This is a genomic window from Nostoc sp. UIC 10630, from assembly GCF_010747425.1.
In the GTDB taxonomy this organism is placed as follows: domain Bacteria; phylum Cyanobacteriota; class Cyanobacteriia; order Cyanobacteriales; family Nostocaceae; genus Nostoc.
Map to the genome: position 1 here is coordinate 1 of NZ_JAAGOG010000017.1, position 57268 is coordinate 57268.

62 protein-coding genes, 1 tRNA gene and 1 pseudogene are annotated in these 57268 nt (G+C 42.5%); 50 read left to right on the forward strand and 14 right to left on the reverse strand.

Annotated features, from left to right (window positions below; genetic code table 11):
• Positions 1 to 171: 171 nt before the first annotated feature.
• The 3 genes from hisF (at position 172) to G1O98_RS06840 (ending at position 1405) form a co-directional block, all read left to right on the forward strand.
• Positions 172 to 945 (forward strand): imidazole glycerol phosphate synthase subunit HisF, encoded by a 774-nt coding sequence (gene hisF / locus G1O98_RS06830; protein ID WP_163927922.1) that lies wholly within the window; start codon positions 172 to 174, stop codon positions 943 to 945.
• Positions 946 to 1044: 99 nt separating this feature from the next.
• Positions 1045 to 1239: a hypothetical protein gene (locus G1O98_RS06835; protein ID WP_012410736.1), complete on the forward strand. Its 195-nt coding sequence runs from the start codon at positions 1045 to 1047 to the stop codon at positions 1237 to 1239.
• Positions 1240 to 1332: 93 nt separating this feature from the next.
• Positions 1333 to 1405 (forward strand) — tRNA-Ala (locus G1O98_RS06840).
• Positions 1406 to 1554: 149 nt separating this feature from the next.
• On the opposite strand, the gene G1O98_RS06845 is transcribed toward G1O98_RS06840, so the two are convergent.
• The gene (locus G1O98_RS06845; RefSeq protein ID WP_163927921.1) at positions 1555 to 1695 is read right to left on the reverse strand and encodes a hypothetical protein; all 141 of its coding nucleotides are present in this window, start codon (positions 1693 to 1695) and stop codon (positions 1555 to 1557) included.
• A 271-nt stretch (positions 1696 to 1966) separates the two neighbouring features.
• Here G1O98_RS06845 and G1O98_RS06850 point away from each other — a divergent pair, with 271 nt between their 5' ends.
• The 6 genes from G1O98_RS06850 (at position 1967) to G1O98_RS06875 (ending at position 8993) form a co-directional block, all read left to right on the forward strand.
• Entirely contained in the window at positions 1967 to 2686 is a 720-nt protein-coding gene (locus tag G1O98_RS06850; RefSeq protein ID WP_163927996.1) for a GDSL-type esterase/lipase family protein, read from the forward strand.
• Between the two features lie 172 nt (positions 2687 to 2858).
• A complete protein-coding gene (locus tag G1O98_RS06855) occupies positions 2859 to 3293 on the forward strand; it encodes a hypothetical protein (RefSeq protein ID WP_163927923.1) in 435 nt (144 codons plus the stop codon).
• Between the two features lie 410 nt (positions 3294 to 3703).
• Entirely contained in the window at positions 3704 to 4993 is a 1290-nt protein-coding gene (locus tag G1O98_RS06860) for a cation:proton antiporter (protein ID WP_163927925.1), read from the forward strand.
• Between the two features lie 357 nt (positions 4994 to 5350).
• Entirely contained in the window at positions 5351 to 7561 is a 2211-nt protein-coding gene (locus G1O98_RS06865; RefSeq protein WP_163927926.1) for a cation:proton antiporter, read from the forward strand.
• A 4-nt stretch (positions 7562 to 7565) separates the two neighbouring features.
• Positions 7566 to 8048, forward strand: coding sequence for a hypothetical protein (locus tag G1O98_RS06870; RefSeq protein WP_163927928.1), 483 nt, complete (start codon positions 7566 to 7568; stop codon positions 8046 to 8048).
• Positions 8049 to 8153: 105 nt separating this feature from the next.
• Positions 8154 to 8993, forward strand: a complete 840-nt coding sequence (locus G1O98_RS06875) for an AMIN domain-containing protein (RefSeq protein ID WP_163927930.1) — start codon at positions 8154 to 8156, stop codon at positions 8991 to 8993.
• Positions 8994 to 9080: 87 nt separating this feature from the next.
• Here the strand turns inward: G1O98_RS06875 and G1O98_RS06880 are convergent, their stop codons facing one another.
• Positions 9081 to 11000, reverse strand: coding sequence for a transketolase C-terminal domain-containing protein (locus G1O98_RS06880; RefSeq protein WP_163927931.1), 1920 nt, complete (start codon positions 10998 to 11000; stop codon positions 9081 to 9083).
• Between the two features lie 296 nt (positions 11001 to 11296).
• Between G1O98_RS06880 and G1O98_RS06885 the strand changes: the two genes are divergently transcribed.
• A complete protein-coding gene (locus G1O98_RS06885; protein ID WP_163927933.1) occupies positions 11297 to 12061 on the forward strand; it encodes a DeoR/GlpR family DNA-binding transcription regulator in 765 nt (254 codons plus the stop codon).
• A gap of 157 nt (positions 12062 to 12218) precedes the next feature.
• Here the strand turns inward: G1O98_RS06885 and G1O98_RS06890 are convergent, their stop codons facing one another.
• From G1O98_RS06890 to G1O98_RS06905, 4 genes are all read right to left on the reverse strand, one after another.
• Positions 12219 to 12758, reverse strand: a complete 540-nt coding sequence (locus G1O98_RS06890) for a DUF3172 domain-containing protein (RefSeq protein ID WP_012410728.1) — start codon at positions 12756 to 12758, stop codon at positions 12219 to 12221.
• Between the two features lie 523 nt (positions 12759 to 13281).
• Positions 13282 to 13791 (reverse strand): hypothetical protein, encoded by a 510-nt coding sequence (locus tag G1O98_RS06895; RefSeq protein ID WP_163927934.1) that lies wholly within the window; start codon positions 13789 to 13791, stop codon positions 13282 to 13284.
• A 252-nt stretch (positions 13792 to 14043) separates the two neighbouring features.
• Positions 14044 to 14520 (reverse strand): NAD(P)H-quinone oxidoreductase subunit N, encoded by a 477-nt coding sequence (locus G1O98_RS06900; protein WP_163927936.1) that lies wholly within the window; start codon positions 14518 to 14520, stop codon positions 14044 to 14046.
• Between the two features lie 541 nt (positions 14521 to 15061).
• The gene (locus G1O98_RS06905; protein WP_163927938.1) at positions 15062 to 15217 is read right to left on the reverse strand and encodes a hypothetical protein; all 156 of its coding nucleotides are present in this window, start codon (positions 15215 to 15217) and stop codon (positions 15062 to 15064) included.
• Between the two features lie 280 nt (positions 15218 to 15497).
• On the opposite strand from G1O98_RS06905, the gene rplC reads away from it, so the two are divergent.
• From rplC to prfA, 31 genes are all read left to right on the forward strand, one after another.
• On the forward strand, positions 15498 to 16130 hold the full coding sequence (gene rplC / locus G1O98_RS06910) for a 50S ribosomal protein L3 (protein WP_163927939.1): 633 nt from the start codon (positions 15498 to 15500) through the stop codon (positions 16128 to 16130).
• Positions 16131 to 16233: 103 nt separating this feature from the next.
• Entirely contained in the window at positions 16234 to 16872 is a 639-nt protein-coding gene (gene rplD / locus G1O98_RS06915) for a 50S ribosomal protein L4 (protein ID WP_163927998.1), read from the forward strand.
• Entirely contained in the window at positions 16865 to 17179 is a 315-nt protein-coding gene (locus tag G1O98_RS06920) for a 50S ribosomal protein L23 (protein ID WP_069070779.1), read from the forward strand. The genes rplD and G1O98_RS06920 overlap by 8 nt, the downstream gene beginning before the upstream one ends.
• A gap of 140 nt (positions 17180 to 17319) precedes the next feature.
• Positions 17320 to 18183 (forward strand): 50S ribosomal protein L2, encoded by an 864-nt coding sequence (gene rplB / locus G1O98_RS06925; RefSeq protein WP_012410722.1) that lies wholly within the window; start codon positions 17320 to 17322, stop codon positions 18181 to 18183.
• A gap of 142 nt (positions 18184 to 18325) precedes the next feature.
• A complete protein-coding gene (rpsS, locus tag G1O98_RS06930) occupies positions 18326 to 18604 on the forward strand; it encodes a 30S ribosomal protein S19 (protein ID WP_012410721.1) in 279 nt (92 codons plus the stop codon).
• 80 nt (positions 18605 to 18684) lie between these two features.
• Positions 18685 to 19041: a 50S ribosomal protein L22 gene (rplV, locus tag G1O98_RS06935; RefSeq protein WP_012410720.1), complete on the forward strand. Its 357-nt coding sequence runs from the start codon at positions 18685 to 18687 to the stop codon at positions 19039 to 19041.
• 53 nt (positions 19042 to 19094) lie between these two features.
• The gene (gene rpsC, locus G1O98_RS06940) at positions 19095 to 19877 is read left to right on the forward strand and encodes a 30S ribosomal protein S3 (RefSeq protein ID WP_163927940.1); all 783 of its coding nucleotides are present in this window, start codon (positions 19095 to 19097) and stop codon (positions 19875 to 19877) included.
• An 87-nt stretch (positions 19878 to 19964) separates the two neighbouring features.
• The gene (gene rplP / locus G1O98_RS06945) at positions 19965 to 20390 is read left to right on the forward strand and encodes a 50S ribosomal protein L16 (RefSeq protein ID WP_012410718.1); all 426 of its coding nucleotides are present in this window, start codon (positions 19965 to 19967) and stop codon (positions 20388 to 20390) included.
• 3 nt (positions 20391 to 20393) lie between these two features.
• The gene (gene rpmC, locus G1O98_RS06950) at positions 20394 to 20621 is read left to right on the forward strand and encodes a 50S ribosomal protein L29 (protein ID WP_012410717.1); all 228 of its coding nucleotides are present in this window, start codon (positions 20394 to 20396) and stop codon (positions 20619 to 20621) included.
• 6 nt (positions 20622 to 20627) lie between these two features.
• The gene (gene rpsQ / locus G1O98_RS06955) at positions 20628 to 20876 is read left to right on the forward strand and encodes a 30S ribosomal protein S17 (protein WP_012410716.1); all 249 of its coding nucleotides are present in this window, start codon (positions 20628 to 20630) and stop codon (positions 20874 to 20876) included.
• A 46-nt stretch (positions 20877 to 20922) separates the two neighbouring features.
• The gene (gene rplN, locus G1O98_RS06960) at positions 20923 to 21291 is read left to right on the forward strand and encodes a 50S ribosomal protein L14 (RefSeq protein ID WP_069070772.1); all 369 of its coding nucleotides are present in this window, start codon (positions 20923 to 20925) and stop codon (positions 21289 to 21291) included.
• Positions 21291 to 21644, forward strand: a complete 354-nt coding sequence (gene rplX, locus G1O98_RS06965) for a 50S ribosomal protein L24 (protein WP_114081986.1) — start codon at positions 21291 to 21293, stop codon at positions 21642 to 21644. The genes rplN and rplX overlap by 1 nt, the downstream gene beginning before the upstream one ends.
• Positions 21645 to 21763: 119 nt before the next feature.
• Positions 21764 to 22312 (forward strand): 50S ribosomal protein L5, encoded by a 549-nt coding sequence (gene rplE / locus G1O98_RS06970; protein WP_012410713.1) that lies wholly within the window; start codon positions 21764 to 21766, stop codon positions 22310 to 22312.
• A gap of 20 nt (positions 22313 to 22332) precedes the next feature.
• A complete protein-coding gene (gene rpsH, locus G1O98_RS06975) occupies positions 22333 to 22734 on the forward strand; it encodes a 30S ribosomal protein S8 (protein WP_012410712.1) in 402 nt (133 codons plus the stop codon).
• Positions 22735 to 22876: 142 nt separating this feature from the next.
• A complete protein-coding gene (rplF, locus tag G1O98_RS06980) occupies positions 22877 to 23425 on the forward strand; it encodes a 50S ribosomal protein L6 (RefSeq protein ID WP_163927942.1) in 549 nt (182 codons plus the stop codon).
• Positions 23426 to 23427: 2 nt separating this feature from the next.
• The gene (gene rplR / locus G1O98_RS06985; RefSeq protein WP_012410710.1) at positions 23428 to 23790 is read left to right on the forward strand and encodes a 50S ribosomal protein L18; all 363 of its coding nucleotides are present in this window, start codon (positions 23428 to 23430) and stop codon (positions 23788 to 23790) included.
• 93 nt (positions 23791 to 23883) lie between these two features.
• Positions 23884 to 24411, forward strand: a complete 528-nt coding sequence (gene rpsE / locus G1O98_RS06990; protein WP_012410709.1) for a 30S ribosomal protein S5 — start codon at positions 23884 to 23886, stop codon at positions 24409 to 24411.
• Positions 24412 to 24514: 103 nt separating this feature from the next.
• The gene (gene rplO / locus G1O98_RS06995; RefSeq protein ID WP_012410708.1) at positions 24515 to 24958 is read left to right on the forward strand and encodes a 50S ribosomal protein L15; all 444 of its coding nucleotides are present in this window, start codon (positions 24515 to 24517) and stop codon (positions 24956 to 24958) included.
• Between the two features lie 74 nt (positions 24959 to 25032).
• Positions 25033 to 26346 (forward strand): preprotein translocase subunit SecY, encoded by a 1314-nt coding sequence (secY, locus tag G1O98_RS07000; protein ID WP_114081988.1) that lies wholly within the window; start codon positions 25033 to 25035, stop codon positions 26344 to 26346.
• On the forward strand, positions 26346 to 26897 hold the full coding sequence (locus tag G1O98_RS07005; RefSeq protein ID WP_163927944.1) for an adenylate kinase: 552 nt from the start codon (positions 26346 to 26348) through the stop codon (positions 26895 to 26897). Before secY ends, G1O98_RS07005 begins: the two co-directional genes overlap by 1 nt.
• Before the next feature lie 190 nt (positions 26898 to 27087).
• Positions 27088 to 27312, forward strand: a complete 225-nt coding sequence (gene infA / locus G1O98_RS07010) for a translation initiation factor IF-1 (protein WP_006276978.1) — start codon at positions 27088 to 27090, stop codon at positions 27310 to 27312.
• 123 nt (positions 27313 to 27435) lie between these two features.
• The gene (rpmJ, locus tag G1O98_RS07015) at positions 27436 to 27549 is read left to right on the forward strand and encodes a 50S ribosomal protein L36 (protein ID WP_012410705.1); all 114 of its coding nucleotides are present in this window, start codon (positions 27436 to 27438) and stop codon (positions 27547 to 27549) included.
• 116 nt (positions 27550 to 27665) lie between these two features.
• Positions 27666 to 28046, forward strand: coding sequence for a 30S ribosomal protein S13 (gene rpsM, locus G1O98_RS07020; protein ID WP_012410704.1), 381 nt, complete (start codon positions 27666 to 27668; stop codon positions 28044 to 28046).
• Between the two features lie 54 nt (positions 28047 to 28100).
• Positions 28101 to 28496 (forward strand): 30S ribosomal protein S11, encoded by a 396-nt coding sequence (gene rpsK / locus G1O98_RS07025; RefSeq protein WP_012410703.1) that lies wholly within the window; start codon positions 28101 to 28103, stop codon positions 28494 to 28496.
• Positions 28497 to 28823: 327 nt separating this feature from the next.
• On the forward strand, positions 28824 to 29771 hold the full coding sequence (locus G1O98_RS07030; protein WP_094349104.1) for a DNA-directed RNA polymerase subunit alpha: 948 nt from the start codon (positions 28824 to 28826) through the stop codon (positions 29769 to 29771).
• A 31-nt stretch (positions 29772 to 29802) separates the two neighbouring features.
• Entirely contained in the window at positions 29803 to 30153 is a 351-nt protein-coding gene (gene rplQ, locus G1O98_RS07035) for a 50S ribosomal protein L17 (RefSeq protein ID WP_118167591.1), read from the forward strand.
• Between the two features lie 101 nt (positions 30154 to 30254).
• The gene (truA, locus tag G1O98_RS07040) at positions 30255 to 31103 is read left to right on the forward strand and encodes a tRNA pseudouridine(38-40) synthase TruA (protein WP_163927945.1); all 849 of its coding nucleotides are present in this window, start codon (positions 30255 to 30257) and stop codon (positions 31101 to 31103) included.
• A 116-nt stretch (positions 31104 to 31219) separates the two neighbouring features.
• Complete coding sequence (rplM, locus tag G1O98_RS07045) at positions 31220 to 31681, forward strand: 50S ribosomal protein L13 (RefSeq protein ID WP_012410699.1); 462 nt, start codon at positions 31220 to 31222, stop codon at positions 31679 to 31681.
• The gene (rpsI, locus tag G1O98_RS07050) at positions 31681 to 32097 is read left to right on the forward strand and encodes a 30S ribosomal protein S9 (protein ID WP_012410698.1); all 417 of its coding nucleotides are present in this window, start codon (positions 31681 to 31683) and stop codon (positions 32095 to 32097) included. The genes rplM and rpsI overlap by 1 nt, the downstream gene beginning before the upstream one ends.
• A 109-nt stretch (positions 32098 to 32206) precedes the next feature.
• Positions 32207 to 32449 carry a 50S ribosomal protein L31 gene (rpmE, locus tag G1O98_RS07055; RefSeq protein WP_069070756.1) on the forward strand — a complete coding sequence of 81 codons (243 nt, stop codon included), beginning with the start codon at positions 32207 to 32209 and terminating at the stop codon, positions 32447 to 32449.
• Between the two features lie 104 nt (positions 32450 to 32553).
• On the forward strand, positions 32554 to 33651 hold the full coding sequence (prfA, locus tag G1O98_RS07060) for a peptide chain release factor 1 (RefSeq protein ID WP_163927947.1): 1098 nt from the start codon (positions 32554 to 32556) through the stop codon (positions 33649 to 33651).
• A gap of 68 nt (positions 33652 to 33719) precedes the next feature.
• On the opposite strand, the gene G1O98_RS07065 is transcribed toward prfA, so the two are convergent.
• The 4 genes from G1O98_RS07065 to G1O98_RS07080 form a co-directional block, all read right to left on the reverse strand.
• Positions 33720 to 36212: a pentapeptide repeat-containing protein gene (locus G1O98_RS07065; RefSeq protein WP_163927948.1), complete on the reverse strand. Its 2493-nt coding sequence runs from the start codon at positions 36210 to 36212 to the stop codon at positions 33720 to 33722.
• 17 nt (positions 36213 to 36229) lie between these two features.
• Positions 36230 to 41614, reverse strand: a complete 5385-nt coding sequence (locus G1O98_RS07070) for a hypothetical protein (protein ID WP_163927950.1) — start codon at positions 41612 to 41614, stop codon at positions 36230 to 36232.
• Between the two features lie 80 nt (positions 41615 to 41694).
• The gene (locus tag G1O98_RS07075; RefSeq protein ID WP_163927952.1) at positions 41695 to 42630 is read right to left on the reverse strand and encodes a MoxR family ATPase; all 936 of its coding nucleotides are present in this window, start codon (positions 42628 to 42630) and stop codon (positions 41695 to 41697) included.
• Complete coding sequence (locus G1O98_RS07080; RefSeq protein ID WP_163927953.1) at positions 42615 to 43610, reverse strand: hypothetical protein; 996 nt, start codon at positions 43608 to 43610, stop codon at positions 42615 to 42617. The genes G1O98_RS07075 and G1O98_RS07080 overlap by 16 nt, the downstream gene beginning before the upstream one ends.
• 915 nt (positions 43611 to 44525) lie before the next feature.
• Between G1O98_RS07080 and G1O98_RS07085 the strand changes: the two are divergent.
• Positions 44526 to 44753: pseudogene (locus G1O98_RS07085) on the forward strand (peptide chain release factor 1); the annotation flags it as partial.
• A 9-nt stretch (positions 44754 to 44762) separates the two neighbouring features.
• Here G1O98_RS07085 and G1O98_RS07090 read toward each other — a convergent pair.
• On the reverse strand, positions 44763 to 45209 hold the full coding sequence (locus tag G1O98_RS07090; protein WP_163927955.1) for a hypothetical protein: 447 nt from the start codon (positions 45207 to 45209) through the stop codon (positions 44763 to 44765).
• Positions 45210 to 45449: 240 nt separating this feature from the next.
• Here G1O98_RS07090 and G1O98_RS07095 point away from each other — a divergent pair, with 240 nt between their 5' ends.
• The 8 genes from G1O98_RS07095 (at position 45450) to G1O98_RS07135 (ending at position 52980) form a co-directional block, all read left to right on the forward strand.
• Positions 45450 to 45812 (forward strand): helix-turn-helix transcriptional regulator, encoded by a 363-nt coding sequence (locus tag G1O98_RS07095; RefSeq protein ID WP_012410694.1) that lies wholly within the window; start codon positions 45450 to 45452, stop codon positions 45810 to 45812.
• 266 nt (positions 45813 to 46078) lie between these two features.
• Positions 46079 to 46543, forward strand: coding sequence for a hypothetical protein (locus G1O98_RS07105; RefSeq protein WP_163927957.1), 465 nt, complete (start codon positions 46079 to 46081; stop codon positions 46541 to 46543).
• Positions 46544 to 46798: 255 nt separating this feature from the next.
• Complete coding sequence (locus G1O98_RS07110) at positions 46799 to 47296, forward strand: hypothetical protein (protein WP_163927959.1); 498 nt, start codon at positions 46799 to 46801, stop codon at positions 47294 to 47296.
• 34 nt (positions 47297 to 47330) lie between these two features.
• Entirely contained in the window at positions 47331 to 48137 is an 807-nt protein-coding gene (locus tag G1O98_RS07115; protein ID WP_163927961.1) for an Rpn family recombination-promoting nuclease/putative transposase, read from the forward strand.
• A gap of 155 nt (positions 48138 to 48292) precedes the next feature.
• Positions 48293 to 49978, forward strand: coding sequence for an ABC-F family ATP-binding cassette domain-containing protein (locus tag G1O98_RS07120; RefSeq protein ID WP_163927963.1), 1686 nt, complete (start codon positions 48293 to 48295; stop codon positions 49976 to 49978).
• A 223-nt stretch (positions 49979 to 50201) separates the two neighbouring features.
• A complete protein-coding gene (gene gpmI, locus G1O98_RS07125) occupies positions 50202 to 51800 on the forward strand; it encodes a 2,3-bisphosphoglycerate-independent phosphoglycerate mutase (protein ID WP_163927964.1) in 1599 nt (532 codons plus the stop codon).
• A 120-nt stretch (positions 51801 to 51920) separates the two neighbouring features.
• Complete coding sequence (secG, locus tag G1O98_RS07130; RefSeq protein ID WP_012410686.1) at positions 51921 to 52154, forward strand: preprotein translocase subunit SecG; 234 nt, start codon at positions 51921 to 51923, stop codon at positions 52152 to 52154.
• Positions 52155 to 52164: 10 nt separating this feature from the next.
• On the forward strand, positions 52165 to 52980 hold the full coding sequence (locus G1O98_RS07135) for a peptidase (protein WP_163927966.1): 816 nt from the start codon (positions 52165 to 52167) through the stop codon (positions 52978 to 52980).
• 241 nt (positions 52981 to 53221) lie between these two features.
• Here the strand turns inward: G1O98_RS07135 and G1O98_RS07140 are convergent, their stop codons facing one another.
• The 3 genes from G1O98_RS07140 to recO form a co-directional block, all read right to left on the reverse strand.
• A complete protein-coding gene (locus G1O98_RS07140) occupies positions 53222 to 54370 on the reverse strand; it encodes a glycosyltransferase family 4 protein (RefSeq protein ID WP_163927968.1) in 1149 nt (382 codons plus the stop codon).
• Positions 54371 to 54724: 354 nt separating this feature from the next.
• Positions 54725 to 56356 (reverse strand): MFS transporter, encoded by a 1632-nt coding sequence (locus G1O98_RS07145; RefSeq protein ID WP_163928000.1) that lies wholly within the window; start codon positions 56354 to 56356, stop codon positions 54725 to 54727.
• Positions 56343 to 57245, reverse strand: coding sequence for a DNA repair protein RecO (gene recO, locus G1O98_RS07150; RefSeq protein ID WP_163927970.1), 903 nt, complete (start codon positions 57243 to 57245; stop codon positions 56343 to 56345). The genes G1O98_RS07145 and recO overlap by 14 nt, the downstream gene beginning before the upstream one ends.
• Positions 57246 to 57268 lie beyond the last annotated feature (23 nt).

Below are 57268 nucleotides of genomic sequence, written 5' to 3' on the forward strand. Positions count from 1 at the left end.
TGTGAGGAGATTCTCGCAATACTATAGCTTGCAACATGAATAGAACTGTTTACGCTCAGTCTCTGCCTGATTAGTGCTAGTAGAAACTGTGGCGAAAATTTTCGTTTGGAAATACCCGCGCCAATTTAAAATTTAAATTCCGGTCAATTACCCAGAAGTACAAAAGTTATTATGTTATCTAAAAGAATCTTACCGTGCTTAGATGTGAAGGCGGGACGGGTTGTAAAAGGAGTTAACTTTGTCAATCTCCAAGATGCAGGCGATCCGGTAGAGTTGGCCAAGGTTTACAACGAAGCCGGTGCTGATGAGTTAGTATTTCTGGATATTACAGCTACTCATGAAGACCGAGCTACTATTTTAGATGTGGTCTACCGAACTGCCGAACAGGTCTTTATTCCATTAACTGTGGGTGGTGGCATTCAATCCTTAGAAAATGTTAAAGCTTTGTTACGAGCCGGCGCAGATAAGGTTAGTATTAATTCTGCGGCGGTACGTGATCCCGACTTGATTAATCGGGCAAGCGATCGCTTTGGTAATCAGTGCATAGTTGTTGCAATTGATACCAGACGCAGAAATAACCCGGAAAATCCAGGTTGGGATGTGTATGTGCGGGGTGGCAGGGAAAATACAGGCTTAGATGCCCTCTTGTGGGCACAGGAAGTTGAGAAACGCGGTGCTGGAGAACTTCTAGTAACAAGTATGGATGCTGATGGAACCCAAGCCGGATATGACATCGAGATTACACGGGCTATTGCAAACGCTGTAGAAATTCCAGTAATTGCTTCTGGTGGTGCAGGTAATTGTGAACATATTTACACAGCCCTAACTGAAGGCAAAGCGGAAGCAGCACTACTGGCATCGCTATTACATTACGGACAATTAAGCGTAGCAGAAATCAAAAATTATTTGCGCGATCGCAATGTGCCAGTAAGAACATTATCTTGACCCACAAATCACCTGTTAATGACATCTATCTGAGGTTAGACACACTTCTTAAAAAGGGTGTTAATATTATTTTACAAGTATTAACAAATATTAAAAAATATGTTGCTTCCTATTTTACTTTTTGATGTAGCTTTGGTAGCGTGGTCGCTGCACTTAATGGAAAAAGCGTACGAGAGTAAAGAATTTTCTCTCATGTTGGCTGGTACATTGGTTGCTCTGGCTGCTGCTGCCATGTTAGTAGTTTACTTTTTGATGGGGCACTGTATGACCTACTTGTTGCAAGTGTCGCTGTGAGCGTCTAGTGGTAGACGAGATATTTAAAATTTAGTTTTCATAAAAAGCTTGACAAAGTACTAAAATTAAGTGATTATGTATAATGGATTTTAAGGGGTTATAGCGCAGTTGGTAGCGCACCTCAATGGCATTGAGGGGGTCAGCGGTTCGAATCCGCTTAGCTCCATTCTTAAGTCCCTAATCTTCTTAGTAAATTGAGAGGGTTAGGGAAATTTTTTATGAGTTTTATTTGCTGTCTACCTAGCCAGCCTCAAAAGTTGAAATGATAGAGAGAAAGTTGAAATGATAGAGACTGTGAAGAGTTTCTGAGGCGATTCATTTTTGCTGTAATAACTCTAGCCAATTTTCTAGTACTTCCTCAACTTCATATTCATCAGTATCAATGATTTGTGCGATGCCTCGCAATACGGTTTGGTTAAAGGGTAAAGGGGAAAGGGACTCATGTTTTGAATACATTCTTTCCCCTTAACCCCTTACCCTTTACCCAGACCACAAGGAAAGTGAAAAATGCTTATCCGAACCGTATTGCGATGCCTCGGCCATTTCAAGTTTTAAACTCAACACTTGACTCTCAGACCCTCAACTACGGCAATATTAACCTTGCAACCATATCAACAAATAGATGCTTGCACATTAAAGATAGCCATCTATGGTATAGAAATGTATAGAATCTTGTAAAGATATAAAATATAGTTGTTAAATGCACACATTTCTAGCTTCTTCCTCAATGCAGCTGTCTGTACCACCAAATCACTTTCAGTCAATGAAGATTGTCGCACTGGGGGACAGCTTAATTTATGGATTCGGCGACCCGGAAAAAGGAGGCTGGATCGAGCAACTACGGCGATGGTGGATGTTGCCGGATAGTGCCGGTCATGTTCTTTATAATTTAGGGGTAAGAGGCGATCGCACGCAACAAGTAGCGCAAAGGTTAGAAGTAGAATTTCGCCACCGAGGTGAACTGCGAAATCGTGTCCCCGACTTGATTATTTTATCCGTAGGTGTGAATGACTCAGCGCGGTTAGCGCGTCCTGATGGTCGCAGTTACACAGATTTTACATTGTTTGAAAAAGAAATTGCAACTCTTTTAGATTTAGCACAGCAACTCTGTCCTGTGTTATTCGTGGGCATGGTGCCAGTAGATGAAGCCAAGATGCCATTCTTAGATTGTTTTTACTATAATCATGTCGATCAGTACCGCTACAAAGAAGCAACTCGACTTGCTTGTACCAAACGGCAGATTCCCTATTTAGATATTTTTGAGCAATGGATGGAACGCGGTGAAAATTGGCGGCTCAAACGTTTAAGTGAAGATGGTCTTCATCCCAATACACTCGGTTATCAAGCTTTGTTAGAAGATGTGATAAATTGGGATGCAATACATTCAGTAGGCTTTGCCAATGCAGCTTACCATTCTCAATTTAATTATCATCTTAAACAATCCTAATTAATATAGATATGTTGGTGCTTTGAAATTAGCCAAGATTGTCATATTTGCCATCTTTGCAAAAAGCACCACAATCTTACTAAATTTTCAATAAAGCGAGTCAAAATCTATCTATAAAAACTCTAATTTCTCTATATTATTCATTACTCCTAACTCCTAACTCAGCACTCCTATGACACCAACTTTATTTGGTCGTTGGCAAACTCGATTATTATTACTTGCAACTGTGGGTGTATTTATATCCTTGCCTTTTGCAATGGGTTGGATTGGCCCTGGTGCTAACTCGGTTTATTTTTGGATACTTCTTTATGTAGCTGTATTTGGCTTAGGCTGGGATGTGCTTTATAACCATCTCCAAAAATCCCGATGGGATAGGGATTGGCCCGCAGCTTATCAACTTTTAGCTGGTATATGGGAATTAGTATTTGTGTTCTGTGGAGTAAAACTATTTGGCTTTTTACCAATACCTTTACCGAAAGAAGAATTACCGTTAACAGTTTTTCTACTGCACTATAGCATCGTGTGGATAGCAGTTTTTATTAGTTCCCAAAGCCTAATGCGAATTATTTTCCTTCGTTGGCGTTTTCGGGGTGGTGAGTGGTTGTAAATTGCATAGGGTCTTGTAGAGAAGGAATAAGAGTTTTAGAGAGTTATTGCATAAATGTTATTGTTATGCAAATACATCGGTTTGTAAAAATTAACTAATACAGCGTTTTTCAGGTAAATGAAGTACACAGATAGGGGCACAGCAGTACTGTGCCCTTTAAATCATCTGTACCTTATAAAGTTGCAATCTGCTGTATGTGGCGGTTTCAGTTTGGATGCAATATGTTGTATTGATACAAAGTTGTATCCGTTTTTACGAACAATAGGGCAGTTGCTATCAAATTAAAAGCAGCTATCTTAATATTTCTAAAATTAGCACTTGTGCTGATGTAGTCATCTATGAGAAAAACAGGAAAAGCTTTGGAGTCTGAAAAGATTTTTCAATGCAGAGACGCATATTAAGGAAGTGCAATGTCAAATTTTGATCTGGTTATTCAGCTATTTTTGCAACTTACAGTTATTCTAGTCACTTGTCGCATCGTCACGATTTTAGGACGGCGCTATCTTGGTCAAACCGATGTTGTTTGCGAAATGATTGCAGGTGTAATGCTAGGGCCATCACTTTTGGGATTGATTGCACCGGATTTTCAGCAATGGCTTTTTCCTAAGATTCCCATCATCACGGCTGTAGGACTCAAGATACCCAATCCATCCATGTCGATTTTATATGCTATCAGCCAGATTGGGTTGGTAATTTATATGTTTTTGATTGGTTTAGAGTTCAACACTAAACTCTTAAAACATCATATCAAAAGTGCAAGTCTGCTATCTGCTGCTGGAATTATCACTCCTTTTATTTTAGGAGCAATCGCATCTTTTTGGTTTTATCACAATGGCGATTTCTTTCAACCAAAGGTAACACCTTGGTCAGCCGCTTTGTATCTAGGTGCGTCGATGACAATCACAGCATTTCCCATGTTAGCTCGGATTCTTTACGAACGCGGTCTTGCACAAACCCGCTTTGGGACTTTAGCTTTAGGTGCAGCATCGGTAGATGATGCAGTTGCTTGGTGTTTGCTAGCGATCGTCCTTGCTAGCGTGAAAAATTCTTTGAACATTGCCATATTAGCAATTGGTGGTGGCATTTGCTACGTGCTATTTGCAATTTTTCTTGGTCAACCTCTACTGAGAGCGTTCACACGGATGACAAAACGCGATGCAGGTGTGAACAGACAAACTCTGACTTTGATGTTGATAATTTTGATGTTTTGTGCATGGTTTACCGATATTACAGGCATCTATGCAATATTCGGTGCTTTCGTGCTGGGAGCAGTAACACCACGCGGAGAATTCGCCCAACAAATTCGCCAATATACTGAGTTTTTAACTACTTCTTTTTTGCTACCGATATTTTTTGTCTTCTCTGGACTGAACACTCAAATTGCATTGGTAAACACGCCTACTTTGTGGGGAATTACGCTGTTAATTATTGCGATCGCAATTCTTGGTAAAGGTGTCGCTTGTATGTTGGCTGCAAGGTTATCCGGGGAAAATTGGCGTGAATCTGCAACTATTGGCGCTCTCATGAATGCTCGTGGTTTGATGGAGTTAATCATCCTTAATATTGGTCTTGAGCAAGGTATAATTACCCCAACTTTATTCACTATAATGGTTATTATGGCAGTCATTACTACACTCATGGCATCACCACTGATTGCCTTTTTATTGCATGGTACAAGCTATGATAAGTCTTCTGCTTAAGCAAAGATAAATATAAAATTAAGTACCAATTAACTGATATTAGTTACATAGGAGTTGGGTAAAATTATCCGCTTAGACTCTAAGCTATGACGGCTAATTTGTTTGTGCCCGCTTTTAACTAATACTACGAAACCAATTCCAATTATCTATTTTTTTGTATTGGCAATTTGGCAGTTATTCTAAATTTATCTCCTAAAATCATCAAAATTCATTTTTCAACTCTTCAAGTACATCCTCTCAGTAATTGACATTACAACTAAGTGCAAATTAATCTTGGTTGTATCTAATGAACTTGACATTTTCAGACCCTTTAAAGATTCATCTTAGAGAAACCAGATAGTTAATTGTGAGGAAACCATGCACATAGTTATTCTCGTTCTGGTTGAAGTACTGATTATTATTGGACTTTCACGGTTAGTAGGGCTAGCATTCCGTTCCATTAAACAACCTTTGGTAATTGGTGAGATTGTTGCCGGAATTATGCTCGGCCCATCTTTATTTGGTTTAGTTGCCCCCCATTTAGCAGTTACCTTGTTTCCACCAGAAACTATTCCTTTTTTAAATGTTTTGTCTCAGGTGGGACTAATATTTTTCATGTTTCTGATTGGGCTAGAACTAAATCCAAAATATCTTAGTGGGCAATTAGAAGTAGCTGTTTTAACTTCTCATGTCAGTATTTTAGTGCCGTTTTCCTTGGGAACATTGCTAGCTGCGATTCTTTACCCCCTAGTTTCTAATGCAAGTGTATCCTTCACCGCCTTTGCCTTGTTTTTGGGGGCGGCAATGTCGATTACTGCCTTTCCAGTGTTGGCGCGAATCATTACTGAAAACAATTTACAAGGAACGCGTTTAGGAACCTTGGCGCTAACTTGTGCAGCCGTAGACGATGTAACAGCTTGGTGTCTCTTGGCAGTAGCGATCGCAGTTGCTCGAACTGGTGACTTTGCTGGTGCTATACCCACAATTATCGCCAGCATAGTTTACATCGGCTTGATGTTGACGGCGGGACGTTGGTTCCTGCAACGCCTTGCCAAACACTACCTTCGTGCGGGACGACTCAGCCAATTGCTGCTAGCAGGGATTTATATGGCTGTGGTTGCGTCGGCATTAATTACCGAACTAATTGGTATTCACTTAATTTTTGGGGCATTTTTGCTGGGAGCAGCAATGCCCAAAAATGAAGATTTAGTGCGGGAATTGGCAATAAAAACCGAAGATTTTGTTTTGATATTCTTGCTGCCCATATTTTTTGCCTACAGTGGCTTAAAGACACAGATTGGTTTGCTCAACCGTCCAGAATTGTGGCTTTTGTGTGCGTTGGTTTTAGGAGTAGCGATCGCAGGCAAATATGTTGGTACTTATGTCGCAGCCCGTGTTAGTGGCATTAGTAAACGGGAAGCCTCGGCACTCGGTTGGTTAATGAATACTCGTGGTTTAACCGAACTGATAGTACTAAACATTGGTCTAGAGTTAGGGGTAATTTCCCCTTTAATATTTACCATGCTGGTAATTATGGCATTGGTAACTACATTCATGACCTCGCCACTACTGGAATGGACATATCCGAAGAAGCTGATCAGGTTAGATATGGTGGAACCGGAGTTGGAAGCAGAAACAGGTATAGATACCTCTGCTGGAGGTGAAACTTACCCTCATCCTTTCCGAATTTTGGTGCCAGTGGCTAATCCAAGTACGCAAAAAGGTTTAGTACAGTTGGCAGTAGCCTTGGCGCAGCCCGCAGTTGGTGTTGCTCTCAATTACCGATATCCTGCCGTTGTTAACCCCCTTAGCCTGATTGAATTTCAAGAAGACTATGCCTTTGAAAGTACCCCAGTTGAAGCAGACCGATTAATCGCCCAGCGCCGCCACCAACTAGAAGAATTAATTAATACTCTCGAACCGCCAGAAACTCGTTCTTGTGTGCATCCTATCGTTCGCATCTCCAGCAACGTTGCCCGCGAAACAGCACAGATTGCCACATTAGAACAAGTTGATTTAATTCTCGTAGGCTGGCATCGGCCAGCTTTTAGTAGTAATCGTTTAGGTGGACGAGTCGGACAAATACTCACCACGGCCCCAGTAGATGTAGCAGTATTTGTAGACAAAGGCAAAGAGCGATTAGAAAGTCTACTTGTACCTTATTCTGCAAATATCCATGATGATTTAGCACTCATACTAGCTCTAAGACTGCTAATCAATCGTGAGACTTGTATGTTGCAAATATTACAGATAGCAGCGAATCACACTAGAGAAGAATTGAGTTACGAACTGCACACGATGATGGAGCAGTTACCCACCAGTGTACGCGATCGCATTGAAATTAAAATTGTCGAAGCCTCAGAACCAATCCAAGCTGTAATTCAAGCCTCAGAAGGTGTTGACTTAACTATTGCTGGCACCAGCCGCACTTGGGGTATCGAACGCCAAACCTTGGGAAGATATACAGATCAACTAGCTATCCAATGTCGTTCTTCCCTGCTGATTACCCGCCGCTACAGTCAAGTTACCGCTCACCTTGCCTCTATGCTGCCTGAAGTTAGTAGTCAAGAGCCAACATTGAGGAATTGAAACTATGAATCATTTCAAGTTCAAATCTTTGGCTTTTTACGGTGTAGCCATAAGTTCAGTACTACTGTTGTTTAAAACTGTAAGCGTTTACGGGGAAAACAATCTTAAGGCTCCTCCGTCAGTGAACGGTAGGTATCGTCTAACCCTGTCAGAGAATTTGCCGAACTGTGAAAAATCGGATACTCTAACGTTAAACATTCAGCAGTCGGGTATTTACTTAAATGCCTCTGTATTACCGACAAACGCTAACGCCGATACTGACGAAAAGCACTCTCTGGCAGGCATCTTCAGAAATCAACAGTTAAATTTATCTGGAAAAGTTGGTAGCTCAATCCTTTGTAATCTTCCTCGCCCTCAAAACGATCCTCTGAATTCAGTGACAATTCAAATGCAACTTGTGGATAAAGGTAATATGACAGGTCAATTAAGCGTAAATGGCATTCCACAAACTCTAAAATTTACTGCTGTGCCCGAAAAAGCTAATTGAATTGGGGGTGGGTAGAGACGCGATTAATCGCGTCTAGGAATTTATAGCACCAAGTAAACAGCAATGTGAGCGCATTGTATGGGTTTTATGGAGCAGATAAAAAGAATGGATCAGGGACTAAAGACTAGGCAACTTTGCCAATGGCGCAAGCAGATATTTAACATCAGTCTATTGGGCTTTTGTGCAGCGATCGCCCTTGAAACTTGTACTACTGCTGCTACACCAGTAGCAAAGCTAGATAATTGGCGTTTTTCCCCAAAAACACAGCAACTCGAAATTAACCTTTCAGCAGGCACAACCCCCCGTTATTTCTACTTAGCCCAACCCTCTCGGCTTGTTGTAGATTTACCGAATACCAAGTTGGGCAAAGTTACGACGCAACAAAATTATTCTGGAGCAATCAAAAGCATTCGCGTTTCTCAACTGAATGCAAATGACACACGCATTGTCTTAGATTTAGCGCCAGGGACTACTTTTAATCCTAAACAGTTACAACTGCAACCAGTTTCCCGAAAAAACTCCACTCGCTGGGTATTACGTCCGGTTAGTTCTGGTAAAACTACTGCCGTGAAACCAGGAAACTCAGCATCTTCACCCAAGAAACAAACTCAAACACCATATAAGTCACAGCCGCCTAGTAACCTACCTGTAACTACTACTAATTTACAAGCACCCTTACTCACAGTTCCGCCTATATCAAATGACCTGCCCACAACAATTACCAATAACTCAGGGCAGCCTTTTGTCACCGTACCTCCCCTAAATCCGAATACAGCCTCTCAACAACCTGCTTTGATTCTTCCCCCTCCTTCTTTCCCAAATCAACCCAGTAACTTAAATAGCATTCCTCCTTCTGTTACGTCAGAATTTCCAGTTCCAACAATCCCCAATGTTTCCAATCCCCAGGTAATCGAGTTTGGTCAACCTTTACCCAAAACTAAATAAAAATTGGCATTGGACATTGGGCATGGAAAATCGAACCAATGCCCATCTACTATGCGCCATGCCCTAATAATGTTGTGCTTCTAGCTATTACTGTCCTCTAACTAACTCCTTCACCTTGTTGATAATGCTTACTGGATCGATACCTTGATATGGGTACTGTTCCCACAAACCACCGCAACCTTCTTTATGAGTTCCAAGATGGGCATATTTGGGAGTCAAACCCCGCTCTAGCAGCCAAGAACCAAAACGGCTGCCTAGGCCTGTCCGCCGATTGAAAGCTTCTACTACAAGGACAAAAGGAGCGTTACCAACTTTGGTAATCATTTCTTCATCAATAACGTTTAAAGTTGGTTTGTTAATTAAACCAACGTCTAACCCTTCTTGCTTAAGACGCTCTACAGCATCAACGGCACGGTAGAGAGCATCGCCAAAACTGATGATATAACCTTGCGTTCCCTCTCGTAGAATCTCATCTTTACCGGGAACAAATTTGTAGCCACTTCCAAATAAGTCATTGCCGTTGCTGTCTTGAATATTGGGGACTTTGGAACGGGTGGAGAAAATAAACCGCAGTCCAGGCTCAAAGAATATGGCTTCTACACAAGCTGTCATTTGATTGACATCTGCTGGGAAATACAACTGTGTTTGGTAGCCATCATCCAAGCCATTGTCCGCAAACATATTGTTCAAACCGAAGTGGCAGGTGTTATCTGCCATGTCATCTATACCCGCATGAGAAAAGTGACACAGAACATTGGAATAGTTCAGCCGTGCCATTGTAATTTCTGAGATACACATTTCTAAGAAGGCGCTGAAGGTGGCAAAAATACCTTGCTTGCCCTTCTGCATCCCGAATCCAGCCGCAGCAGAAAAGTTACCCCGTTCCATTATGCCGGAGGGAATAAATATTTCCGGGTATGTATCGTGAATTTTCTTCAAACCGCAGGAGCCTTCTAGGTCACTATCAATGACCTTAATTTTTTCTTTACGCTCCGCCTCACTCATGCGACTAAGGACACCCACCACGGCTTCACCAAAGACATTGCGGTTAGCGCCCCATTTGTCACTGGAACCCAAAAATGTATATGTTTGTTTGGGTTTCTCAATGCTCTTCAAGTATTCGACAGCCGCAGTTTGTCCACGAGATTCTAAATACTTAAGTGCTAAATCTACAGAAATTACATCATGACCATGAGTGGAGCCTTCTAAACCTTCAATCCCAGGACACATCGGGCGTTTATTGATAATAGCGATCGCTCCGGGAGTATTCACAGCTTCACAAAGGCGACGGTATAAATCGTCTAAGTCTTCGCCGTCTCCCTGAAGTACTTTTAACCCGTGCCCTTCTAAGGTTTTGGCAACGCTGAAACCAGGTAAATATTTAGAAGGATGTCCAGCGATCGTTACATCATTGTCATCAATAATTAGTTTGACATTCAGATGTTGAGCAACAGCCAAGCGAGCAGCTTCAGCATCGTTGCCTTCTTGTTGCGATCCATCAGAACCGAGACAGAAAACAGCTTTGCCTGGATTCGCCATTGCAACACCATTGATGTAAGGCCAAACATGGCCCAGGCGGCCAGAACTAAATTTCACACCAGGAGTTAGCCCTAATTCGGGGTGTCCTGGTAAATGGGAATGTGCTTGCCGATAATGTAAAAGTTGCTCGGCAGGTAAGTCACCATGCAACGTTGCCATCAGATATTGGGTGGCGACTCGATGTCCTGCTTCATCAAAGAAAATCGGTACAAATTGCTCTGATGCCCCCCGGAAAAAGGCATCAAGGATCATCACCTCTGGCACTGTATCATAAGGCCCACCAGTATGACCACCCACTCCGCTAGCAGCGCCAGTTGCTGTAAAAAAGACGATCACATCTCGGCAGAGTTGAGTATTCGCTTTGAGAGTCTCTCGCTGTTGGGCAGTAAGGCTGGAATTTGCTGGATTGAGCGCTAAAAATTGGTAAGCACCGAGATCAATCGGAAATTGGGTATTAATAGTAGTCATGGTTTATTGATTGAATAAAAAACAATTTGAACAGATGGGACGCGCGATCGCACTACAAAAAAAATTGTTAAAACCCCGATTGGGCAACAATTATCCAAGTTCAAGCCAACCACTCGAAACCATTGTGGAACCGTGTAATTTCATCAAAAGCCAAAACCAATACACTTGATTGTGCATGAATGTGCTTGAATTCAATTGAAGTTACGGATTACCGTAGAAAAACTTGCATATCAATAAGTATAAACTCACAAAAACGCAATTTCAAGGTCAAAAACGCAATTTCAGGAAAATTAATTATGCTAACTGCTGAACGACGACAATTCATCTTAGAAATTCTGCGTCGTGATAAAAAGGTACTTTCGACAGAGCTTAGTGCTGTTCTAAAGGTTTCTGAGGATACAATTCGGCGGGATTTGCGAGAACTGGCACAAACCGGACTATTGCAACGCGTTCATGGGGGAGCGCTCCTCAAATCTCCAGCCACCGCCAGTTATGCCGATCGCCAAAAGCAAGCACCAAAAGAAAAGGAAGCGATCGCTCGGACAGCAGCAAAATTAGTTTGTACGGGACAGGTGGTGATTTTAGATGGAGGTACAACAACTCTCCAAGTAACCCGTCATTTGCCCCTAGATTTGCACGCAACAGTCATCACAAATAGTCCGCCAATAGCAGTTGCTTTAGCAGAACATCCCCATATAGAGGTTGTGATGTTAGGTGGACAACTCTACAAAAAAGCCTTGGTGAACGTGGGTACTGTCACGATTGAGACTTTACGGATGATTCGTGCAGATTTGTGCATGTTGGGAGTTTGCAGTTTACATCCGGAAGTTGGGATTAGTGTACCTAACCTAGACGAAGCCCACGTCAAACGAGCCATGATTGCTGGATCGGCCGAGGTAGTAGGACTAGTGACAGCAGAAAAATTAGACACGGCTGCTCCTTATCTCGTGGAGTCAATTCATGCCCTGACTTACCTAGTAACAGCACCTACAGTATCTAATAATTTGTTGAGCGCCTACAAAGCTTTAGGTTTGACCATTATACGTGATGAGTACGAGTGATCTGATTTTGAAGATGCGATCACCAGGGACTGGGGATACAAGGAGAATAAGGGAGATGAGGAAGGGGACAAGGAAAATAATTCCTCACTTCTAAATCAGCACTCGGAACTGTTTTGCCCAATGCCCAATGCCCCATGCCCAATGCCCAATGCCCAAATCAAAATCTATCCGTTTCTTGAGGTGTTCCAACTGCTCCTGGTTGAGCCGTAAAGAAGTTTTGAGCAGCTTCATTCTGATATATACACCTAATATCAGGTTGGCCACTGTCCAAGTTACCTGTGAATCCGAAGGTATTCAGGCGATTTTTGCAATCTCTTACCTGATCAGATGTCACCAGCTTCCGGTTCTCTAAAAGCGCCCAGTTATTTTGTCGGATCACGCATCCAGGACGCATACTCGGCTGGGCAACATAAACATTAAAAGGGTTGAGAGTAACGAATAGTCTAGCGTCCATCACCATCGCGCTAGCTCCATACTGCACACAAATTTCAGGGTTTGGTGCTTTGGTGTCAATAAATTCACGGGAAGCCACATTTGATGGGGCTAACGTGGTTGTAGAACTAAAAGCAATGCCAATCCCAATTCCCAGAATCAACACCCCTCCCATAATTGCGATGGTGAAGAGGTTAAACATAGGGGATTGGAAAATAGAGGGTTTAGAAGTAGTAGCCGATCTACCAGTGGGTTTACGTCTCATTGTTGCTTAATCACCTTCACGTCGATTTTGCAGGGAGTTGTTTAAAGTTTTCTCTCTCTTTTCAGTATGCCTAGTCTTGACTGTAATTGGCTGCAATTTTCTGTGCGATATCTTTTTTAAACGATAAAAACAGCAACTTATCTAGATAACTTACTGTGCATCAATAAATAAAGGTTGTTAATAAGCGGCTCTAGCTCTAAAAATATGCTTAAAGCCCTTACTACAAACTAATATTAGTTTTACGTTACTGAAAATACTTGAATTTGTTCTTGTCAACTTACATTATTTGTCCAGAGTTCCAACTTTATCGTTTTTTGTTTTTATTTGAATAATTGGTAAGTATTTTGTCGATATTGGGTCGTTAAGAAATTGTTATTAGTTATGGCTCTTTATGCTGATTATATTTTAATTGATTTTAAGTTTTATTAATTATAACATATTGTTTATTTTTGCTAGTGATTGCGATCGCTGTTTCTCTGTGGGGTGGTTATAAATTCGCTCACCAGCAGGATTAAAACCTTAATTACAAGCTCTGTTTTAATTGTTGAATTTTCTGTAAAACTTTTTCTCGATGCTGCGTCAACTTTATCCATCGGGGTAGGCGACTGGCAAGACTGCCATTGTGCCAGCCTAATGTGTCATCAGGCAAACGTTCTCGCAACCTTGATTGAACATAGCTTTCCAAGAAGTTCAAATGTGCTTCATTATACGCCCATAGCACCTGACCACAACAGGAGGTTTGTAACCATAGAGGCAAGCCAAAAAAATGGTCTAATATTCCATAGCTAGAATTTCTTTTAGCCTTGTAATTGTTTTGCCACAACAGCAATGCGGCTTTTCGCTGCCCATCCTTTGGCTGTTGTTTTGTATAGCTACAGTGCTGACAGATAATTCTTTTGATTGAACTGGGACTCGATTGTTCAGAGTTTACAGTCAATATTTTGGCAGTGCGATTGCATTGTGGGCAGCGAACTAAAATTTCTTCCTCAAAATCAGAAAGCTTTTTGCCGTAGTCTCTAAATTTTACAACCATTTCAGATAACCACTTCTACCGTTTCTGCAACAATTTCCAGAAATTCTGTTGATTCACCCCGCGACAAAAGCTGACGTACCCTTCATCAGATAGGCGTTAAGCAAATTCGTCTAGATACAGCATTTATTTACCAGACTTCCCGCCGATTATTTGCATCTTGTGCTTTTCGACTCAGCATTATTGAAATGCTGATTGAATTAAGTCATTAGTCATTTGCTTATAACTCAATGACTAATGACTAATGACAAAGGACTAACTAGCTAACAGAGTTTTTTCTAGAGAAGTCCAACGGAAGGTGCGATCGCCACCTCTCTCAATTACTACTTTCACTCGTGGTTCTAACTGAGGCAAATTCGTTAAATACTCAAGTTCCTCATTAGAAAGAATATGCCCTTCAATAATCCACAAAACCAGCCCCTTTGACTTTGGTGGTAGCTGTTCTAGATGAGAATCGAGAATTGGTGGCAAATAGTACACGTGACCTACTGCCGCACCGCTACCAGTGCTTTTTTTTCCAAGATGAGGAGGTCTGACTCCATGAATTCTTGTGAGATAGGCAGCTACGTCGCCTAGTCCCTTAGCAGTAATGTGGAGAGTGGTATAGCCAGCAGCGCGTAGTCGACGCTGATATCTACCTTCATAACCCCCTTCTAGAGGTACATACACTCCAAGAGCGCCAAATTTTTCCAGATCGCGGATTAAACCGTTGCCAGTGGTAATTAGTGCCATAGATTTTCGTCGTATCCCACTTAGATATCTCTATTATTTACCCTGAACTGATAGATTAAAAGCATTTTCTTTGGGTATTGAGAAGAGGCAGAGGGGCATGGAGCAGGGAGCAGAGGGGAAAGAGATAATTTTTTATTCTCCCTTTGCCCGATGCTTCCCTGTTCTTCCCTACTCCCTAAAAATAACTCTATAAATTACTGGACAAACATAAATAAATAATTTATATTATTAGATTGTGACCAAACACGCAAATTAGATAAACTTTTTACTGTCATTCTGAGGTAGTGTTAGCATTAAGAGCTGATAATTTAATCCAAATTGGATAATATAACTCAGATTGATCATAGACTGGTAAACTAAGAAAGCTTTCAGGTCAACATTGGAGCTTATGGATGAACAATCAAAGCCAATCCTAAGCTCCAGAGTGAATTTGCTCCCGTGCCTCTGAAAAAGCAGGCAAAATCTTAAACAATAGTTTAAGGTATTTAAGGAAGTAAAACTGAGCAGCAATGTTGGTTTCATGGCATTACGTCAGTCTCAGTTAATGGATACTGGGCGGTAAAGACCGCTTAAGTCCAACTCCAACAGGGCAGTAGCCAACCTCCGGGAAACCGTCATTAGGGCGTACACAAATCGGAAAACCCGCCGACAGCGCTGCCTCCAGAAAGTGCCAGAGCAATTGCTTGGACGAAAGCATTGCTGCACACAGCTTAAAGCTGTAGCGCCTTGCATTGATTCCAGAAGTTACTCCTTCCCAAACGGAAGAGAATTGTAGCTGTTCTGGTGATCTATTGAGTGAAGCTAAACAGATTCACCAAGCAGTACGGACACGGTTTGTTGTGTCCCAAAGTTTTTGGACTGGTTTACTAAAACCATTCCAAATTTCGCAGGCTAACTCAGCCTAAACTGATGCGTACAAAGCGTGTCCTCTAGAGTCCAATTCCAAGGTCAGCAAGTAGAAAGGAGAACCAGTTACTGTGTCTGTAGGTATTCTCGGCACCAAGCTGGGCATGACCCAAATATTTGACGAAGCAGGAGTAGCTATTCCTGTGACTGTCATTCAAGCAGGGCCATGCACCGTTACACAAGTTAAAACGAAACAAACCGACGGTTACTTTGCCATCCAAGTTGGTTTTGGCGAAGTTAAACCAAAGGCACTGAACAGACCACTACTGGGTCATTTGGCTAAATCATCTGCCCCAGCATTGCGTCACCTAAATGAATATCACACTGATAGTTCTAGTGATTATGCTTTAGGTCAACAGATTAAAGCAGATATTTTTAGTGCGGGTCAAATTGTCGATGTAGTCGGCACAAGCATCGGTCGCGGTTTTGCAGGAAACCAGAAGCGCAACAACTTTGGTCGTGGTCCCATGTCACACGGTTCCAAAAACCACAGAGCGCCAGGTTCTATTGGTGCTGGTACAACACCAGGTCGTGTCTATCCAGGTAAGCGGATGGCAGGGCGTTTAGGTGGTAAACGCATCACAATACGTAAGCTGACCATAGTGCGAGTTGATGCAGAACGCAATTTATTGCTAATCAAGGGAGCAATTCCTGGTAAAACAGGCGCTCTAGTAAGTGTTGTACCTGCAAAAGTAGTGGGATAGTCAAAAGTCATTAGTCAAAAGTCATTAGTCAAAAGTCATTGGCTAAAGACAAATGGCAAAAGACCAATGACAAATGACAAAGGACAAAGGACAAATAACAAAGATGGTTGAAAGCGTAGTTAAAAATTGGCAAGGAGAACAGGTCGGCGAGACGACCTTCGAGTTGCGCGTTGCCAAAGAAGAAACAGCGTCTCATATCGTACACCGCGCCTTGGTACGGCAATTGACTAATGCTCGTCAAGGAAATGCCAGTACAAAAACTCGTGCTGAAGTCAGAGGCGGTGGCCGTAAACCTTGGCGACAAAAAGGTACTGGTCGCGCTCGTGCAGGGTCTATTCGTTCACCACTGTGGCGTGGTGGTGGTGTGATCTTTGGGCCAAAGCCTAGAGACTTCGACCTGAAGTTGAACCGCAAAGAACGACGTTTAGCACTGCGGACAGCATTTGTCGGTCGTATTGACGACTTGATCGTAGTAGAAGAATTTAGCACCGAGCTATCTCGCCCGAGGACAAAAGACTTAGTGGCAGCACTTTCCCGTTGGGGAGTAGTGCCAGAAAGCAAGGCACTGTTAATTTTGTCTGAAATTGCGGATACAGATAATGTTTATTTGTCAGCCCGCAACATTGAAAATTTAAAACTAATTGCAGCCGACCAGTTAAATGTTTTTGATTTACTGCACGCTGACAAAATTGTAGTTACGGCATCAGCCCTAGAAAAAATTCAGGAGGTCTACAGTGCCTAGCTTTGACCCCCGCGACCTTGCCGACTTAGTACGTCGCCCAATAGTCACCGAGAAAGCGACTATCTTGATGGAGCAAAATAAGTACACCTTTGAAGTAATTCCAAAGGCATCCAAGCCAGAAATCAAGGCTGCGATCGAGGACTTATTTCAGGTCAAGGTTGTAAAAGTCAACACCACCTTACCACCACGTAAAAAGCGGCGCGTTGGTAAATTTATCGGTTATAAGCCCCAATATAAGCGAGCCATTGTTACAGTCGCACCTGGGGATGAAGACAAGATTAGACAAGTTCTATTCCCAGAAGTCTAGGAATTTTAGATTTTAGATTTTAGATTGAGGAGTTTACTGAATAAATACCAAAGATGGTCGCAATTAGTTAAACACTCATTAAATCCAAAATTCAAAATCCGAAATTAAGTAAATCAAAAATCCAAAATCCAAAATAGATTATGGGTACTCGTTCTTATCGCCCTTATACCCCCAGCACTCGCCAAGTTACAGTTTCTGACTTTGCGGAAATCACAAAAACCGAGCCAGAAAAATCCCTAACGACCTCGAAGCATCGCGCCAAAGGTCGGAATAATACAGGGCGGATTACCAGTCGTCGTCGGGGTGGCGGACACAAACAACTTTACCGGATCATCGATTTTAAAAGGGATAAACATAATATTCCTGCCAAAGTCGCAGCAATTGAATACGATCCTAACCGCAATGCCCGAATTGCCCTTTTGTATTACCAAGATGGCGAAAAACGGTATATCCTTCATCCCAACGGATTGAAAGTTGGAACAATAATTATTTCTGGACCCGAATCTCCCTTTGAAGATGGTAATGCTTTACCTCTATCGCGGATTCCCTTGGGTACTAGTGTTCACAACGTAGAAATGACTCCTGGCAAAGGTGGTCAAATCGTGCGTGCTGCTGGTGCTAGCGCTCAAGTTGTGGCAAAAGAAGGTGATTATGTAACTCTCAAGTTGCCTTCGGGAGAAGTCCGCTTAATTCGGCGTGATTGCTACGCCACCATTGGGCAAGTGGGCAACACCGATGCGAGAAACCTGAGTGCAGGTAAAGCAGGACGCAATCGCTGGAAAGGTCGCCGTCCGAAGGTTAGAGGTAGCGTCATGAACCCAGTGGATCACCCACATGGTGGTGGTGAGGGTAGGGCTCCTATCGGTAGATCGGGACCTGTTACACCTTGGGGTAAACCCACATTGGGCGCGAAGACACGCAATCGCAAGAAACTTAGCAGCAAATTCATTGTGCGTCGTCGCCGTAAGTCTTCTAAACGCGGTCGCGGTGGTCGTGAATCATAGAATTTTAGATTTTAGATTTTGGATTTTAGATTGGGGTCTACTTGTGAACATTGAAAATTTGTGAAACCTGCTTGGACACCTAATTATCCAAAATCCGAAATTCTAAATCCTAATTCCTAAATCCTAAATCCAAAATTGAACTATGGGTCGTTCTCTAAAAAAAGGTCCTTTCGTTGCGGATCATCTCTTAAAGAAAATTGAAAAGCTCAACGACAACAACAGAAAAGAAGTTATTAAAACTTGGTCAAGAGCTTCAACAATTTTGCCACTAATGGTAGGTCATACCATCGCTGTTCACAACGGACGACAACACGTTCCAGTTTTTGTAAATGAACAGATGGTAGGACACAAGTTGGGTGAATTTGCCCCGACACGCACCTACAGGGGTCATGGAAAAAGCGACAAAAAAGCGGGTAGGTAGTCATTAGTTATTAGTCATTAGTCATTAGCTAAAGACAAATGACAAATGACAAATGACAAATGACAAAATTGGAGAAAATTATGGCTACTAATACTACTGAAGTAAAAGCGATCGCTCGTTTTATCCGCATCTCGGCCTACAAAGTGCGTCGGGTACTCGATCAAATCCGTGGGCGATCGTACCGAGAAGCGCTAATCATCTTGGAATTCATGCCCTATCGCGCGACTGAACCCATATTGAAGGTTCTCAGAAGCGCTGCTGCTAATGCTGAACACAACGCTGGGTTAGATCGGACTCAACTAGTGATTACTCAGGCTTATGCCGATCAAGGACCGCCGTTGAAGCGGTTCCAACCAAGAGCGCAAGGTCGAGCTTACCAAATTCGCAAACCGACGTGTCATATTACTGTGGCCGTTGGAGCTGCGCCAGAAAAATAAGCACGCTTACACGAATAAATTACGTAAAGTAAGAAATCTTAGAGGGAGCATTCGTGGGACAGAAAATTCATCCAGTTGGTTTTCGCCTGGGTATTACACATGAACATCAATCCCGTTGGTTTGCTGTTCCTGACCGCTATCCAGAACTTTTACAAGAAGACTACAAACTCCGTCAATACATAGAACAAAAGCTGGGTAGACTTGCTCAAAACAACGCCGGAATTTCCGAAGTACGGATTGAGCGCAAAGCCGACCAAATCGACTTAGAAGTACGCACAGCTAGACCCGGTGTAGTAGTAGGGCGTGGTGGGCAAGGCATAGAATCCTTGCGTACCGGACTCCAAGGACTATTGGGTAGCAATCGCCAAATTCGCATTAACGTAGTTGAAGTTCAACGAGTTGATGCTGATGCCTACCTAATTGCCGAATACATTGCTCAACAATTGGAACGCCGGGTTTCCTTTCGGCGAGTAGTGCGGCAATCAATTCAGCGTGCGCAACGCGCTGGTGTTCAAGGTATTAAAATCCAAGTCAGCGGACGGCTCAACGGTGCAGAAATTGCCCGGACAGAGTGGACTCGTGAAGGTAGAGTACCTTTACATACCTTACGGGCTGACATTGACTACTCTTATTGCACAGCAAAAACTGTTTACGGCATTTTGGGCATCAAAGTTTGGGTGTTTAAGGGAGAAATTATTCCTGGACAGGAAGAAACCCCTCTACCACCTGCAAGCCGCGAACGTGAACGCGATCCCCGCGATCGCGATCGTGAACCCCGTCGTCGTCAACAACAACGTCGTCGCCAGCAATTTGAAGACCGCTCAAATGAAGGATAAATCGTCATTAGTCATTAGTCATTAGTCATTAGGAAATGGCAGATGACAAATGACAAAGGACAAATGACAAATGACAAGTAACAAACCATGTTAAGCCCTAGAAGAACTAAATTCCGCAAACAACAGCGCGGACGGATGGAGGGACTAGCCACCCGTGGTAGCACCCTCAACTTCGGTGATTTTGCACTCCAAGCACAAGAACCTGCTTGGATTACCTCCCGGCAAATCGAGGCTTCTCGTCGGGCAATGACTCGTTATATTCGTCGGGGTGGACAAATCTGGATTCGGATTTTCCCTGATAAACCTGTAACCATGCGTCCTGCTGAAACCCGGATGGGTTCCGGTAAAGGTAATCCAGAGTTTTGGGTAGCGGTAGTTAAGCCAGGACGGATTTTGTTTGAAATCGGTGGGGTTTCTGAAGAAATCGCCCGTGAAGCTATGCGTTTGGCTTCATTTAAACTACCTATAAAAACCAAGTTTATTGTGCGCTCTCAACCACAGGAGCAGGAGTAGCTTATGCCTCTTCCCAAGATTTCAGAAGCTAGAGAATTAAGTGACGAAAAGCTCTCTGATGAAATTGTCGCGATCAAAAGACAACTATTTCAGTTGCGCTTACAAAAAGCGACAAGACAATTAGAAAAGCCTCACCAGTTCAGACAGGCTCGACATCGCCTAGCCCAATTGCTGACATTAGAAACAGAACGTAAACGGGCAGCAAGTCAATCGGCTAAAGAAGAAAAGTAGGAGATTATGGCAGTTAAAGAACGAGTTGGCTTGGTAGTGAGCGATAAAATGCAAAAAACTGTGGTAGTTGCCATAGAAAACCGCGCTCCTCACCCCAAGTACGGCAAGATTGTGGTTAACACCCAACGATATAAAGTTCACGACGAAGAAAATAAGTGTAAAGTAGGCGATCGCGTTCGCATTCAGGAAACTAGACCCCTGAGCAAAACCAAGCGCTGGAAAATCACAGAAGTCCTGAACATCAAACCTGCTTAAACCTTATCGTTGTTAGAAACTAACAACATCACAAGGGAGAATAATTGTGATTCAACCCCAGACTTACCTGAATGTCGCAGATAATAGCGGTGCCCGTAAACTAATGTGCATCCGCATCTTAGGCGGAGGCAACCGTCGTTATGGCTTTATCGGTGATAAAATTATCGCCGTTGTCAAAGATGCTACACCTAACATGGCTGTAAAAAAGTCTGATGTTGTGGAAGCAGTAATTGTCCGCACTCGTAAAGCTGTATCTCGTGACAGTGGTATGAGTATTCGCTTTGATGATAATGCTGCTGTAATTATCAACAAAGACGGTAATCCTAGAGGCACACGGGTTTTTGGCCCAGTTGCACGGGAACTGCGCGATAAAAACTTTACCAAAATTGTTTCTCTGGCTCCGGAGGTGCTTTAATGGCAACCAAACAGGGTACGCCCAAAGTATTCCACAAAATGCACGTCAAAACTGGTGACACCGTACAAGTGATTGCTGGTAAAGACAAAGGAAAAATTGGTGAAATTATCCAGGCACTTCCCCAACTGAGTAAAGTCATCGTCAAAGGTGTCAACATTAAAACCAAGCACGTCAAACCCCAGCAAGAAGGGGAATCAGGGCGGATTGTCACCCAGGAATTCCCAATTCATAGCTCTAACGTGATGCTTTATTCCACTAAGCAGAACGTTGCCAGTCGTGTTTGTTATACCTTTACCTCAGAAGGCAAGAAAGTCAGAAAACTTAAAAAAACTGGCGAGATTCTGGATAAATAGTCATTAGTCATTGGTCATTAGTCATTAGTTATAAAGACAAATAACAAAAGACAAAAGACAAATAACAAAGGACAATAAAAGTTCCCTGACCAAGCCCAGGGATATCAGGACAAAAAACTATGGCGACAACAAGACTCAAAAGCTTATATCAAGAGACAATCGTCCCCAAACTGATTAATCAGTTTCAATATACCAACGTTCATCAAGTACCGAAGTTGGTAAAAGTTACTATTAACCGAGGTTTGGGTGAAGCAGCTCAAAATGCAAAGTCGCTGGAAGCATCCATCAACGAAATTGCGCTTGTCACTGGTCAAAAACCAGTGGTGACGCGGGCGAAAAAGGCGATCGCTGGCTTTAAGATCCGTCAAGGGATGCCTGTGGGGATCATGGTGACACTCAGAGCCGAACGGATGTATGCCTTTTTCGACCGGCTGGTTAGCCTATCACTGCCCAGAATTCGAGATTTTCGCGGCGTTAGCCCTAAAAGCTTTGACGGACGGGGTAACTATACTCTGGGTGTGAGAGAACAGCTAATTTTTCCAGAAGTCGAATACGACAGCGTTGATCAAGTGCGTGGGATGGATATTTCCATCATCACCACAGCAAAAAACGACGAAGAGGGCCGCGCCTTACTTAAAGAATTAGGAATGCCCTTTCGCGATCAGTAAGTTCATCTATAGAGGGAACGATGGCGGCTAACGACACAATTGCAGATATGCTGACGCGCATCCGCAATGCCAACCTGGCGCGGCATCAAACTACACAAGTGCCAGCTACAAAAATGACCCGCAGCATTGCCAAAGTGCTACGGGAGGAAGGCTTTATTGCTGAAATCGAAGAAGCAGAAGAAGGGGTAAAACACAACCTAGTGATTTCCCTGAAATACAAAGGTAAGAATCGTCAGCCTCTAATCACCGCCTTAAAGCGAGTGAGTAAGCCAGGCTTGCGTGTTTACTCCAATAGAAAAGAATTACCAAGAGTACTAGGCGGCATTGGCATTGCCATTATTTCTACATCCAGTGGAATTATGACTGACCGCGAAGCGCGTCGTCAGAACTTGGGTGGCGAAGTGCTTTGTTACGTTTGGTAGTCATTGGTCATTAGTCATTTGTCATTAGTCATTGGTCATTGGTCATTAGTCATTTGTTATTAGTGAAAGACAAAGGACAAAGGACAAAGGACAAATAACAAAAGGCAAAAGGCAAAGGGCAAATAACAAAGGACAAAAAGTAATGTCTCGTATTGGTAAACGTCCAATTACTATTCCCGCCAAAGTTCAAGTGGCGATCGATGGTACGAATATTGTGGTGAAAGGCCCGAAAGGAGAACTTTCTCGCACTCTCAGAGATAATGTCTCACTCTCTCAAGAGGGAGAAATATTACATGTAAATCGTCGGGATGAAACTCGGACATCGAAGCAACTGCACGGCTTGAGCCGAACTTTAGTTGCCAACATGGTTGAGGGAGTTTCCCAAGGTTTTCAACGCCGTTTGGAAATCCAAGGCGTTGGTTACAGGGCACAACTTCAAGGGCGTAACCTAGTTTTAAACATGGGTTACAGTCATCAAGTGCAAATTGAACCACCAGATGGGATTCAGTTTGCAGTCGAAGGTACCACTAACGTGATTGTCAGCGGCTACGACAAAGAAATCGTAGGCAACACAGCCGCAAAAATTCGCGCCGTTCGTCCACCAGAACCTTACAAAGGTAAAGGCATTCGCTATGCCGGTGAAGTGGTAAGACGTAAGGCTGGTAAGACTGGTAAGGGTGGTAAGAAGTAGAAATGAAACTTACTCGTAGAGAATCAAAAAACCGTCGTCATCGACGCGTTCGTGGCAAAGTTGTTGGCTCCCCAGAACGTCCGCGCTTAGCGGTATTCCGTTCTAATGAGCATATTTATGCCCAGGTAATTGATGATAGTCAGCATCAAACCATAGTGGCAGCATCGACTTTAGAACCAGAGTTGAAATCTAGTTTAGCGTCAGGCGCAAACCGCGACGCATCGGTGCAAGTTGGTAAATTGATCGCAGTGCGATCGCTAGAAAAAGGCATCACCAAAGTAGTCTTTGATCGCGGTGGTAACTTATATCATGGTCGTGTCAAAGCCCTAGCTGATGCAGCACGCGAAGCTGGTTTAGATTTCTAAAGTCATTGGTCATTAGTCATTAGTTATTGGACAAATGACAAAAGACGAATGACAAATGACAACTGACAAATGACGTTCACCAGAGCATAAATTATGGCAACAGAGCGTAAAAGTAGAACAAAGCGTGCCAAAAAAGAAGAAACTACTTGGCAAGAGCGGGTTATCCAGATCCGCCGCGTGAGCAAGGTCGTCAAAGGCGGTAAAAAGCTCAGTTTCCGAGCGATCGTTGTCGTCGGTAACGAACGCGGTCAAGTTGGTGTCGGAGTAGGCAAAGCCTCAGATGTAATCGGCGCAGTCAAAAAAGGCGTAGCCGACGGCAAAAAACATCTCATTGATATCCCCATCACCAAATCTAACTCCATCCCCCATCCCATTGATGGTGTAGGTGGCGGTGCAAAAGTGATTATGCGTCCAGCCGCACCTGGTACTGGGGTAATTGCTGGTGGTGCTGTGCGGACTGTGTTGGAATTGGCAGGAGTTCGTAACGTCTTAGCCAAGCAACTTGGTTCAAACAATCCGCTCAATAATGCTAGAGCAGCAGTCAATGCATTATCTACATTGCGGACTCTTTCTGAAGTCGCCGAAGATCGCGGTATTCCTATTCAAAATCTCTACATCTAACTAGTCATTTGTCCTTAGTCAGTAGTCCTTTGTGCTGAACAAATGACAACCTAGATAATGGCAAATGACAAATGAGAAACGAAAAATGACAACTTGGTAACTTATGAGACTCCATGATGTTAAGCCGCAAAAAGGCTCAAAGAAACGCAAGAAGCGTGTAGCCAGAGGTATTTCTGCTGGTCAAGGTGCCAGTGCTGGTCTAGGTATGCGGGGTCAAAAGTCTCGTTCTGGTAGCGGTACTCGACCCGGTTTTGAAGGTGGTCAACAGCCATTGTACCGCCGCTTACCGAAACTGAAGGGCTTTCCGATTGTTAATCAAAAGATTTACACTACGATTAATGTAGAGAAGCTAGCCTCCCTTCCCGCTAATACGGAAGTAACTTTAGCCTCCTTGAAAGCAGCAGGTATCCTGACTGCTGTCAAAGGGCCATTGAAAATTTTGGGTAACGGCGAATTGAGCACTCCGCTCAAGGTACAAGCGGCAGCTTTCACAGGTACAGCTCGTAGCAAAATTGAGGCAGCTGGTGGGAGTTGTGAAGTCTTATGAGTGAGCCGGAACAGCGCACTTAAATGTAAGCCAACTCGCTGTCAGCGCCTGGTTCACTATAAAGGTAGCACTCTATGATCAGTCGAGATAAAGCCCCAACGGCTCAAGAAACTTTTATGCAGATGGCACAAGCAGCCGGGCTTAGAGGTAGGCTGCTTGTAACTGTCGGTGTTTTAATTTTGGTTCGCCTGGGTATCTTCTTACCCGTACCAGGAATTGATAGACCTAGATTTGCCGAAGCTATATCGGGCAATAATTCCATATTCGGTTTATTGGATATATTCTCCGGGCGAGGACTTTCGACTTTGGGCGTTTTTGCTCTAGGGATTTTACCCTTTATTAATGCGTCCATTATCATCCAATTGCTCACCGCGGCGATTCCATCTTTAGAAAATTTACAGAAAAATGAAGGCGAAGCGGGTCGGCGGAAAATATCGCAAATTACCCGCTATGTCACTGTATGTTGGGCGATTCTTCAAAGCACAGCTTTTTCAGCATTATTCCTCCAGCAATTTGCCTTAAATCCAGGGCCAATCTTTGTAGCTGAAACTGCGATCGCTCTGACTGCTGGTTCTATGTTCGTCATGTGGGCATCAGAACTGATTACAGAGCGGGGAATTGGGAATGGAGCATCATTGTTGATTTTTGTCAACATTGTCGCCTCATTACCAAAAGCTTTAGGCGATACTATCGATTTGGTGCAAGTCGGCGGTCGGGAAACAGTTGGTCGCGTCATCGTACTAATCTTAGTTTTCTTAGCAACCATTGTTGGTATCGTGGTTGTCCAAGAAGGAATGCGCCGCATCCCGATTATTTCGGCTCGTCGCCAAGTAGGTCGTAGAGTTTTGGCAGAGCAACGGAGCTTTTTACCCTTGCGGCTAAATCAAGGTGGCGTAATGCCAATTATCTTTGCCGCAGCTATCCTCAGTTTGCCATTGCTAATTGCAAATTTCGCCAAGAATGCTGAGTTGGCAAATATAATAAACACTTATTTGAGTCCAAGTGGTTCTGGCTCTTGGGTCTATGCCTTGGTTTACATGATTTCCATTATTTTCTTCAGCTACTTCTATTCTTCGTTGATTCTCAACCCGGTAGATGTAGCGCAGAATTTGAAGAAAATGGGTTCTAGTATTCCCGGCATTCGTCCCGGTAAAGCGACTAGTGAGTATATCGAGCGCGTTTCAAACCGACTCACCTTTTTGGGTGCTATCTTTTTGGGCTTGGTTGCTATTATTCCAACCGGTGTCGAAAGTGCTTTAGGAGTACCCACATTTAAGGGGCTAGGTGCTACCTCTCTGTTAATTCTAGTGGGTGTGGCGATTGATACGGCAAGACAAATCCAGACATACGTAATCTCTCAGCGCTATGAAGGAATGGTGAAACAATAGTGACGCGACTAATCTTCTTGGGGCCACCTGGAGCTGGTAAGGGAACACAAGCTCAATCATTGGCGGAACACTTGAATATTCCCCATATTTCTACTGGGGAAATATTAAGACAAGCTATGAAAGAGCAAACTCATTTGGGAATCAAAGCTCAAAACTATGTAAATAGCGGCGAGTTAGTCCCCGACCAGCTAGTGCAGGACTTGGTACAGGAGCGCCTCAACCAACCAGATGCAGAAAATGGTTGGATTCTTGATGGTTTTCCCCGTAAAGTGACGCAAGCAGCTTTTCTAGAAGAATTGCTGGAAACAATACATCAGAGTGGCGAAAGGGTAGTTAATCTAGATGCACCAGATGATGTTGTGGTAGAACGTTTGCTAGCTAGAGGGCGAAAAGATGATACCGAAGAGGTGATTCGTCGTCGGTTAGAAGTGTACCGCGCTGAAACTGCACCTTTAATTGATTATTATCGCGATCGCCAAAAACTTTTAACAGTCAATGGCAATCAGTCCCAAGAAGAAGTCACTATTGAACTGCAAAAGGTAATCGCTTGAGGATCAGGGAGTAGGGGAGGAGCTACAGTAATTCTTCCCCCAATTCCCAATGTCCCATGCCCTCCCAAGAAACAGATCAATTTTAGCTAAGATATATTAATAAACTGTTGATATATTTCTTAAAATGTGTTCTCTTGCAGATGAAGTGCTGCAACTGAACACGAAATTGTTGAGTTGAGGAAAAAACAAATTGTCTAAGCAAGATTTGATTGAAATGGAAGGCACGGTTACAGAGTCCTTGCCCAATGCGATGTTTCGCGTTGACTTGGACAATGGATTTAACGTGCTAGCTCACATTTCCGGCAAGATTCGCCGCAACTATATCAAGATTTTGCCCGGCGATCGCGTCAAGGTAGAGTTAACTCCTTACGACTTGACCAAAGGCAGAATTACCTATCGCTTGCGTAAGAAGTAACTATATGTAGATGTAGAGAATTTTACCATAAAATCCTCCTTTTGACTGTTTGCTAGTCAAATTAGTGGATTGTTTTCCCTAAAAATGCTATAATTTAATATTTGGAGTCAAAAAATAAAAGGCATGAAAGTTAGAGCCTCAGTCAAGAAAATCTGTGAAAAATGTAGCGTGATCAAGCGTCGTGGTCGCGTCATGGTGATCTGCGTGAACCCCAAGCACAAGCAACGTCAAGGATAACGCTCTTACAAACAGAGTGAGTTGTAACACGCATATCATCATTAACAACGAAAAAACGCGATTAATCACGTTTTTCCAACCAACAGTAATTGCGAAAACAATAGGGAGAGTTCATTGTGGCACGGATTGCCGGAGTAGACCTTCCACGCGATAAGCGCGTTGAAATCGGTCTAACTTATATCTACGGAATTGGTTTATCACGCGCTCAAGAAATTATAGCGGCTACTGGTGTGAATCCAGACACCCGCGTTAAGGACTTAAGTGATGCCGATGTGACAGCCCTGCGAGGCGAAATAGAAAGCAACTATCAAGTTGAAGGCGACTTGCGGCGTTTGGAGTCTTTGAACATCAAGCGCTTAGTTGACATTGGTACTTACAGAGGTCGTCGTCATCGCATGGGCTTACCAGTCAGAGGGCAAAGAACTCGCACCAATGCCAGAACCCGTCGAGGCAGAAGGCAGACAGTGGCTGGGAAGAAGAAGGCTCCAGGGAAATAAATTTGCAACGCTTGCTAATCAGAGCAAGTTTTACCTTAAATCAACTAAACAAGTATGGCGAGACAACCAACTAAAAAATCCGGGAGCAAGAAGCAGAAACGGAACGTACCCAGCGGGATGGCCTACATCCAGTCTACTTTCAACAATAGCATTGTCACCATTACCGATCAAAATGGAGATGTCATCTCCTGGGCCAGCGCTGGTTCTAGCGGTTTTAAGGGAGCAAAAAAGGGAACTCCCTTTGCAGCGCAAACTGCTGCTGAAAGTGCAGCCCGTAGAGCTATAGATCAAGGAATGCGCCAAATTGAGGTAATGGTAAGTGGGCCAGGAGCAGGTAGAGAAACCGCTATCCGCGCACTTCAAGGAGCAGGACTGGAAATTACACTCATTCGGGATATTACCCCCATTCCTCACAATGGCTGCCGTCCACCCAAGCGCCGTCGAGTTTAAATACCAAGACTTGGGCATTGAGGACGAGAAGCTACAACCAAAGAAAGTAAATTTACTTACAATGACCGCTTGGGCGGATAACGTGCAAACTGTCATTGGGTGAAAACTTGGGTCACCAAAAGCGAATCAGATTTTCCTGTAGGGAAAGCTGTTAAACTTCGGAAACCCAAAATATTATTAGCGCCTGAAAGCTCAATAGGAGCGTCAAACTATACCGTAATTTCATACTAATAGTTTGATAGACCTATAACCTACAGGACATAAAGTCAATTCGGGAGGCAATTGATTTGTCTGCTAGCAGCACCTTAGAAAAAGGGAGGCTCATCCGTGGCGCAGTTTCAGATTGAATGTGTAGAGTCGAATACTGAAGAAAGTCGGAACCATTACAGTAAATTTGTTCTGGAACCTCTAGAACGCGGTCAAGGAACAACGGTTGGCAACGCACTACGGCGGGTTTTACTGTCTAACCTAGAAGGTACAGCAGTTACAGCAGTGCGGATTGCAGGCGTTTCACATGAATTCGCCACAGTTCCGGGCGTGCGGGAAGATGTGCTGGAAATCCTCATGAGAATGAAGGAAGTTATCCTGAAGAACTATTCTTCGCAGCCCCAGATTGGTAGATTACTTGTTAGCGGCCCAGCAACAATCACTGCGGCACATTTTGATTTGCCCAGTGAAGTAGAAGTCATCGATCAGACTCAGTATGTAGCCACCATCGCTGAAGGTGGAAAGCTGGAAATGGAATTTCGGATCGAGAAAGGCAAAGGCTATCGCACAGTAGAGCGAGGACGTGAGGAAGCCACATCGTTGGATTTTCTTCAAATCGACTCGATATTTATGCCGGTGCGAAAAGTCAACTACAGTGTTGAAGAATCTCGTGGGGAAGGCTTGATTCCAAAAGACCGACTACTGTTGGAAGTTTGGACAAATGGCAGTATTTCTCCTCAAGAAGCACTATCTTCGGCCGCTGCAATCTTGGTAGATTTATTCAACCCGTTGAAAGACATCTCCCTAGAACCAACAGACACAGGTTCGGATATTCCAGACGATCCAACTGCCCAGATACCTATCGAAGAGTTGCAACTTTCTGTGCGGGCATATAACTGTCTCAAACGGGCACAAGTTAACTCTGTGGCAGATTTGTTGGATTATACCCAAGAAGACCTCTTAGAAATTAAGAACTTTGGGCAGAAGTCAGCAGAAGAAGTCGTGGAAGCTTTGCAGCGACGCTTGGGCATCACCCTGCCAATGGAAAGAGGCTCTAAACACCCTTAAGAAAAACCTTCATAATTCATAGTGCATAATTATGCGTCACCGTTGTCGCGTCAAAAAACTCAGTAAACCAGCCGATCAACGCCGTGCTTTACTGCGATCGCTCGCCACCGAGCTGATCCGTCATGGTAAGATCACCACCACTTTAATTAGAGCGAAAGTTCTCAGAAGTGAAGTGGAAAAAATGATTACCCTAGCCAAAAATGGCTCCTTGTCAGCACGTCGAGAAGCCCTTGGCTATATATTCGACAAACAACTGGTTCACGCTCTATTTGAGCAAGCTCCTACTCGATACGGCGATCGCCAGGGCGGTTATACCCGCATCCTGCATACCGTACCGCGTCGGGGCGATAATGCAAAAATGGCAATAATTGAATTGGTTTAAGTCATTAGTCATTGGTCATTAGTCATTAGTCATTGGTCATTAGTGAATACAAAGGACAACTGACAAAGGACAAATGACAAAGGACAAAGGACAAAATCTGTATGTTAGAAAGCCACCAGCCTACACAAACTCATCGAGTAGCCTTGGTAATCCAATACCTGGGCACTCATTTTCATGGCTGGCAACGGCAAAAAAAACAGCGGACAGTCCAAGAAGAGATCGAAATTGCGATCGCTACTATTCTTGGGTATCATGTAACACTACATGGTGCTGGGCGAACCGATTCTGGAGTTCATGCTGCTGCTCAAGTAGCCCATTTTGAAGCAACAGGTTTAATTCCGCCTCACAAGTGGGCAACAATCCTCAACAGCTACCTGCCGCCAGATATATTAATCAGGGCTTCAGCTAGTGTAGATAACCGTTGGCACGCTCGCTTTAGTGCAGCCTATCGACGATATCGCTACACAATATACACTGAAGATCGGCTTAACTTGTTTGTAAGAGCCTTCAGTTGGCATTATTATTATGCACCCCTGGATGAATCCTTAATCCAAGCTGCCTTGAAACCTCTCTTGGGAAAGCATCACTTAGCTGCTTTTCACCGTGCAGGCTCAAAGCGATCGCATTCCTGGGTAGAGGTGCAAGCAGCAGAGTGTCGTCGCAGTGGGCCATTTATCCATATTGAAATACAGGCAGATGGATTTTTGTATGGCATGGTACGGCTGTTGGTAGGGATGTTGGTACAGGTAGGTTCTGGACAACGGACACTTTCTAGCTTCACCGAACTCTGGAAAGAACAACGCCGGGAAGAAGTGAAACACGCCGCCCCGCCTCAAGGCTTGTGCTTGTTGCGAGTCGGCTATCCCGATTTTCCCTTTCCAAAAGAGATTTGGTACGACACCTTGCCAAAGCTCGTCACTAGTCAAGAGTCATTAGTCATTGGTCAGTAGAGACGCGATTAATCGCGTCTGTACAATGGTCATTAGTGAATAACAAAGGACAACTGACAAAGGACAAAAGACAATTGACTAATGACAAACTAAAAATGACAAAGGACAAATGACAAATGACAACAGTTAAAACATACCTTCCTTCTCAAGCAACCCTTGAGCGTGAGTGGTACATAGTAGATGCCACCGATAAACGTCTCGGTCGCCTCGCCAGCGAAATCGCCCAGGTATTGAGAGGCAAAAAGAAGCCCGAATATACACCCCATCTAGATACAGGTGACTTCGTAATCGTCATCAATGCCGAGAAAGTAGCAGTCACGGGCAAAAAGCGCACTCAAAAGCTTTACCGCCGCCATTCTGGTCGTCCCGGTGGGATGAAAACGGAAACTTTCGCTAAACTGCAAGACCGCATACCAGAGCGGATTTTAGAACAAGCTGTTAAAGGTATGCTACCTAAAAATAGTTTGGGTAAGCAGTTGTTCACCAAGCTGAAAGTCTACGCTGGCCCTACACATCCCCACGATGCTCAAAAACCTAAAGAACTAAAAGTTAGTACAATTCCTGGAGAAGAAAATTAATGGTAGTAGCAGATGCCAATAGCGGTCGCGCCGTATACTGGGGCACTGGCCGTCGTAAGAACGCAGTAGCACGGGTACGCTTAGTTCCAGGTACTGGTCAACTGACTGTGAACGGTAAAGATGGAAACTTGTATTTCCAATTTAACCCCAACTACCTGGGAGTCATTAAAGCGCCCCTGGAAACTCTGGGACTAGAAAACGAATATGACATTTTGGTAAAAGCAGAAGGCGGCGGCTTGACCGGACAAGCTGATTCTGTTCGTTTGGGAGTTGCTCGTGCTTTGTGCCAACTCGACCCAGACAACCGCCCACCTTTGAAAACTGAAGGTTACTTGACTCGCGATCCGAGAGCAAAAGAGCGGAAGAAATATGGTTTACATAAAGCTCGGAAAGCACCTCAATACTCTAAGCGTTAGGGAATTGGGTATGGAGCATTGGGCATGGGGCATATCCCCACTCCCCACTCCCTAGCTGCAATTGAACGCTGAAAGTTATAATTTATATAGATTCATCACAAAAAGAACAATGGCTAAAGCTGATATTCACCCCAAGTGGTATCCAGATGCTAAAGTTTACTGCAACGGTCAAGTTGTTATGACCATTGGCTCTACCAAGCCAGAATTGCATGTAGATGTTTGGTCTGGAAATCACCCATTTTACACCGGCACTCAGAAGATTATTGACACTGAGGGTCGAGTAGAGCGCTTCCTCCGCAAGTACGGCATGAGCAGCACTCAAACATCTGGCGACGAACAAGACAAAAAGTAGCGAGTTGGCTCTGCTGTTAACGACGGCCCTGCATCAGCTGGGTCGATTTTCATTTATATGCTCGAGCCAATTTGTTATTTTTTTAAGGAGCGATCGCACTCGTCATGGCTGAATCATACTTACTGGACAAACTAAAATCCGTTGAACAAACTTTTAATGAATTAACACGTCGTCTTGGCGACCCCGATACCGCTAGCAATCCTGATGAATATCAAGAAATTGCTAAGTCTCGTTCTTCTTTGGAAGAGGTAGTTAATACTTATGAAATTTGGAAAACAGCCCAAGAAGACTTAATCGGAGCGCGTCAGGTTTACAAAGAATCTGCAAGTGACCCAGAGTTGCAAGAAATGGCATCACTGGAAGTAAAAGAACTTGAAGAAAAAATAGAACATTTAGAGTCTCGCTTGAAAGTCTTACTGCTACCACGCGACCCCAATGATGAAAAGAATATCATGTTGGAAATTCGCGCTGGTACTGGTGGCGATGAAGCGAGTATTTGGGCTGGCGATTTGATGCAGATGTACACTCGCTATGCTCAGACTCAAGGTTGGAAAGTTTCTCTAGTGAGCGAATCTCGTGGAGAAATGGGTGGCTGGAAAGAAGTCATTCTCGAAATTAAAGGTAATGATGTTTACAGCCAGCTAAAGTTTGAAGCTGGAGTGCATCGTGTGCAGCGCGTGCCGGCAACTGAATCTGGGGGACGGGTTCATACTTCCACAGCTACCGTAGCGATTATGCCAGAAGTCGATGATGTGGAAATTCACATTGACCCAAAAGATATTGAAATGACTACAGCTCGTTCTGGTGGTGCTGGTGGGCAAAACGTCAACAAGGTGGAAACAGCCGTTGACTTGATGCACAAACCGACGGGAATACGCATTTTCTGTACAGAAGAACGCAGCCAGTTGCAAAACAAAGAACGGGCGATGCAAATTCTGCGGGCGAAGTTGTATGACATCAAGTTAAGCGAACAACAAGCAGCTGTAACTTCCATGCGGCGATCGCAGGTTGGTACTGGATCGCGATCGGAAAAAATTCGCACCTATAATTATAAAGATAACCGCGCTACCGATCATCGGTTAGGTCAGAATTATTCCCTTACCCCTGTTTTGGATGGTGATTTAGAGACACTTATCCAATCTTGTATATCTCTAGACCAGCAAGAACGTCTCGCGGAGTTAGCGACTTCTGCCGCTAACTAATTTTTGCTGTTAAATATCCTGTAAAACCACTTGTTGTACTGTTGCTTTTAACACAGCCAGGTGGTTTTTTAATGCAGTTCAGGCTTGGCTGAAGAATGCTTGTTCTCATCTATTAATTCTTGAATAAAATCTGCAAATTCTCTCGCATTAAAAGTTCTTTGTGGATCTTCTGGTTGACGACCAGGATCTGGATTGTCTGGGCTGGGTAAACGTGTAAAGAGGTATTTACATGTCACGTTCTTCAGTTGAGTTGCAGACGTAATCTCCAAGTTTTGTAGGTAAGCTCCTGTGAAACAAGCTCCTGTTAGATCCGCTTGGTCTAGCAGAGTTCTAACAAGCTTTGCTCTACTAAAATCGGAATTTTGTAAATTGGCTGCACGCAAATTTGTACCAATGAAGCTACTGTCAACTAAATTTACTCCATGCAGATCGATACCTTGTAAATCAAGGCTGTCAAAAATTTTATCCTGTGCTGCCCTAGTAGTAACTAACTGCCGTACTTGAGGATGTACTAAATAACTTCCTTCAGTACAGGCATGGTCAAGTTTTTTCGTATGCAGCCAGCTAGTTTGAGTTAGGTTCGCTGCTCTAAAATCTGCAATTTTGAGCGTTGCTTGAGTGAAATCGGCATCTGTTAGATCAGCACCATGAAAAGTGGTGCTTCCTGTGGTAGCAAAGATACTCGCGAACTTCTCAACCCCAGTCAATTGGCGATCGCCATTGAGACTACGCTGACTGACAAAAGTAACCACAGCAGTAACAATGCTTGCAGCCAAGATCATTGGCAAATCTTCACTGACTCGAAATGATGGATAAATACGTAGTCCACCTAAAATAACGATAATAAATAGTATCAAAGTGCCAAATAAAAAAGCTCCTAAGATCCAGGCTCTCGCAAATATTTGATGCTCAACTTCTACTACTACCAAACTGATAGCTAAAGTCAAGGTGATAACGATCGCCCATGACAACCCTACAGTTACAACTCCTGGTAAAACTGCTCTCATCCAGTTGCTACCCAAGGGAGCCAGTACATTGATTAACCAAAAACCACACAAGACTAAAGCTCCAGCAGCAGTTCCAATGACTGCTCCATTCCACATCCAAGTACCAGCTATTACCATTGCTATGGCTCCAGCACCAGCAATAAGCATGTTCACAGCTAAAGTTGCTAAGGCCGTTTGAGCCAAAGGAGCCTTGACAAACCAGAACCAAACAATACCAATGATTCCCACTACAGCCCCGGTTCCTGCTGCTATCAAAGTCATAGGTAAAGCTCGTGTTCGCATCCGATTACCAATAACAGTTAAAGCTACAGCTATGGCGATGCCGCTAGCAAGTGCGATCGCCTGCACAAGCAAATTGCCTGAGCGCATAACTTCAGGTAAAACTGCATACAGATTCAAAAATTCAAAGCCAGCGATCGCAGTTGTCCCCATCATCGATAAAGCGATCGCTCCTGCTTTGTTATTGACTCCCTCACGATTGGCGATCGTCAAAACAGTCATAATAGCTATCACGCTAGCAATCCCAATCCCCAGAGAAGTTCCACCCATATTCAATTCCCACCCCAATATCCACCCAACCAATCCGGCAGCAATGCCTGATAAGGCTGCTAGTAAGAATGCACACAGTACTAGTCCTATAACTAAAAAACGTTGTAATCCTGCTTGAGCATGGCGAAAGCTTGCCCCCGTGAGGATGGCATTAGTAAAATCTACGCTGCGAATATCACTATGACTAAAGTTTGCTCTTGCCAAATTTTGACCTTTAAAAGAGCGACCACAAAGATTTTGACCTCTGAAATCTGCTCCTACTGGCGAACTAGCATCCTCTAAATGCTCCTGAATCTTCTCAGGAATTGGTATGTCTACGCCAGCTACCTGAATTTTTCCAGCTTCAGCAACTGTGCCAATTTGAGCAGTAGCACCTTCAATATCCCCATGAGCAAAGCGTGCCATACCACGAGCATAAGTAACTAAGGGTTCTAGCTGGGCATCTGCTAAAGGTTCAGCAAAGGTTTCTACTAGAGATGCCATGCGTACTAATTCTGTGTGATTCGGTTGATTTTGTCTCCAAGACAACATCTCCAGATGGCGAAAAGTCAAGGCTATTTGTCGCGCGGCTTCATTGGGTTTGGTGTAGGCTAAAGCTGTCCACTGGAGAGTTTTGGCAAAATTTTGGGTGTCAGGATCGTCACTTAATATCTGTTGTCGGACGTATTCTAGTAAAAAATCAGACAGATGATTAATTCGCTGTATGCCAAACTTTGGGTCTGCTTTTAATTGCCGTAATAACTGATTACGAACTGTAATATCCATTTCGTAGAGTTCATACCCTACTTCGTCACATAGACCAGAAAGGAGAAAGTCTCCTACAGCGACCCAGGCAATATTGAGAGGTTGTCCGTGGATATCCTGCTGAAAGTTTACCCACAGACGGTACATGAGATCAGGCGTTAAAGCTAAGGGAAATGCCGCATGGTAAGCCAGATATAAATGTGGTTTGCCAAATTGTTTCTCAAATAACGCAATACGCCGAGCTACAATATCAAGTTTCATCTCCGGCAGAACCTTACTTATGAAGAAGAGTGGGCTGGTTTGCCCCGCAAAACATTAATCGCCTCATGCAAACTCCGACGATTGAATTCAAACATAGGGACAAGTTTGGCAATTTCATCAGCACTTGTATGTAACCAGCGCGATCGCGGTACCGGATTTAGCCATACAATGTAATTTACTTGCTGTTTCAGTTGCTCTAAAAAAGTTGCCGTCATTTCAATCCGTTCTGGATTCATCCCTCCACGAGCGGCCCCGGCATCACTAAAAATCATCACGCTAGTGTATTCAGAGCGAATTGAGGCAATTACATTACTAACTGTCTCTGCATCTTGGTGATTTGGATCGTAGTAAAGATGTTGGTTGGGAGAGTTATGGAAGTAATAAATATTGGCTTTTGCTAAACGTCCACCATATAAAGCTGTTTCTGCCAAGCGACGTGATAGAGAATGAAAGGGGATCATTGAGCCATCTTGATCGATGAGTAATAGCAGCTCAGTTCGATTTACCCGTCGAGGGATTAAAACAGGTTTGAGCAAAAAACCATGCCGACTCACCTCTTGGACTGTAGCTTCTATGTCTAATTCTGTGGGCAATCCTTGACGGACAAACTGGCGCAGATAACGCCAACTTTGTTTCATCTGCCGACGAGTAACTGGAAAATACTCATTGCCGATCGCAAAGGGGCTGCGAGCAATGTCTGTGCTGCCACGGGCATGACGCACGGCTTGGGCTACCTGTAAGTCATCTTCTTCTATATCATTGGCATAATCTGAAGGTAAAGGAGGGGTAGTATCTGAAGAACTATCAGATTGTGTAGATTCTTCTTGGGCACGGCGCTCTATCAACCATCTAAACAGTACATACCCTCCAGACAACCCCCCTAAAAATAAGACACCCCCAAATAAACCTGCAACCATCAAATTTAAGAGGTTGCCTGTATTTGCCCTGCCACCTAAATCTGTAATCGTTGAAATTGTGAAGGATTGAGTATTTTTGTGACCAGCTTCATCTTTAACTTCGAGTGTTACTTTGTGATTGTGGTCAGAAGATGTGCTAATCAAGTGTTGTCCATCTGGGGCAAAGATAATCTCATTAGCAGAAACCTGACTGGCATGCGGTAGTTCTGCTAGTTGTTTTCCCTTAAGGTTCCACACTCGTAAAATGTGATCGCTTGCAGTAGTAAAAAGATATTTTCCATCTTGACTAAATTTAATTCCGTTTACCCAATCTGGATGTTTAAACTCTGCCAGTGTTTCTCCTTGGAGATTCCATAGGCGAGCAGTGTTATCTTGTGAAGCAGTAGCAAGACTCTGACCATCAGGACTGAAGACAATATTGGAACTGGAAACTATGCCACGATGCTTCAACTCTATGGATTTTTGGTCTAGAAAATTCCATAGATTAACTGTGTCATCTTGTGAAATGGTCATTAAGTGCTGTTTATCTGGACTAAAGTCTATACGATTGATCAGCCCTTGCTGTTTAAGTTCTACTTGATTTCCCTTCAAATCCCAAAGGTGGCCAATGCCATCTGCTGTGCGACTAACAAGGCTTTGTCCATCTAGGCTAAAGCGCACGCTTTTCACAGGACGCTCATGCCAGAATGTCAGTAGATTTCCCTGTATATCCCATAAACGAACCGCTCCATCTCCAGAAGCAGTAGCAAAGTACTGTCCATTAGGACTAAAATCTTTGTCGTTTAGCTGACCTTCATAGGATAAATCTATGGCTGGCTTTCCTCTTAAACTCCACAAACGAACACTTTTCTTGCTTTCATCACCTGCCTCATTACTTGAAAGTGTAGAGTCATTGGTAAATGTAATTAAGTGTTCACCATCAGGGCTAAACTGGTAATCATTATTATCCCGAAAGCTAAACTGGCGATCGCCAATCTTATCTGGAAATTGCAACTTTGCTAGCTGATGCCCTTGAATATCCCATAAGTGAGCAGTATTAATAGTTGAAGTAGTAATAATATTTTGGCCATCAGGACTCCAGCCCACAACATCAAGCGAACTTTGATTTTGCAATGTTCCTAATTTCTTGCCCTTGATGTCCCATAGTTCAACAGCTTTATTGGCAGAACTAGTAATAAAAAACTGCCCGTCAGGACTGAATTTAACATCACCCCGCCAGTGCGATTTGATTTCAGAAACTTTATTTCCCTTAATATCCCACAACTGGACATTACTGACGTTGTTTTCATAATAATTATCATTATAAGAAACTATAGCAAAGCTTTGCCCATCTTTGCTAAAAATGATATTATCAACTTTATCTACAAGTGTGAATTCTGCCAGTTTTTTTCCTTCAATATTCCACAATATAATATTATTTTTATCGGCGCTATTACTAGTAGTAGCAATGCTTTTTCCGTCAGGACTAAAGTCAATTTTGTTAAACTTATTTTGGAATTTCAATATTCCTAATTTATTACCCTTAAAATTCCATATTTGAACAGTGTTATTTGCTAAAGTAGCGGCAAGTACCTTGCCATCAGCACTAAAATTAATCTTATTAACTTTGACTCGATGTTTTAGTATCGCTAGTTGTTTTCCTGCCAAATCCCAAAGTTCGACAGTTTCATTTTTTGATATATTTACGAAATATTGCTGTTTAGGGCTAAATATAGCACGCTGAAATTGCTTTAACTGATTTCCTTTTAAGTCCCACAAGCTAAATCTTCCATTATTCAATTTGATCACAAGCTTCTGGCTATTAGGGCTAAAAATTATTTCATCTATATATTCAGACAACTTGAATTGTGCTAGCTGATTGCCCTTCACATCCCATAAACTAACAGTCTTATCTTCATAGAAAGTAGCAATCTTCTGGCTATCAGGGCTAAAAATTATTTTGTAGATAAATTTGGAGGACTTGAATTGTACTAGCTGATTACCCTTCACATCCCATAAACTAACAGTCTTATCTTCATAGAAAGTAGCAATCTTCTGGCTATCAGGGCTAAAGATTATTTTGAAGATAAATTTAGACGACTTGAATTGTGCTAGCTGATTACCTTTCACATCCCATAAACTAACAGTTCCATCTTGTAAGTAGGTAATAAGTCTCTGGCTATCTGGACTGAAAACAATGTCAGAGACTGGGCTGGAAGATTTCAATTGAGCTAGTAAATTCCCCTTAGATGTCCACAAACGGGCAGTACCATTTACTAAAATATCAGCAAAATACTTGCCATTCTTGCTGAAGTAAGTTGTTTCACTATATAGTTTTTGTGGTCGCAATTCTCCTAATTGATGACCCTTTGAGTTCCACAAGCGAGTAACGCGTTCTTTTGAGACAGTAGTCAGGTGCTGATTATCCCTAGTAAAGCTAAAATTGGAAACTTCGCCCTGATGTTTCATGGTTTTTAATTGTTTACCCATAAAGTCCCACAAGTGGACAATCCCATCATCTGAGGTAGTAGTAATGTATTGTCCATCAGAGCTAAAACTAACGCGACTTTCTAAATTTTGCGGCTTTAATACTGATAGCCGATTACCCTTCAAGTCCCAAAAACTAATAACACCAAATTCAGACACAGTGGCAAAACGCTGACCGTTAGAATTGAAATGAGCGTTTATAAAGTATCTGTCTCTAAAATATCTGTATATATAACTCTCTCTGAAGTCTCTATCTCTGAAATATCTGTATATATAACTCTCTCTGAAGTCTCTATCTCTGAAATATCTGTATCTATAACTCTCTCTGAAGTATGTGTTTTTTGAGACTTGATTTTGAGGTTTCAAGTCATACAACTTGTTTCCTTTATTATCCCAGAGGCGAATAATACCATTTTCGAGAAGAGTAGCTAGGTGCTTTTCATCTGGGCTAAATATAATCTTGGAAACATTACTTTGAGATTTAAATTCTGTTAAAAAACTACCTTTTGAATCCCACAAACGGATAATCTCATCCTGAGAAGATGACTGTTTATCAGTATTTCCCAAAATTGTGGCGAAGTACTGACCATTGTGGCTAAAATTGGGACTCTTTTCAGAAAGATTTTTTTGATTTGGTAGTTGAGCTACTTGCTTACCTTTTAGATTCCACAAACGAATACTGCTATTTGATGAAATATTAGTAAAGTATCGCAGATCTGGACTAAAAACATTGTTGTAGCTATCAGAATAGTTCTGAGATTCCTGTTTAGTTAGTTTCTTACTCTCAATATCCCATAAATAAATAGCATCGACTTTATCAGAAGAATCTCTATATATAAGATAGCAATCGTCGTCACTAAAACTCAGTCCGTAAAATCCTTTTTTCGATTGAAACTCTGCTAGCTTGTTACCTTTAAAATCCCATAGCCTAAGTGTTTTTTCTGGTGAAGGTGAATAGGTAGCAATATACTGTTTTTTAGATGCAATAAATACTTGCTCTACTTTGCCTTTTACCTGCCATTTTGCAATTTGTATACCATCAAAATCTCGCAAGACAACAGTCTTTTTAGCTAATAGCTCGACAAAATAATCACCGTTATCGTTAAAAGTGGGTTCACTAGCTATAAATTCTTTCAGCAGATTGCCTTTAAGATCATATTGTCGAATTTTCCCGTTATCAGATGTAATAGCAAGGTGTTTACTATCAGTACTAAACCCAACATTGGAAATATATGGTTCGTATCTCAGTTTTGCTAACTGATTGCCCTTAAGATCCCATAGAAGAACAGTTTTCTCCTCTGGTATCTTACTAACGAAGTACTGTCCATCAGGACTAAATTTGATATCAGAGTACTGAGGCTGATTTTTCAGTGTAGCTAGCTGGTTTCCCTTGATATTCCATACATAGATAACTTTATTGTCTGCTGTGGTGGGTGTGCCGCTAAGAGTGGCTGTACTATCCCCGTTATCCTTAAGCTTTAGCCAAGGTGGAACTTCCACGGCTGAAATCTTGGCAGCAGATCCCTTTTTAGGTTGACAAACAGTAATTTTGTAGCGGTACTCTTTATCTATTTTTGCTTGAGCTACAGCGATGCTGGTGAAGTATGGGCATTCTTTTCGCAGTCCGAAAAACCAACCTGCATAACCAAATGCGACTACAGCAATTCCTCCTAAAGCTGCATAGCCAACTTTGAGAGGAATTGCGAATCGCTTTTTAATGGGTTGGTCTGTCTGCACACCTGTCGGGGCAGAATCAGCAGTTGGTGAAGCAGTTAAATCACGGAACAATAATGCATCTATTGCCATCACCTGGTCAAAGTGATAGTCAAATAGCAGCTTGTCTTCATCAGATTTTACCCAAAGTGTACGGCAAAGTCGTGCTAAAGCTTCTCGGTCGGGAATACCAAAGCCAGCTTGCAAAGCACGCAATACTAAGTGGTATTCATCAATGCCTAGCGGTAAACCAGCATCGCGTAATCTTGTAAAAAGTTCTAGTAGTGGTAGTTCAGGGTCATGCACGGCTAATAGCTTATCGAAACAGTCAGTAGCTGCTTGTCTAAATTTTATCTTTTATGGGCAGCAGATTTGACCGGAAATTTTTAAATCTTTGAACCTATACGGGCTAGATAACGGCGATGATCGTCCCAGCTTTTGAGTAGTACACCGGGATAGGGCAGTTTACTATCCAGTTTCTCTAAAATTTCATCTTGGGGATAACGACGTAGAACCCGAAACCAATCGAGCAGTTCACTAGTACTAACTTTTTTGCTGGACTCTCCTCTATCTTTTTTCATTTCATCACGCAATTGCATAAAGCGAGCGATCGCTTTATTAACCAGTAAATCTGGTGACATCGGAAAGTGAGTATTGACGATTTCTATCAATCGCTCAATGTTAGGAAACTCAACATAGTGAAATAAACATCGACGCAAGAAGGCATCAGGTAAATCTTTTTCATCATTACTAGTAATGATCACAATTGAATCCGCTTTGGCCTCAATTTCCTCACCTGTTTCCTCAACTACAAACCTTCGCTCATCTAACTCCAGTAGCAGGTCGTTGGGGAAATCAATGTCCGCTTTATCAATTTCGTCAATCAGCACAACAGTAGGCTTTTCCTGCTGAAACGCCCGTCCTAATGGCCCCCAACGCACATAGGCTGATGGTTCGTCAATTCGCTGGAGCTGTTCTGCACTCAAAAGACCGGAAGCAGCAAGTTGAGCATCTCGGAGCCGTCCGACTGCATCGTAGGTATATAAACCATCCCTAGCCCGACTAGTGGATTTGACATACCAAGCTTCTAGCTTTAAACCCAGCTCGTAAGCAACAGCATTTGCCAACTGAGTTTTGCCACATCCTGGTTCCCCCTTGAGTAGTAACGGTCGCCTCAGGTAAACTGCGAGGTTAACTACTTCAACTAATTCCGAACTTGGTAAATAGGGATATAAAAGCTGTCCGTTTACTTTGCGTTCTGCTGGTTTAGGTTGGACTTTGCCTGTGTATTCAGGTATTTGATCGCTTAGAGCTTTAACCATTTTCTCTCTTCTTCACACCAGTCACAGCCAGATAGTCGGCAAATTTCTTCTATTACGGGTTCTGGAATTCCATTATCACTATTTTGGAGGATCATTTGCACTGTTTGATCTACGTCCTCCTCTGTTAATGTCGGTGGTAGTTCTTCAGTTTCGTACCCTTGCCAAAGCCAATCTTCTAATTCATCTTCGGAAAATTCCGTAATTGCTGGTAGTTTGACTGGAGTATCTGGTTTCCATGTGGGAAGCAGTTTATCCGCAAATGACATGTTCCAAGAACCTACACAGCCGTCATAATCAATTAGAAACATGAGTAACTTAAATTGTTGTTTTTGAGTAATTATTTCTTTAGCTTTACTCGCCAATGGTTGCCAAAAATCCTGGAGCAAGTTGTGTAAAAAAGCTTCAGGCAAAACATGTACATTGTGAAAGATGAGCAATACATTCTGTGTTTGCCACCATTTATATACTCGTTCTGCAATTTCTGAGATAGAGCTTTGTCTGCCCAAACCCACACGAGAACTTAGTTCACGCCATAAAGCCGCTACATCGCTCTGACGAGCAATTCGACTCAGGTCTATAATTACCTCCTTGCCAGGAATGTTCTCCGGTACATGTCGTCTTGCTAACCGATTTAACAACCAGCGCTGACCGTAATATAGTGAGCCATGTATTAGAAAAGCTCCAATTGACTGAGTATCAATAAATCTTTTAAATGTCCGTACTTGCGTGTGATAACCTAGCTTTAATAAAGCATAGTATAAACGCTCACTTTCAGAAGATTTGCTCAGATTATCAAGCTGTAGTGCCATTTCATCAAGTTCTGCCTCAGCATCCTTGATTTGGTTAGCTAACTTGAAGCGAACAGCAATATCTACTTCGATCGCATAATTACGACGCAATTCAAATAACCTCTCGCTAGAAAGGTCATACTGTACTTGCAAAGCCTCTTGTTTACGTTGTAGATGTTTTTCTGGGAACATCTGTATTCAGTGTTTTTTGTAAATAGAAGTACAAATTATTTATTGCTAGGTGGTGTTTGGCTTACTTCTGCATAGTAAGCCTAAAATTACAGGTGAATAAATCTAGATTTCTGAATCAGGGCTAAAATTGCCCTTTATTTTCAATTTACGGCTGCCTCTAGGAGTTTTAATTGCTACTAGTAGAAAAATTGAAGTTGTTTGCTATCTAACTGAACACAGGTAATATTAACGTAAGTATATTAACTTCATGCTTATTTGATACCATTACCTTTTAGTTAAACCCATAGGCTTGGCTGTTAATTATCCTACAAAAATTATTTTAGATGTCCTTAGAGTAATTACGCAGGAACTCATAGTTAGAGAAGGTTCTTTCTCCAAATACTGGTAATTTCTTCTCGTGTTTGATAAGCACACTGTCTATTTATTTGCTCAATTGAAGCGATCGTCTTTCTGTTATGGTTATCAGCCTTTATCAGGTTCACGCACTTCTTAATTCAACCACAAGCAAAGTGAGCTTTTTAAATTTGCTATCAAAAAGGGAGCGTTTGAGATGGTGCATTATTGGTACTAGTCACAAAGGCTGGAGATAAATTATATAGATCAAAATATACCAGAGTTTATGCTTTAAAAGCAATGTCAACCAAAACAGGTTGGCTGAAGGAATGTTGTTTTCTGTGTGACAAAAGCCAAGGTTGCAATCACCAAAACTTTAGGAGTTTTGTCAAACTGAATATCTTGCACCATTTTTCATAACCGTAGGAGAGCAACCAGATCCCCAGTCCAGTAGAAGTGGTTGGCAAAAGGTACGGTTTTTTAAACAGCATTGAAAAATACCTACATTGATTTAATCAAAAAAACTGCCGACGATTCCAACAAAGTTAATTATTTAATCTAAATATATGTAATAAAGTAGTCAAAGTACGAAGTATCAAACTAGAGCGATCGCAGGTTGGTACTGGATCGCGATCAGAAAAAATTCGCACCTATAATTATAAAGATAACCGCGCTACCGATCATCGGTTAGGTCAGAATTATTCCCTTACCCCTGTTTTGGATGGTGATTTAGAGACACTTATCCAATCTTGTATATCTCTAGACCAGCAAGAACGTCTCGCGGAGTTAGCGACTTCTGCCGCTAACTAATTTTTGCTGTTAAATATTCTGTAAAACCACTTGTTGTACTGTTGCTTTTAACACAGACAAGTGGTTTTCTAATATTGCGTGGAGTATATCTTCTATTTCACTGGGATAATGGTAATAGGCAAATTCGTACTTCATAACGTAATTTAGCTTTGCCCATTCCTTCAGGGTTTCACAGGTATAAATTAGCTTTTCCACTTCTTCTTGCCAACGTGCAAAAATCCGGTAGCTAAAAAAGCTGCTGCATATATTGCCTTTTGCATCCCAGTAGGAAATACATACTTGATGCTTCAGAAGGTGGATTTTTTTGATTTGCTTAACATCGTAGCCTTTAACTTTTAAAGCTTCTTTGGTTTCTGCGTCAGAAATGTTCCACTGTTCTGGTTTAATTTTATTAGTGGCTATAAGGTTTTTACCTTTGCGGCGATATTGGTTAATTTTGCGTGGCTTGCGAAACATGATGCACCTTCGATATTATTTCTTCGCAGCAAAGTCTAGCTACTAGCACAAGCACCGTAGCAAACTAAGTTTTTTGGGTTGGTTAAAGATAGATGGGTTATTCTACTAGCTTGATGCCTGTAGTTGCCGATTTACAACCAGAGATATAGTTTAGTACTAAAACACAAGGCTGTCAATATAAAAGTAAACTTGTATTATTGAAAGTAAACTTGTAAATAAAGTTGGCTAGCTATATAAGCAGTGAAGATCGAAAGCAAACAAAAACTGATTGAAATCATTAAACTAGCTCGCGGTTCAATGAGTCAGCGAGCATTTGGTAAGCTTTTGGGAGTATCTGCTACTGCCGTTCAGATGTGGGAAAAAGGTGTGAAGGTGCCAGATACAGAAAATTTGGCTCGAATCGCATCGAAAGCAGGCTACACAATGGAAGAGTTAATCAGCTGCATAGATGGCAAGCCAATTCCAGAAACCTCAGATTTGAGTCTGATTCTTAGACAAATCCAGCACATGCCTTTGGCCCAAGTGGCTCAAATTGTGCAAGCTGCGGCAGATAGATTGGCGGCTGTGGCTGAAGCATCCGGGGATGAGGCGAAGGCTAGTTGAATATTTTTCAGGATTGAAGCGGGAGTCTATTTGTCGCTACGAGAAACTAACTTACCATTACGAACTTTTCCAGAGCATTACCTCTATTTATTTGATGATGCGATCGCAGACAATTTTCTGTGCGATACTCGTCAAGACTGGGAAGGATAATTACTACTATTTTTATGACGCTCATTTGTTATTTGGAGATACCTTAAGTAGACGAGGTTAAAAAAATTACTATGCTTATAAGTTCTACTGTAAGTTACTTAGATATAGTTACATCTATGAAACAAGTAATAGAGAATGTCAAACAAACTATAGCGCAAAAACAAATACTTTGGGCTTATCCAATTGCACTTAAATTACAAAAATATCACTATAGTTTGGCAATCCAATGGGCAATAGAATGCATACAAATATATTCATCTAATACTAAATCGGATAAACTCTCCCAGCTTAATAAATATATTCAGCAAGCTTTGTCAGAGCAAAATTTTTTAACCCCTTTACGGTGTAATGAAATAGGTCGAGAAATATGGTATTTACCTGAAAGAGAAGAAATTCAAACTGCAATAGCTCGACTATGGTGGTCTATCGCAGCTTTTAAAGTTGGAGAAGAGCATGTTGGAATAATGGAAGCCATATCGACTGTTGAATTAGTGTTACCTGATATATCTGATCATCATTTACTAGATCGGTACCTGGAAGCTGCTGTAATAATTTTTGAAGAATACGAATCACAAAAATAGGCGTGTGAGTAGGAGAATCGCATTGATTCACCTAGCGATCGCTAATTTTGGCTGAGTTAGAGGTTCTGGTAGAAATACATAACGGCTGCACAAACTAAGTCCGTCTGCGTGGACTCCAGCAAGTTGAAACCCACGAAGGTGGGTTTTGTTTGTATCGCTGCGGTTTCTAATCGCCAGTGCTAGGGTATTTTACTGGCAGTTAAGGAATAAATGGTTTTAAAATGGTGCAATCTTAAAATATTTAGGGGTGCAGCTATGTCGCTACGCAATGAGCCTTTAGATTGGCAACTTGAAACGAACAATCCTTATATACCAGTTTATCATCAAGGGAATTTGGTGGGATTTTTTAAACCAGAATATGCCAGTGAAATTATTAAAAATTTAAATGAAGAAGAAGTTTTAAAGAAAGCGCTGAAAATGGCTTGTACTGATTTAATTAAAAAAATCGGTGGCGATACCAGAAAAGTCAATTATTTAATGGAAAAATATGTAAAAACTAGTGAGCGTCCGAAGCATGGAACTAGAGCGATCGCAGTTTTACTTCAGGATAGGCAAAAAGAGCTTGACTTGAGTAACCAGGAGTTTGCTAAATTTTGCGATACCTTCAAATTATCTCCGACTGAACTGAATAATATCTATGCTGGAGAAGCATTTGATGATAGTTTGTTAGCGCCTCTTTCACGTATATTAGGGATGGCAAAAGAGCAATTGCTGAAAGTGCGAGATGGTTCTGAAGAATCAAATAACACATGAACGGCAAATCAAAATATTCAAATAATATAAAATTGTGAAAACAGACATCATCTTTTATCGGCTGTTTCAAGAATTTCCTGATATCTTCTTTGAAATTATTGGTAATTCTCCAGAAGAGGCTAGCCTTTATCAATTTTCATCAGTTGAAATCAAACAAACAGCCTTCAGAATCGATGGTGTGTTTCTGCCTACACAAGGAAGCGAGAACCCGATTTACTTTGTTGAAGTGCAATTTCAAACTGATGGGGAAATTTATTCACGGCTAATTGCAGAAATATGTTTATACCTCCGTCAGAATCAACCATTAAATGACTGGGGTGCTGTGGTTTTATACCCAAATAGGAATGTAGATACAGGCGATATTAAACATTACCGTGAGTTTTTCACAAGTGGGCGTGTCAGACGCATTTATTTGGATGAATTAGGTGAAGGTGCATCGCTTCCAATTGGCATTGCAACTGCTAAATTAGTAATTGCAAGTGACGATATAGCGATCGCACAAGCAAGGGAGTTGATAGACAGAACCAAGTCAGAAATAAATTCACCACTAAAACAGCAGCAATTATTACAATTTATCGAGACTATTTTGGTTTACAAATTTCCTGCAATGAGTAGGGAGGAGATGGAAGAAATGTTTGGCTTAAGTGAGTTAAAGCAAACCAGATTTTATCAGGAAGCCTTTCAGGAAGGTGTTGAACAAGGCATCGAACAAGGTGAGATTAAAGGGAAACTAAAAGCAGTACCAGCAATGTTGGCAGCAGGGTTGACTGTAGAACAAGTAGCAGAGGCGTTAGATTTGAGTGTCGAAGAAGTCAGACAAGTAGCAAAAAGGCAGCCTTAAGATAGATGTGGTAAATTTTATCCGTAGCTCAAGCCAAATTTGGTTTGCGGCTTCCAGACTTTCTCACGACGAATTTATAGTTAATTTTTGTTAATATTAGAGGCGGTGTTAGTACTTCGTCCTCAACCACCCACTCCCTACCTGAGAGAAACTTAATGCTGCGACTAGAACATATAAGTAAAATTTATCCCACAGGCGAAGTTCTCAAAGATATCAACTGGGAAGTTAAACCAGGCGATCGCATTGGCTTAGTCGGTGTCAACGGTGCTGGAAAATCTACCCAACTCAAAATCATCTCTGGGGAAATTGAACCCACCGCAGGCGAAATTATCCGTCCTAATAGCTTACATATAGCCTACCTCAACCAAGAGTTTGAAGTAGACCCCACCCGCACCGTTAGAGAAGAATTTTGGACTGTCTTCAAAGAAGCCAACGAAGTCCAGTTGTCTCTGGCGCACATACCACAAGAGATGGAAACGGCTAACCCAGAGGAACTGGATCGACTGATCGACAAGTTGGATCGCTTGCAGCGCAAATTTGAAGCCTTAGACGGCTACAACTTAGATGCACGCATCGGGAAAATCTTACCAGAGATGGGGTTTGGGCTAGAAGATGGCGATCGCCTCGTCAGTGCCTTCAGTGGTGGTTGGCAAATGCGGATGAGTTTAGGTAAAATTCTCCTGCAAAAACCCGACTTGTTGCTGCTGGATGAACCGACTAACCACCTGGATTTAGAAACCATTGAGTGGTTGGAAAATTACCTCAGAGGGCTGATTACGCCGATGGTAATAGTCTCCCATGACCGGGAGTTCCTTGACCGCCTCTGCACCCAAATTGTGGAAACTGAACGTGGTGTTTCCAGTACTTACCTTGGTAACTACTCGGCATATTTGGAACAAAAAGCCGAAAGCCAATCAGCACAGCTTAGTGCTTACGAACGTCAGCAAAAAGAATTAGAGAAACAGCAAACCTTTGTTGATAGATTTCGCGCCAGTGCTACCCGCAGTACCCAGGCAAAAAGCCGGGAAAAGCAACTCGACAAAATTGAGCGCATTGAAGCACCTATCGCTGGGGTAAGAACTCTGCACTTTCGTTTTCCCCCTGCACCTCGCAGTGGACGCGAGGTAGTTGACATTAAAGATTTAACTCATCTTTATGGTGATAAAATCCTGTTTTTGGCAGCAAATCTCCTAATTGAAAGAGGCGATCGCATTGCTTTTCTTGGCCCTAACGGTGCTGGAAAATCTACTCTGTTGCGTGTAATTATGGGGATGGAACCACCCACTGAAGGTAGCGTTCAATTAGGAGATCATAATGTTATTCCCGGTTACTTTGAGCAAAATCAAGCTGAAGCTTTGGACTTGAAGAAGACTGTCATGGAAACTATCCATGATGAAGTTCCCGACTGGGATAATCAAGAAGTCCGCACGCTTTTGGGACGCTTCTTATTTACGGGTGATACTGTATTTAAGGCAGTTGGGGCATTAAGTGGAGGAGAAAAAGCTCGTTTGGCGTTAGCAAAAATGCTCTTACGTCCCGCGAACTTACTAATTTTAGATGAGCCGACAAACCACCTAGATATTCCAGCGAAAGAAATGCTGGAAGAAGCGCTGAAAAACTATGATGGTACGGCAATTGTAGTTTCCCACGATCGCTACTTTATTTCTCAAGTAGCTAACAAAATTGTCGAAATACGTGATGGTGAATTCCGGGTTTACTTAGGAGATTATCATTACTATCTCCAGAAAATTGCCGAAGAAAAAGAACAGGCAAAACTAGCTGCGATCGCTGCCGAAAAAGCTGCTAAAAAAGCTGCAAAAGCTTCTACCAAAAAGAAATAAGAGATTGAATACGGACTTAGTAGTAGTGCTAAAATGCTACTACTAAGTGATCACTTATTTATTAGCGCTCAACAAAATTACAGAAAAATCGCTAAAGTTTAAAAAATATTTCAAAAAACGTGTAAGTCTTTCATAAAAGAAATTAATAAGCAAAAATTCACTTGCGACGTGGATTAGCAATGGTATCATTCGGGTATTACAAAAAGTAAAGGGCAATTTTACTATGACCAAAGCACCTGTTGCTCCTGTGGTGCTAGTCATTTTAGACGGATGGGGCTACTGCGAGGAAAAGCGAGGAAACGCTATTGTTGCTGCTAAAACTCCCATTGTGGACAGTTTATGGGCAGCTTACCCGCATACTCTCATCCGCACATCAGGAAAAGCCGTAGGGTTGCCAGAGGGTCAAATGGGCAACTCGGAAGTTGGTCATTTGAACATTGGTGCTGGGCGAGTGGTACCGCAAGAACTTGTACGCATCTCCGATGCAGTCGAAGACGGTTCTATTGCCTTAAACCCAGCACTTGTCAAAATTTGCCAGGAAGTTCGTTCTCGGAATAGCAAGCTACATCTAGTCGGGCTTTGTTCTGAGGGAGGGGTACATTCGCATATCACCCATCTATTCGGACTACTTGACTTAGCCAAAAACCAGCAAATTCCAGAAGTTTGTATCCACGCCATCACCGATGGTCGTGACACCGCCCCAACAGAAGGGGTAAAAGCAATCACACTGCTGCAAGATTATATAGACCGCACAGGAATTGGACGCATAGTCACCCTCAGCGGTCGCTACTACGCGATGGATCGTGATCACCGATGGGATCGGGTCAAACGCGCCTACGACGTGATGACCCAAGATGGTACAGGTGATAATCGCACGGCTGTGGAAATCTTGCAAGCATCTTACGCCGAAGGGGTAAAAGATGAATTTATCAACCCCATCCGAATTGCACCAGGCGCAATAGAACCAGGGGATGGGGTGATATTTTTCAACTTCCGCCCCGATCGCTCCAGACAACTGACTCAAGCTTTGGTCAGTCCCACTTTTAACGGTTTTGAAAGACAGCAAATCACACCGCTGTCTTTTGTCACGTTTACACAGTATGATTCAGATTTACCAGTGGCTGTAGCCTTTGAGCCGCAGAATCTCAGTAATATTCTGGGAGAAGTAATAGCTAATCATGGTCTGAATCAGTTCCGCACCGCCGAAACAGAAAAATACGCCCACGTCACCTATTTCTTTAATGGGGGTCTGGAGGAACCTTTTGCTGGAGAAGATCGGGAATTAGTAAGCAGTCCAATGGTAGCTACTTACGATCACGCCCCAGCGATGTCAGCAGCAGCAGTTACAGATGTTGCGATCGCTGCGATTCAAAAGGGTATATATTCCCTAGTTGTAATTAACTATGCTAACCCAGACATGGTAGGGCATACTGGTCAAATCGACGCTACTATTACAGCAATTGAAACAGTTGATCGCTGTTTAGGTCGCCTACTAGAGAGCGTTATCAAAGCCGGTGGGACAACAATTATTACTGCCGATCATGGCAACGCTGAGTATATGCTAGATGATGGGGGTAATCCTTGGACAGCCCACACCACTAACCCAGTCCCCTTTATATTGGTAGAAGGCGAGAAAGTCAAAATCCCTGGATATGGTACAAATGTCGAACTGCGAAGCGATGGTAAGCTATCCGACATTGCCCCCACAATTCTAGAGATTTTACAACTGCCTCAACCACCAGAGATGACAGGGCGATCGCTGCTGAAAACAGCAGATTATGAACTGCAACGCACTCGCACCCCTGTGCAAGTAGGGCTGTAAAAGAGTCCTGAGTGCTGAGTGCTGAGTCCTGAGTTAGGAGTTTTTAGCGAACTCCTAACTTTTGAATTCTGAATTCTGAATTCTGTTTTTTGAAAAATTGTTATAAATGAGATTCCTACCATGACAGCTACTAATATCGTGCAAGGCATTTGGGCATTTTCCGCCACTGGTTTGATTATCTTAGTTTTACTACATAGCCCCAAAGGTGATGGTATTGGAGCCATTGGTGGACAAGCCCAGCTATTTAGCAGTACCAAAAGTGCAGAAAACACCTTAAATCGAATTACTTGGGCATTAACAGTAATTTTCCTCGGTTTAACAGTGGTTTTAAGTGCTGGTTGGCTGCCTAAATAAGGATAGGTCAATGGGGAAAAAAACCCAACACCAAATACTTAACATCCTAATAAATTTAATCTCACAACGGTTAATTACAGCTCTTGCCTTATTTATTGGCACAGGGCTGTTTATCGTTTGTATTAATCTTCATTCGAGTTATGGGTTTACAATAAAACCAAAATATGTGTATTCAGGCTCAGTAATCTCTCTCTCCACCTCACCCACTCCAAAACCTCATCCCTTACCGCCCACACTCGCACAGTGGCAAGATAGCAGTAACAGTGGTGACTACTTTTCACAAGTCACAATAACCCAAGTTGGTTATTTAGTCTGGTCACAATTTCCTATTCGAGTTTACGTAGAAACACCAAAAGCCGTTAACGAAAAACAAGCTCAAGTATGGGTTAATGCTGTCTTGCAGGGTGTAAAAGAATGGAGCAATTATTTGCCTTTGGCAATAGTAGAACAGCCAGAAAGTGCTGATATTACCATTGTGCAAAAAGCGCCACCTCTACAAATTTCCCCTGGTAGTAATAAACCCCGTGCGCGATCGGCACAAACTACTTACGAGTTATACACTACCAACAAAGTTTTATCCCACAGCTTCACCATCTTGTTAAGCCCCAGTCAAACAGGTGAGTATCTCATTGCAGCAGCCCGCCACGAATTCGGTCATGCACTGGGAATTTGGGGTCATAGTCCGCTACAAACTGATGCCCTATATTTTTCTCAAGTTCGTAATCCGTTGCCTATTTCTTCCAGAGATGTCAATACTCTAAAACGGATTTATGAACAGCCAACTAGTTTGGGCTGGTCTTTAGAGGATAATTCTAAGATTAATTGATCAATCTGACTTGCGTCATACTTCATTTCGCTAACTATAAGATGGTTTTGTAAAATGCCTCAATACGGTTCAGTTAAGGGCTACTGGCAAAAATTTTGGGTTTTTGAGACGCGATAAATCGCCGTCTCTACAAGTGTTTTGGTCTTATCTGAACTGTATTGAATGCTGTCTAACATAACTTGCTCGATCACATTGATTGCCATCTCATAATTTACAGTGCGATCGCACTTCTTCCCTTTCCCTAAGCTCTACGACTTAGCGGTAGAGGTCGCTGTGCTAAAACTTCCTTATAAAGTTCTTCCAGCAGAGTAATATTTTTACTGAGGGTATAGCGGTCTAATACACGCTGTCTGGCTTTTTGCCCAAGTAAAGTTGTTAACTCTGGATGGTCTTGCAATACTGGTAAGAGGGTTTTTAACTGCGATCGCGCGGTTTTAGTACTAATAACTATACCTGCACCCTTTTCTAATACTTCTCCATCTGCACCTACGTCTGTTGCTAAACAAGCCAACCCACATGACATTCCCTCTAACAGAGATAGAGACAAACCCTCTACCAATGAAGGTAGAACAAATACATCTGCACCCCGCAAAATTTCGATCCGTCGATCTTCATCAGCAACAAATCCCAACCAGATAATGCCGTATTCTGAACCATAAAACGGCTCTAAGGAAGACTTTAAAGGGCCATCGCCAACAATTAGCAACTTCGTACCAGGCCCCATTGCCGACTGCTTCCAAGCGCGGAGTAGGGCTTCGACATTTTTCTCTGGCGCTATTCGACCTTGGTAAACAAACAAGCGTTCGGCTTTAAATTCTGCTTTGATTTGAGAAAATCCTGGAGAATACTTAACGGTATCAACACCATTGGGAATTACAGCAATATTCTCTTCCCTTACACCCATCCCTGCCAATAATTCTCGCTGAATTTGGGAAAATACAATCACGCGATCGTAGTTAACTAAAAAAGGTGCATAAAGCTGATAAGCCAAAAGTTGTGTTCCCGATATCAGCTTTGCCCCCTTGCCAGCAAACGGTGTATGGAAAGTGGCAACTAGGGGTAATCTCAGTTCCTCACAGATTTCCGGTAGAAAAAAGTCTAGAGGAGATAATGTTAAGGAAGCATGGACTACATCTGGCTTTATTTCTCGCAGCGAATCGGTTAAAACTTTGGTTGCTTTAAAAGTAGGAATTGTATAAACCTGAGACTTGTAAATGAAAGGGAGCGAAACCTCTCGAAGATTTGGCCAATTATCAGGTTCAGACTCTTCCTGTGCGAAGTGAAGAAAGCTAACTTGATGTCCCCTATCTAGCAACGCATTTGTAATTTCTCGACTGTAGGTGACATTGCCGCAAAAAGGTGATTTTTTTCCAATCCAGGCTATACGCATTCTTTATTTGGCTGTAAGAAAAGCGGGTTTGAGCTATTAATTGTGTGCCCTTTGTGATTTTTATTTTATCTAGACTATACTTGCTGGCTTTTATTTATTAAAAATTGCCACCACGTTGTAGTTTAAAAAGCATATTTGAAAGCTGATTAAACTCGTGGATTGATGGCTTTATTTATTTTACGTATAAGTTGTTAATTTCTGATACTTAAACAACTTACTCTGACTAATGTCAGATTGATATCCCACAAGTATATGATAAATTTTCACTGACCACAGTTTAGCATGAACACAAAAGCTTTAAGGAAATTAGTAATTACTTCAAGGTAATGAATAATAACTCCTCTTAGCTGATAACTACTTACGTGAGTTATACCAGGTTAATATACCTCCTAAAAAGACGATCGCAGCTAATCCCAAAAAAACTACCTGTAATCCCACAAAGGTTTCTGCTACTCCTGCTAAAGCTAAAGGTAAGGAGAGAGCAATATTAATTACATTGTTTTGCAAGCCAAATACTTTACCACGCATTTCTGGTGGTGTTTCTGTTTGGATTGCGGTTTGCATAGGAATTCCTACTAGAGCCCCAAAGATACCTAATAACGCCACCAGTAACAGGACTAGCCACAGTTGGGTTGTAAAGATTGATAGACCAATCAGGGATGCTGTCATACCCATACAACCACAAAGACTTAGTTGGGTATAGGAAAAGCGTTGACCAAATTGGCCAAGAATTGTTGCTCCTGCAGCGATGCCAACACCGCCGGCTGCTAGTAAAAAGCCGAACTGGGAAGCTTTCATATTGGGAATTATTTCTGCCATCCGAACAGCTAGAACAGTTAATGCTGCAAAGACAGAAAACAAGATAATTAGCTGAAGCAAAGCATTGCGGACGCGATGATTTGCTTTGAGGTAGGCAAAACCATCTCGCAAATCAGAGAATACGTGAGGGAATTCTGTATCAGGGTGGTGGTGTTTTTCCTTAGTTGCTAGGAGGAATAAAATTAGTCCAGCGATCGCATAACTACCACCAACTAAAAGTTCTTTGCCCAAACTACCGCTACCACCAATTTGCGACCAAAGTCCATCTGCGATCGCTAACAAGGGTTCCCCAACAGCAAACCCAACAATCACCGATGCCATCATCGTTGTCGTATAAAGCGAATTAGCTGAGAGTAAATGCTGTTCTTCTACTACTAAGGGAATTGCTGCCTGTTCCGCCGGTGCAAAAAACTGTGTCAGTGTGGAAACTAGAAAAGTCACACCCAGGATGATCAAAAAACCTACTGGCATAACTCCTATGGGTTTCCAGCCATGAGTCAACCACAGCAGGAAGGGAATTGAGAAAACCAGGATGCCGCGCCAAATATTCGTTGCCACCAGCACAGCCTTTTTTGACCAGCGATCGACAAACACGCCAGCAACGGAACCGAATAATACGGCTGGAATCGTAAAAGCCATCATCAATACTGACACCCAACCACTAATACTCTGATTACTAGCTTGAAACTGAGTATTAATCAAAGCAATCATCAGCACCAAATAAACTTTATCTGCTAGTTGGGAGAAAACTTGACCGCCCCAAAGAGCCAGGAAATTAGGGTTTTTTAATACAGGCAAAAACCCCTGCTGTGTTACATTCCCGGAAACAGCCTCTCCACCTGAACCAGATCCATCTAATTTGGGTGATTCTGTTTCTGGGGTAGTAGCTACTGGCAAACTCTGCCCGTTGCTATTTGCCTCAGTAGTAGTTAATTTGTCCTCAGACTGTATTTCTGGAACATCAGTTTTTGGGATCTGGGCTGTCCAACTTTGATCGTTTTTAGAAACGTCTTTTGGGGACATTTCTTGGCTATTGATTTGACTAGGTGTACACTTTGAAACGGCACTCAAGTGATTCTTGACGTTAGGATCTGATATCCTATTCTGTTTTTTAACGAGGCTTGGTGACAAAGGCAGGATTTTTTTATCCAAATCAGATGGTTGCATCATGGTTGGCAGCAAAATAAGAATCGATCAAGGTAGCAGAGCGAATAGGGCGACCTAATTGATACTGAGCATACTGGCGCAAAATCTGCTCAACAGATAACCAGTTATGGTCTCTAGCACCATCAATTTGCATTATCTCTGGTTGTGACAGATGTTGAAGCAAAGCCAGTTCCATAGCACCCAGACGACTAGAAATCAAAGGTATTTCTTGCCGATGCACAACAACTGTTTGGGCATGGGGCATGGGTAATGGGGTATGGGGAATGGGGTATTGGTTATTAATCTCCCCCTCTCCCTGTATTCGTAAACGTTTCCAAGTTTCTAAGCAAATCGTTCCACCCGTAGGAACGCTAAATCCTATCTGCCAGTTGGGGTCTGTAAAGTCTGGCTTGAGGGAGCGCCCAGATAAGCAGCATACTTGCACTTGCGGCGTTACTCCTGCTAAGGCTAAAAGGTGAAACACCCCATGAGCCAGATGAGCCAAAACACCAGATGCATTTGTACTAGACAATGCTTCTAACCGATGGAGATGTTCATTGAACAACTCATAAAGTTCTTCTTGGGGTTGTTCGCTCAAAGCTTGAGAGAGGACTATTTCTGCTAAATATTGGCTAGCAGCCAATTTTCCCAAATCTTTAGCTAAACCAGGATAAGTTTTTAACGTCTGTGCTTGAGTAATTTTATCAAGCGATCGCCCTTTGGCGATCAATAGTTCATTCACAACAAACATACCACTCCTGCCGCCCAAGCTGGAGTTGTGCTTACGTGCCCCTGGAGCGACTGCTCGAATCAGACCGAATTCTGGTGTCAAAATGGTCACTATTTTATCTGATTCTCCCAGCACCTGAGTTTTAAGATTAATTCCGGTTGCTTTGTAGGTTCTACTCATTAGTCATTAGTCAATCAATTTTG

Excerpts from the sequence above, each read along its gene's own strand:
- hisF (WP_163927922.1), top strand. The coding sequence starts at position 172 with ATGTTATCTAAAAGAATCTTACCGTGCTTAGATGTGAAGGCGGGACGG.
- G1O98_RS06835 (WP_012410736.1), top strand. The coding sequence starts at position 1,045 with ATGTTGCTTCCTATTTTACTTTTTGATGTAGCTTTGGTAGCGTGGTCG.
- G1O98_RS06845 (WP_163927921.1), bottom strand. The coding sequence starts at position 1,695 with ATGTATTCAAAACATGAGTCCCTTTCCCCTTTACCCTTTAACCAAACC.
- G1O98_RS06850 (WP_163927996.1), top strand. The coding sequence starts at position 1,967 with ATGCAGCTGTCTGTACCACCAAATCACTTTCAGTCAATGAAGATTGTC.
- G1O98_RS06855 (WP_163927923.1), top strand. The coding sequence starts at position 2,859 with ATGACACCAACTTTATTTGGTCGTTGGCAAACTCGATTATTATTACTT.
- G1O98_RS06860 (WP_163927925.1), top strand. The coding sequence starts at position 3,704 with ATGTCAAATTTTGATCTGGTTATTCAGCTATTTTTGCAACTTACAGTT.
- G1O98_RS06865 (WP_163927926.1), top strand. The coding sequence starts at position 5,351 with ATGCACATAGTTATTCTCGTTCTGGTTGAAGTACTGATTATTATTGGA.
- G1O98_RS06870 (WP_163927928.1), top strand. The coding sequence starts at position 7,566 with ATGAATCATTTCAAGTTCAAATCTTTGGCTTTTTACGGTGTAGCCATA.
- G1O98_RS06875 (WP_163927930.1), top strand. The coding sequence starts at position 8,154 with ATGGATCAGGGACTAAAGACTAGGCAACTTTGCCAATGGCGCAAGCAG.
- G1O98_RS06880 (WP_163927931.1), bottom strand. The coding sequence starts at position 11,000 with ATGACTACTATTAATACCCAATTTCCGATTGATCTCGGTGCTTACCAA.
- G1O98_RS06885 (WP_163927933.1), top strand. The coding sequence starts at position 11,297 with ATGCTAACTGCTGAACGACGACAATTCATCTTAGAAATTCTGCGTCGT.
- G1O98_RS06890 (WP_012410728.1), bottom strand. The coding sequence starts at position 12,758 with ATGAGACGTAAACCCACTGGTAGATCGGCTACTACTTCTAAACCCTCT.
- G1O98_RS06895 (WP_163927934.1), bottom strand. The coding sequence starts at position 13,791 with ATGGTTGTAAAATTTAGAGACTACGGCAAAAAGCTTTCTGATTTTGAG.
- G1O98_RS06900 (WP_163927936.1), bottom strand. The coding sequence starts at position 14,520 with ATGGCACTAATTACCACTGGCAACGGTTTAATCCGCGATCTGGAAAAA.
- G1O98_RS06905 (WP_163927938.1), bottom strand. The coding sequence starts at position 15,217 with ATGCTTTCGTCCAAGCAATTGCTCTGGCACTTTCTGGAGGCAGCGCTG.
- rplD (WP_163927998.1), top strand. The coding sequence starts at position 16,234 with ATGGTTGAAAGCGTAGTTAAAAATTGGCAAGGAGAACAGGTCGGCGAG.
- rplB (WP_012410722.1), top strand. The coding sequence starts at position 17,320 with ATGGGTACTCGTTCTTATCGCCCTTATACCCCCAGCACTCGCCAAGTT.
- rpsS (WP_012410721.1), top strand. The coding sequence starts at position 18,326 with ATGGGTCGTTCTCTAAAAAAAGGTCCTTTCGTTGCGGATCATCTCTTA.
- rplV (WP_012410720.1), top strand. The coding sequence starts at position 18,685 with ATGGCTACTAATACTACTGAAGTAAAAGCGATCGCTCGTTTTATCCGC.
- rplP (WP_012410718.1), top strand. The coding sequence starts at position 19,965 with ATGTTAAGCCCTAGAAGAACTAAATTCCGCAAACAACAGCGCGGACGG.
- rpmC (WP_012410717.1), top strand. The coding sequence starts at position 20,394 with ATGCCTCTTCCCAAGATTTCAGAAGCTAGAGAATTAAGTGACGAAAAG.
- rpsQ (WP_012410716.1), top strand. The coding sequence starts at position 20,628 with ATGGCAGTTAAAGAACGAGTTGGCTTGGTAGTGAGCGATAAAATGCAA.
- rplX (WP_114081986.1), top strand. The coding sequence starts at position 21,291 with ATGGCAACCAAACAGGGTACGCCCAAAGTATTCCACAAAATGCACGTC.
- rplE (WP_012410713.1), top strand. The coding sequence starts at position 21,764 with ATGGCGACAACAAGACTCAAAAGCTTATATCAAGAGACAATCGTCCCC.
- rpsH (WP_012410712.1), top strand. The coding sequence starts at position 22,333 with ATGGCGGCTAACGACACAATTGCAGATATGCTGACGCGCATCCGCAAT.
- rplF (WP_163927942.1), top strand. The coding sequence starts at position 22,877 with ATGTCTCGTATTGGTAAACGTCCAATTACTATTCCCGCCAAAGTTCAA.
- rplR (WP_012410710.1), top strand. The coding sequence starts at position 23,428 with ATGAAACTTACTCGTAGAGAATCAAAAAACCGTCGTCATCGACGCGTT.
- rpsE (WP_012410709.1), top strand. The coding sequence starts at position 23,884 with ATGGCAACAGAGCGTAAAAGTAGAACAAAGCGTGCCAAAAAAGAAGAA.
- rplO (WP_012410708.1), top strand. The coding sequence starts at position 24,515 with ATGAGACTCCATGATGTTAAGCCGCAAAAAGGCTCAAAGAAACGCAAG.
- secY (WP_114081988.1), top strand. The coding sequence starts at position 25,033 with ATGATCAGTCGAGATAAAGCCCCAACGGCTCAAGAAACTTTTATGCAG.
- rpmJ (WP_012410705.1), top strand. The coding sequence starts at position 27,436 with ATGAAAGTTAGAGCCTCAGTCAAGAAAATCTGTGAAAAATGTAGCGTG.
- rpsK (WP_012410703.1), top strand. The coding sequence starts at position 28,101 with ATGGCGAGACAACCAACTAAAAAATCCGGGAGCAAGAAGCAGAAACGG.
- rplQ (WP_118167591.1), top strand. The coding sequence starts at position 29,803 with ATGCGTCACCGTTGTCGCGTCAAAAAACTCAGTAAACCAGCCGATCAA.
- truA (WP_163927945.1), top strand. The coding sequence starts at position 30,255 with ATGTTAGAAAGCCACCAGCCTACACAAACTCATCGAGTAGCCTTGGTA.
- rplM (WP_012410699.1), top strand. The coding sequence starts at position 31,220 with ATGACAACAGTTAAAACATACCTTCCTTCTCAAGCAACCCTTGAGCGT.
- rpsI (WP_012410698.1), top strand. The coding sequence starts at position 31,681 with ATGGTAGTAGCAGATGCCAATAGCGGTCGCGCCGTATACTGGGGCACT.
- rpmE (WP_069070756.1), top strand. The coding sequence starts at position 32,207 with ATGGCTAAAGCTGATATTCACCCCAAGTGGTATCCAGATGCTAAAGTT.
- prfA (WP_163927947.1), top strand. The coding sequence starts at position 32,554 with ATGGCTGAATCATACTTACTGGACAAACTAAAATCCGTTGAACAAACT.
- G1O98_RS07065 (WP_163927948.1), bottom strand. The coding sequence starts at position 36,212 with ATGAAACTTGATATTGTAGCTCGGCGTATTGCGTTATTTGAGAAACAA.
- G1O98_RS07075 (WP_163927952.1), bottom strand. The coding sequence starts at position 42,630 with ATGGTTAAAGCTCTAAGCGATCAAATACCTGAATACACAGGCAAAGTC.
- G1O98_RS07080 (WP_163927953.1), bottom strand. The coding sequence starts at position 43,610 with ATGTTCCCAGAAAAACATCTACAACGTAAACAAGAGGCTTTGCAAGTA.
- G1O98_RS07090 (WP_163927955.1), bottom strand. The coding sequence starts at position 45,209 with ATGTTTCGCAAGCCACGCAAAATTAACCAATATCGCCGCAAAGGTAAA.
- G1O98_RS07105 (WP_163927957.1), top strand. The coding sequence starts at position 46,079 with ATGAAACAAGTAATAGAGAATGTCAAACAAACTATAGCGCAAAAACAA.
- G1O98_RS07110 (WP_163927959.1), top strand. The coding sequence starts at position 46,799 with ATGTCGCTACGCAATGAGCCTTTAGATTGGCAACTTGAAACGAACAAT.
- G1O98_RS07120 (WP_163927963.1), top strand. The coding sequence starts at position 48,293 with ATGCTGCGACTAGAACATATAAGTAAAATTTATCCCACAGGCGAAGTT.
- gpmI (WP_163927964.1), top strand. The coding sequence starts at position 50,202 with ATGACCAAAGCACCTGTTGCTCCTGTGGTGCTAGTCATTTTAGACGGA.
- secG (WP_012410686.1), top strand. The coding sequence starts at position 51,921 with ATGACAGCTACTAATATCGTGCAAGGCATTTGGGCATTTTCCGCCACT.
- G1O98_RS07135 (WP_163927966.1), top strand. The coding sequence starts at position 52,165 with ATGGGGAAAAAAACCCAACACCAAATACTTAACATCCTAATAAATTTA.
- G1O98_RS07140 (WP_163927968.1), bottom strand. The coding sequence starts at position 54,370 with ATGCGTATAGCCTGGATTGGAAAAAAATCACCTTTTTGCGGCAATGTC.
- G1O98_RS07145 (WP_163928000.1), bottom strand. The coding sequence starts at position 56,356 with ATGCAACCATCTGATTTGGATAAAAAAATCCTGCCTTTGTCACCAAGC.
- recO (WP_163927970.1), bottom strand. The coding sequence starts at position 57,245 with ATGAGTAGAACCTACAAAGCAACCGGAATTAATCTTAAAACTCAGGTG.